Consider the following 55,633-nt stretch of genomic DNA (forward strand, 5'->3'; position numbering starts at 1 on the left):
AGTCCTTGTCGCGCTGATACAGGGTGTTGGCGCGCAGGGCCTGGTTGGTGTGGTGGACCAGACTGATGTTGGCGGCGTCGTACAGGCCGGTGGTGTCGGCGGCGAAGTGGCCGCCGCTTTCCAGCGCCTCTTCCATCCGCTCCGAGCCCAGTTCGGTCAGCAGGACCTGCTTCTGCTTCTCGTCGAGCTCGAAGGTGTCCTTGTCCCTGATCAGCTCCTTCACCAGGCCGTCGAGGATCTTGTACAGGTCCGAACGGTCCTCGGTCGGGCCCGAGATGATCAGAGGCGTCCGCGCTTCGTCGATCAGGATGGAATCGACTTCATCGACGATGGCGAAGTTGTGCGGGCGCTGCACCATCTCGCGTCGGTCATAGACCAGGTTGTCGCGCAGATAGTCGAAGCCGAACTCGTTGTTGGTGCCGTAGGTGACGTCGGCGGCGTAGGCCGCCTGGCGCTGGCCCTGGCTCAGGCCGTTGACGATGACCCCGACCTCAAGACCCAGGAAGCGATAGACCTTGCCCATGGTCTCGGCGTCGCGGCGGGCCAGGTAGTCGTTGACGGTGATCACGTGGACGCCCTTGCCCGGCAGGGCGTTCAGATAGACGGGGGCCACGGCGACCAGGGTCTTGCCCTCGCCGGTCCGCATCTCGGCGATGCCGCCTTCATGCAGGATCATGCCGCCGGCCAGCTGGACGTCATACTGACGCTGGCCCAGCACCCGCTTGGACGCCTCGCGCACCACGGCGAAGGCCTCGGGCAGGATCTTGTCCAGGGTCTCGCCATTGGCCAGACGGTCCCGGAAGGCGTCGGTCATCATCCGCAGCTCGTCGTCGGACAGGGCGGCGAACTTGGGCTCCAGCGCATTGATGCGCTGGGCGTGGTCCTGGAAGGCCTTGACCTTGCGGTCGTTGGAAGAGCCGAAAAGTTTCTTGGCGAAGCCGAGCATATTGGATCCGGTAAGCGGTCGAGCGTCTGCGAGCTGAGCGGCTCTGGAAATCCCGTGAGGGGCGGCGATACGGACGCCGCGAGAGGGGCCCGAACCGGTGGCGACCCCGATGCGCCGGAACTGGCGCGCGCGAAGGGCCGCGCAGACGATCAAAACCCCTCGACTTGGGCGCAGGCGGGACTTAAGCACCGGCCTAACCCCTGTCAACGCGAGGGGCTTTCGGCCGCCTTCTACGGAGCGCCCTCTTGACCCCATTTCGGCGACCTTTCGGCCTGTTTTCCATGGCGCTTCTGGCTGCGGTCCTGACGGTCGCCGCCTGTTCGCGCGGCGGCGGGGACGACAAGGCCCCGGAGCCGGGCGACCGGCCGGTGGCCCGGGTCCAGGACGAGACCGTCTGGGCCTCGGACGTCAAGCGCGAGGCGGTGGCCCAGGGCCTGGTGGGCGAGGGCGAGCCGCTGGACGTGACCTCGGACCTGTTCCGGCGCGTGCTGGACGAGGTGATCGATCAGAAACTGCTCGCCAAGGAGGCCGAGCGCCGTCGCCTCGACGCCTCGCCCCTGGCCCAGCGCCGCCTCGAGGCGACCCGCGAACGAATCCTGGGCGACATGCTGGTGGAGAGCGTGGTCAACGGCGCCATTTCCGACCAGGCGGTCCAGACCCTGTACAATGAGCAATTGCGGCTGGCGAAGACGTCGGAGGAGATCCGCGTCCGCCTGATCCTGTCGCGCACCAAGCCGGAGGCCGAGGCGGTCATCGGCATCCTGGGCCAGGGCGCCAGTTTCGAGGCCGTGGCCATGGAGCGGTCGGTGGACGAGGCGACGCGCTTTTCAGGCGGCGACCTGGGCTATTCGACCCTGGACGTCATGCCCCAGGCCTATGCCGGCGCCCTGCGCGACAAACCGGCAGGGTCCACCGTCGGGCCGTTCCAGACCGAAGGCGGCTGGGCCGTGCTGCGGGTCGAGGACCGGCGCAAGGAAAGCCCGCCGACCCTGGAGCAGGCCCGGCCCCAGATCGTCCGCTACCTGACCTATGAGGGCGTGCGGCAGTTGCTGGAGCAGTTGCGCGGCAAGGCCAAGGTCGACGTCCTGCTGGCGGGCGAAACCGCCGGGCGAAACGAGGAGCCGGCCTCCGCCCCGCCGCCCGCCGCTCCCAGCGCCCCTCCGCCCGCCGACGCCCCCTCCCCGACTTCAGCCCCCGCCCCGGCCGCCTGACATGAACAAGCCCCCCTCGACCACCGGCCAGAAGATCGAACAGGCGTTCGAAAAAGCCCTGGATCCGTTCGCCACGGCCTTGAAACGCGCCACCCGCCCGGCCGAGCCCGCCTCAGCCCCCGCGCCCGCGCCCGCCGCCGGAAAGCCGGGTCTGGCCGTGTCGCCCCTGGCCGTGCCCTTCCCCACCATCCCGCCCATCGGCGGGGTCGAGATCGCCACCGCCCGAGCCGGCTTCTACAAGCACGAGCGCGACGACCTGGTGGTGTTCCGGTTCGCGCGGGGCACCAGCTGCGCCGGCGTCTTCACCCGCCACAAGATCGGCTCGGCCCCGGTCGACTGGTGCAAGAAGGCGCTGGGCGGGGCGGACGGCGGCAAGGACGTGCGCGCCCTGGTGGTCAACGCCGGTTGCGCCAACGCCTTCACCGGCAAGGCCGGCGCCGACGCCGCCCGCCGCACCGCCTCAGAGGTCGCCAAACGGTTCGGGTGTCGCCAGCGCGACGTCATGCTGGCCTCGACCGGGGTCATCGGCGTGGTGCTGGACGAAAAGAAGATCGTCTCCAAACTGCCCGACATCGAAAGCCGCCTGGACGCCGACATCCATCCGTCCGAGCAGTGGGCGCGGGCCGGGCGCGGCGTCATGACCACGGACACCTTCCCCAAGGGCTCCTACGCCGAGGCCGAAATCGAGGGCTACAAGGTCCGGATCGCGGGGATCGCCAAGGGGTCGGGCATGATCGCGCCGGACATGGCGACCATGCTGGCCTTCATCGTCACCGACGCCGACATCCATCCGAACGTGCTTCAGGCCCTGCTGGGCCTGCATGTCCGCACCACCTTCAACAGCGTGACGGTGGACGGCGACACCTCGACCAACGACACCGCCCTGCTGTTCGCCACCGGAACCTCGGGCGCCCCGCGCATCGGGCGGGTCGGGGATCGTCGCCTGAAGAGCTTCTCGGTCGCCCTGGACAAGGTGATGCTGGACCTGGCGCACCAGCTGGTGCGCGACGGCGAGGGGGCGACCAAGTTCGTCAAGGTGACGGTGGACGGCGCCGCCAGCCCCGCGTCAGCCAGAAAATTGGCCAAGTCCATCGCCGACAGCCCCCTGGTCAAGACCGCCATCGCCGGTCAGGACGCCAACTGGGGCCGGGTGGTCATGGCCGTGGGCAAGACCGAGGAGCCGGTTGATCGCGACCGGCTGGGCATCCGGTTCGGCCCCAATGTCGCCGCCGTCGACGGCGCCCCGTCCCCGACCTACGACGAGGCCAAAATGACCGCCTATATGAAGAACCCCGAGATCGACATCACCGTCGATGTCGGCGCGGGCCGCGCCTCGGCTACGGTTTGGACCTGCGACCTGACCAAGGGCTATATCGAGATCAACGGCGATTATCGTTCGTGACCGAGACGCCGCTTCCCACCGTCCTCGTCGTCGCCGTCGCCCTGATCGATGTCGACGGGCGGGTGCTGATCGCCAAACGTCCCGAGGGCAAGAAGCTGGCCGGCCTGTGGGAGTTTCCAGGCGGCAAGGTCGAGCCGGGCGAGCGACCTGAGGCGGCCTTGATCCGCGAGTTGCAAGAGGAGCTGGGCATCACCGTCAGCGAATCCTGCCTGGCGCCCTTCGTCTTCGCCAGCTACGCTTACGATTCCTTTCACCTGTTGATGCCATTGTATCTGTGCCGACGGTGGGACGGCGTGGTCACGGCGCGTGAACATGACGGCCTGGCCTGGGTGAAACCGAACAAGCTGTCGGCCTATCCCATGCCGCCGGCGGACGAACCCCTGGTCGCCTGGTTGCGCGACCTGCTCTGATCACCGCCGACCAGGAGGCCGGCCATGCGACGTTTCACCGCCCGGTTCCTGAATGACGACAGGGGCGCGACCGCCATCGAATACGGCCTCATCTGCGGCCTGATCTTCGTCGCCATTCTCGGCGGGCTGAATGCGCTGGGCGCATCGAACGGCGGTCTCTATAATCAGACCATGCAAAAGATCGCGGACGCCCTGAACCGCTGAAGCAAACCCGGAGACGTTCGTCAGTCGATCTCGTCGCCGGTCATCTCCTTCACGCCCAGCGCATCCGCCAGCCGGACCTTGGCGGAGCCGCGCGCCAGCGGCTTCTGCTGGCTCTCGTGGGGCTTCCAGCCGGCCAGATGGATGATCTCGAAGGTGGCGGGGATGCGGCCGTCGGCGTCGCCGTGGCGTTCGGCGTACAGGGACGCGGCGCGGGCGATCACGGCGCGGCTGAGCGGGCGGATCGGCCCGTCCAGCACATTGGTCTCGCCCATGGCCCGCAGGTCGCGGACCAGGGCGAACAGGTCGGGATAGCGGACGGTGAACCGATCCACGTCCGAGACCGGCAGGGCGAAGCCGGCGCGCTGCAACAGGGCGGCGCCGTCATAGCCGTCGGCGAAGGGCGAGACCCGCGCCTGGGCCCCGCCGCGCTCGGCCAGCTCCGCCTCGGTCAGGACAGACCGCAACTCCTTCAAAGTCCCTGCCCCGAACAGAGTGCCGATGAACAGGCCGTCCGGCTTCAGGGCCTTGCGGATCTGGGCCAGGGCGCCGGGCAGGTCGTTGGCCCAGTGCAGGCTGAGCAGGGAGACGATCAGATCGGTCGATCCCTCGTCCAGCGGCAGGGCGGCGGCGCCCGGCGCGGCCCGCTCGGCGCGCGACGTGGGGCTGGCGACGACGCCCACCCGGCCGGCGGCGTCGCTGGCGGCGAGGGCCTGGGCGAACGGGCCGGAATGGGCCGAGAGATCGACGGCGACCGGAAAGTCGCGCAGGATGGCCTCCAGGCTGCCCGCCGCATTCTCGGCCGCCCGGACGTGCAGGAAGTCGGCCTGGCCCAGTCGATGGGCCGCACGGGCCAGACGGGCCTCGCGCCTGTGGGCGTCGAAAATGCGGGGCGGAGCTTCGGGGGAGGCGGTCATGATGATGCAGGATGGGGGCTGGCGCCGCGCCTGGGAAGGGGCGGGGCGTCAGTTGCGCGACGTGGGGCGCGGTTTGGCGGATCTCGTCCTGCCGCCCCTGGCTCACGACAGCCGCGAGGCGACGGCGGCGGCCGGTCTGACGCCCGACGCCTGGAGCCGGATCAAATTCCTCGACGCGCCGGTGTGCGACGGCTGCGGCGCGGCCTTCGAATTCGACGGCGGCGCCTTCGCCGAAACCCGCTGCGCCGCCTGCATCGCCCAGCCCTATGTCTTCGCGCGGGCCAGGGCGGCCTGTGTCTATGACGACCATTCGCGGGGTCTGATCCTGCGCTACAAACACGGCGACCAGCAGCAGTTCGCCTCTCTGTTCGCACGCTGGATCGGCCGGGCCGCCACGGATCTGATCCAGGACGCCGACGCCGTGGTCCCCGTCCCGCTGCACCGGTTTCGCCTGTTGTCGCGACGCTTCAACCAGGCGGCGGAGATCGCCCGCCCCCTGGCCGCCCACGCCCGGCTCGACTATCTGCCCGACGCCCTGACGCGCAGGACCCACACGACCAGCCAGGGCGGCAAGAGCCGGCGCGGACGGCGGCTGAACGTCAAGAAGGCCTTCATCGTCAGCGAGATCGGTCGGCGGCGGATCAAGGGCCGGCGCATCCTTCTGATCGACGACGTGTTGACCACGGGCGCGACCGGTGAGGCCTGCGCCCGCGCCCTGATCGACGCCGGGGCCAGGGCGGTGGATCTCGCCGTCATCGCCCGGGTGCGAAACGCCCGTGAACTGACTATGTAGACCTCAAATACGGGCGGCGCGGCCGCCCGACGCCCCTTGGCGCATCATTCTGGAGATCCGAATTGGCCGACGTCGTCATCTACACCAAACCCGGTTGCCCCTATTGCTACAGCGCGATGGCGCTGCTGAAGAAGAAGGGCGCCGACTATACCGAGATTGTCGCTTCCAACGATCCGGCCAAGAAGGCCGAGATGGTCGAGAAGTCCGGCGGCCGCATGACCTTCCCGCAGATCTTCATCGCCGGGAACCACGTCGGCGGATCCGACGACATCCACGCCCTGGACCGCGAGGGCAAGCTCGACCCGCTTCTGGCGGCCTGATCCCATGAGCGGCGGGCTCGACATCGCCCTGATCCAGACCCGCACGCCGGCGACGGCGCCCGCGGCCCTGGCCCATGTCGAGCCCCTGGTCCGCGAGGCGGCGGCCGGCGGGGCGAAATTCATCCTGACGCCCGAAGGCACCAATGTCCTGGAGCAGCGCCGCGACCGCCGCGACGCCGTCGTCACGGACGAGGACGCCGACCTGGTCGTCCTGGGCCTGCGTCGTCTGGCGGCGGAGCTGGGCGTCTGGCTGCTGATCGGCTCGGCCATCGTCCGCTCCGGCCATGTCGGCGACAGCCGCGCCGCCAACCGGTCGCTGCTGATCGACGCGGCCGGCGGGATCGTCGCCCGCTATGACAAGCTGCATGTCTTCGACGTCGATCTGCCGAACGGCGAACGCTACCGCGAAAGCGCGACGGTGCGGCCCGGCGATGCGGCGGCGGTCGCCGACACCCCCTGGGGTCGGCTGGGCCTGAGCATCTGCTACGACATCCGATTTCCTTACCTGTATCGTCACCTGGCCAAGGCCGGAGCGGCGATGATCGCAGTCCCGGCCGCCTTCACGGCGCCGACGGGCCAGGCGCACTGGGAGACCCTGTTGCGCGCCCGCGCCATCGAGACCGGCGCCTTCGTCCTGGCCCCGGCCCAGGGCGGCCTGCATGAGGACGGGCGTCGCACCTGGGGGCGGTCGACCGTGATCGGACCCTGGGGCGAGATCCTGGCCCAGGCGGATCACGACGACCCTTGCATACTGACGGCGAAACTGGACATGGAGGCGGTGGCCAAGGCCCGCGCGGCGGTGCCCGCCCTGACCCATGACCGCGACTTCCAGCCCGCCCAATGATCCGATACGCCCTGAAATGCGACCAGACCCACGGGTTCGAGGCCTGGTTCGGCTCCTCGTCCGACTATGACGACCAGGCCGCGCGCGGCCTGGTGGAATGCCCGTTCTGCGGCTCCAACAGGGTGGAGAAGGCCGTGATGGCCCCCGCCGTCGGCGGCGCACGCCAGGCCGATCCGGCCTCGGACATGGCCGTCAGGATGCAGACCGTCATGATGGCCGCCGCCCGTGAAGTCCGCGCCCACGTCGAGGCCAACTTCGACTATGTCGGCGACGCCTTCGCCCGCGAAGCCCGCGACATCCATGAAGGCCGGTCCGAGAAGCGCGAAATCTACGGCGAGGCCACCCCCGCCGAGGTCAAGAAGCTGAAGGAAGACGGCGTCCCCGTCTCGGCCCTGCCCGACGCCCCGCCGGATCCGTCCAAGGTGAACTGATGACCCTGCAATGGCGGCCCATGCGGCCGACCGACATCGACGCCGTGGTCGAGGTCGCCCGCCTGTCCTTCCCGGACCATTTCGAGGACCGCGCCTGTTTCCAGAACCGGCTGGCGCTTTATCCGCGCGGCTGTTTCGTGCTGGCGGACGGCGAGGCGCCGGCCAAGGGCTATCTGATCGCCTATCCGTGGCGGGCCGACAATGCGCCGCCGCTGAACACGGTGATCGAGGGCCTGCCGGCGGAACCGGCCCTGATCTATCTGCACGACCTGGCCCTGCACCCCCAGGCGCGCGGCGGCGGGGTTACGGGGGCGGTGGTCGAGCGTCTGGCGCAACAGGCGGCCGAGGACGACTGGCCCGCCATAGCCCTGGTCGCCGTCAACGACGCCGTGAATTTCTGGCGTCGGCACGGGTTTGAGGAGCAGGCGGCGCCGGGCATGGCGGCCAAGCTGGCCAGCTATGGCGCCGACGCCCGCTACATGATCCGCCGCCTCTAGGGCCGGTTCAGGGTTCGCCGTCCCCCTGCCTGTACGAAGAGGCGACGCTGGTCCCGAGGGAGCCGATAGAAGGCGCGACGCTTCATCTCACGCTCGCAGACGCTGGGCATGCCCACGTCGTTCGGCGTCAGAAGGCTGCGATAGCGGGCGCACCAGCTTCGGCTCGCCGCCTGAATACGCTCAGCCAGGACCGCAGCGTCGCCCGGGCGGGCCATGGCGAGATCGCCGGCGTCCACCCGCATATCCGGCGCAGTCCCTGTCGCCAGCAGACCCGCCATCATCATTCCCATCAAGGCCGACATCGTCTTCTCCATTCCCGAACGGTCATGCCGTCACGGGAGTAGAGGGGGCCGCCACCCCCTGCGGATGCAGCGGCGGGAATGAAATATCGGTAAGGCGACGTCAGGCGTCTGAACGCCTGCTCTGGTCTTTCGGTCCACATGCCTGTAAGAGGCGCGCGCTCCCTGCATGCCTTTTCATGACCAGCGGCCGCCTGCATCCCGGCCGCGCCTTTTCGCGATTATCAAATGAACCTGCGCAACGTCGCCATCATCGCCCACGTCGACCACGGGAAGACGACCCTGGTGGACCAACTGCTGGCCCAGTCCGGCGTCTTCCGAGCCAATGAGGCGACGACAGAGCGCGCCATGGACTCGAACGACCAGGAAAAGGAACGCGGCATCACCATCCTGGCCAAGTGCACCTCGGTGCTCTGGAACGGCAAGGCCGGCGAAACCCGCATCAACATCATCGACACCCCCGGCCACGCCGACTTCGGGGGCGAGGTCGAGCGCATCCTCGGCATGGTGGACGGCTGCGTCATCCTGGTTGACGCCGAAGAGGGCGTCATGCCCCAGACCAAGTTCGTCCTGACCAAGGCCCTGAAGATGGGCCTGCGTCCGATCCTGTGCATCAACAAGGTCGACCGCGCCCACGCCGATCCGGACCGCGTCCACAACGAGACCTTCGACCTGTTCGCCGCCATCGGCGCGACGGACGAGCAGCTGGACTTCCCGCACATCTACGCCTCGGGCCGCAACGGCTGGGCGACGATGGATCTGAACCAGCCCAACGACAACCTGGCCCCCCTGTTCGACCTGATCGTCGATCACGTCCCGCCGCCCAAGGTTCAGGAGAACAAGGACAAGCCGTTCCAGATGCTGAACGTGCTGATCGAGTCCGACCCCTTCCTGGGCCGGATCCTGACCGGCCGTATCGAGAGCGGCAAGGCGATCCCCGGCATGGCGATCCACGCCCTGGACCGCGAAGGCAAGGAAATCGAACGCGGCCGGATCACCAAGGTGCTGGCCTTCCGCGGCCTGAAGCGTCAGGCCCTGGACGAGGGTTCGGAAGCGGGCGACATCGTCGCCATCGCCGGCATGTCCAAGGCGACCGTGGCCGACACCCTGTGCGCCATGGAAGTCGTCGACGCCCTGCCGGCCCAGCCCATCGACCCGCCGACCATCTCGATGACTGTCTCGGTCAACGACAGCCCGCTGGCCGGTCGCGAAGGCGACAAGGTTCAGTCGCGCGTCATCCGCGACCGCCTGCTGAAGGAAGCCGAAGCCAACGTCGCCATCCGCGTGACCACGACCGAAGGCGGCGACGCCTATGAGGTCGCCGGCCGCGGCGAACTGCAGCTGGGCGTTCTGATCGAGAACATGCGTCGCGAAGGCTTCGAGGTCTCGATCTCGCGTCCGCGCGTGGTCTTCCAAGAAGGCCCCAACGGCGAGAAGATGGAGCCCATCGAAGACGTCATGATCGACGTGGACGACGAGTTCTCGGGCATCGTCATCGAGAAGCTGTCGGCCCGTAAGGCCGAAATGACCGACATGGGTCCGTCGGGCGCCGGCAAGACCCGCATCAGCCTGAAATGCCCGTCGCGCTCGCTGATCGGCTATCAGGGCGAGTTCCTGACCGACACGCGCGGTTCGGGCGTGCTGAACCGGGTCTTCAGCCACTACGAAGAATACAAGGGCGCGATCGCCGGTCGTCTGAAGGGCGTTCTGATCTCGAACTCGGACGGCGACACGGCGGCCTTCGCCCTGTGGAACCTGGAAGATCGCGGCGTCATGTTCGTCGGCGCCGGCGAGAAGACCTACCAGGGCATGATCATCGGCGAGAACGCGCGCTGGGATGACCTGGACGTCAACCCGATCAAGGGCAAGCAATTGACCAACGTCCGCGCCTCCGGCAAGGACGAGGCCGTTCGCCTGACCCCGCCGCGCCAGATGTCGCTGGAACAGGCCATCGCCTATATCGACGACGACGAACTGGTCGAGGTGACGCCCAAGTCCATCCGCCTGCGCAAGCAGACGCTGAACCCGTCGTTCCGCAAGAAGCGCGTTCGCCCCGAGTAATATCCTCCACTGACGCGAGGGGGGATGCGGCCTATAGGTGGCCGACATGACCGCTTCGCCCAGTCTGGATGACCGCCTTGACGAGGCCGCCCGCGCGGGAGATCCGCGCGCGGCGGTCGCGTCCGTTCTGAGGGACAGTTACGACGCCGCCCGCGCCCGCGCCGAACGCAAGCTGGACGGGGGGCTGAACGGGCGCGAGGTCGCCCGCCTGTACGCCACGGCCGCCGACGACATGCTGGCGGCCCTGTGGCGGGTGGCGACCCAGACCCTTCATCCCGTATCGCCCGTGGAATGCGAACGCCTGTCGCTGGTGGCGGTGGGCGGTTACGGCCGCGGCGTCCTGGCGCCCTATTCCGACCTGGACCTGCTGTTCCTGCGGCCCGGCAAGCCGACCCCGCGCGGCGAGCGGGTGATCGAATTCATCCTCTATGTCCTGTGGGATCTGGGGGCGAAGGTGGGGCCTTCGGTGCGGTCGGTCGAAGACTGCCTGGCCCTGTCGCGCACCGACATGACGGTGCGCACCGCCTTGCTGGAGGCCCGGCCGCTGGCCGGGGACGCCCGGCTTTCGGACCTGATGATCGGCCGTTTCCGCGACATGGTGGCCAAGTCCGACCCCCGCCCCTTCATCGCCGCAAAACTGGAGGAGCGCGCCCTCCGTCACCAGAAGGCGGGCGTGACCCGCTACAAGGTCGAGCCCAACGTCAAGGACGGCAAGGGGGGGCTGCGCGACCTGAACACCCTGTACTGGATCGCCCGCTCCCTGGCGCCGGAAAGCCGGCTGGGCGCGACGGTGATGGACGAGATGTTCACCCCGCGCGAACGCCGCACCTCGGACGAGGCCTTCGATTTTCTGTGGCGGGTGCGGATCCATCTGCATCTGGTCGCGGGGCGGGCCGAGGAGAAGCTGACCTTCGACATGCAGCCCGAGGTGGCCCGGCGGATGGGGTGGCGCGGGCGCGGTGACGAGCCGGCGGTGGAACGGTTCATGCGCCGCTATTTCCTGGTCGCCCGCGACGTCGGCGCCCTGACCCGCGCCATGTCGGCCAAGCTGGAGGCCCGCCACCAGAAGCCCACCCAGGGCCTGTCGCGCCTGATGACCCCGTTCCGGCCCAACCGCCGCAAGCTGGAGGTCGAGGGCTTCTGGGTCGATCAGGGGCGTCTGTCGGTCGAGGGCCCCGAGGTCTTCACCGCCGATCCGGTCAAGCTTCTGACCCTGTTCGTCTGCGCCGACCGCCACGACCTGGATCTGCACCCGGACGCCTTCTCGGCCGTCAGCCGGAGCCTGTCGCTGGTGACGCCCAGGCTGCGTCGTGATCCGGAGGCGACGCGCGCCTTCCTGAACGTCCTGACGCACGGCCAGCGGCCGTATCGCACCCTGACCATCATGAACGAGACGGGCCTTCTGGGCCGGTTCCTGCCCGAATGGGGGCGGATCGTCGGCCAGACCCAGTTCAACATGTACCACGCCTATACGGTGGACGAGCACACGCTGCAGGCCATCGGCATCATCAACGACATCGCCCGGGGCAAGCTGAAGGCCGATCATCCGATGGCGACCGAGATCGTGCATCTGATCTCGGACATGGAGGCACTGATGCTGGGCATGCTGCTGCACGACGTCGGCAAGGGCGGCGAGCGGGGCCAGCTGGAGGACGGGGCCATCGCCGCGCGCCGCGCCTGCGAACGCCTGGGCGTCGATCCGCGCCGCATCGAACTGGTGGTCTGGCTGGTGCGCAGCCATCTGGCCCTGTCCGACTACGCCCAGAAGCGCGACCTGTCCGATCCGGCCACCATCCGCGCCTTCGCCGAACTGGTCGGCGACCCCGAGCGGCTGCGCATGCTGCTGGTCCTGACCGTGGCCGACATCCGCGCCGTGGGGCCGGGGGTCTGGAACGGCTGGAAGGGGCAGTTGATGCGCACCCTCTATGATCAGGTCGCCGCCCTGTTCCGGGGCGAGGACGTGGCGCGCGAGGATCCGCTGGCGGCGCATCCGGCCCTGGTGCAGCGGGCCCGCCAGACCGGCGCCGCCGCCCAGGCCGCGCCCCTGACCCCGGTCGAGGGCCTGCCGGTCCAGGCCACGGAGATCTCCATCGCCGCCGCCGACCGGCCCGGCCTGTTCGCCGACCTGGCCCAGACCATGGCCGCCCTGGGCGCCGACGTCACCGACGCCCGGGTGGCGACCACCAGCGAGGGCGTGGTCCTGGACGTCTTCCGGGTTCAGGACGGGGCGGGCCTGCCTTACGGCCAGGCCGAACCGCGCCGGCTCAAGGCCCTGGTGGACGCCCTGGAGAAGGCGGCGCGCGGCGAGGGCCGCATCAGCAAGGCGCCCGCCCCCGCCGGCAACGCCAGAAAGGCCGCCTTCGAGGTCCGGCCCGTGGTCATGGTCGATCACCACGCCAGCGAGACGGCCACGGTGGTCGAGGTTTCGGGGGCCGACCGTCCGGGCCTGCTGGCGGCCCTGTCGCGGGTCTTCAGCGACGAGGGGCTGAACATCCGCTCCGCCCATGTCGCCAGCTATGGCGAACGGGCGGTGGACAGCTTCTATGTGGTCGATGGCAAGGGGCGCAAGATAACGTCCGAACAGCGGATCGCCGAGCTGCGCACCGCCCTGGAGGCCGTGCTGGACAGCCGCGCCCCGGCCCCCGAGGGCCGCAAGGTCGCCTCGGCCAGGGCCAGCGCGCGCGACGTCTCGGACCTGGGCCGCCGGACCCGCGCCAAGCCCGTATCGCCGCCGTCGGAAGCGCGCTAAGCGAAGACCATCCGTCGCTCCTCGCCGAATGTCCGCATGAGTCTCGCCCGCAACACCCTGGTGCAAGCCACCTTGACCCTGGGAAGCCGCATACTGGGTTTCGCCCGCGACCTGTTCCTTTCGGCGCGGTTCGGTCAGGGCCCGATGATGGACGCCTTCACAACCGCGCTGATGCTGCCCAACATGTTCCGCCGCCTGTTCGCCGAGGGCGCCTTCGCCCAGGCCTTCGTGCCGATCTACGGCGGCGTGCGGGCGCGCGAAGGGGAGGCGGCGGCGGCCGTCACGGCGTCAGAGGCGCTGAGCTTCATCTTCGCCGTGGTGGCGGCCTTCTGCATCCTGTTGCAGGTCGCCATGCCGTGGATCATGCCGTGGCTGCTGTCGGCCTGGCGCGACGACGACGCGGTGATGCGCGCCGCAGTGACGGCGGCGCAGCTGACCATGCCGTATCTGGCCTGCATGACCATAGCGTCGCTGCTGTCGGGCGTGCTGAACACCGGGGGCCGGTTCGCCCTGTCGGCGGGCGTGCCGGTGTTCCTGAACCTGTGCACCCTGGTCCCGCTGATGGCGCCCAGCGTCGTGCCGATGGCCCAGCCCCAGATCCTGATCGCCGTCAGCGCGGCGGTGACCGTGTCGGGGGTTATCCAGGCGGCGCTGCTGTGGTGGGGCGTGCGACGTCTCGGGGTGGGGATCAGCCTGTCGTGGCCGCGCCTGACGACCGGGGTCAGAAAGACGCTGGCCCTGGCCATTCCCGGCGTGCTGGCCGGGGGCGCCTTCCAGATCAACTCCCTGGTCAGCCAGTTTCTGGCCGGATCGAACGAAGGGGCGCGGTCGGTGCTGTACAACGCCGACCGGCTGTACCAGCTGCCGCTGGGCCTGGTCGGGGTGGCGCTGGGCCTCGCTCTGGTGCCCCGCCTGACGCGCGCCTTCGTCTCGGGCGACCACGAGGGCGGACGGCGGACGATGGACGACGGACTGGGCCTCGCCCTGGCCTTCGCCCTGCCGGCGGGCGTGGCTCTGTTCGTCATTCCCTTCTTCATCATCGACGCCACGGTGACGCGCGCCGCCTTCACCTCGGCCGATGCGGCGCGGACCGCCGACGTGCTGCGCCAGTTCGCCTGGGGCGTGCCGGCCTTCGTCCTGGTCAAGGTCCTGACCCCGCCGTTCTTTGCGCGTCAGGATACGCGAAGGCCGATGATCTTCGCCGTGACCTCGGTGATCCTGACCGTGGTGCTGGGATCGGCCCTGTTCTTCTGGTTCGGGTCGCAGGGCTGGGACGGGGTGCTGGGCCTGGCCATCGCCACCAGCATTTCCGCCTGGGTGAACGTCGCGCTTCTGGCCGGGACGCTGATCCGCGAGGACAGCTGGCGGCCGTCTGCGGCCTTCCTGTCGCGCCTGTCGCGCATCTTCGCCGCCAGCCTGATCATGGCGGGCCTGCTGTTCGCCGCCAGCCTCGGCTATCCGGTTCTCAGCCGCCTGTTCCTGGCCAAGGAGGCGGCGGTGCTGATCGTCTGCGCGGCCGGCGCGGCGGCCTACGGCGTCTGTCTTCTGCTGTTCCGCGCCGTCACCCTGTCGGAGCTCAAGGGGACGTTGCGGCGCGAGCCGGGCGCGGGACCCGTATCCGGCCTGGATTGAGGTCTGGACGGCTGGACCGCGAGGCGATAAGCGCGAGCCATGATCCTTTCGGGCCTGATCTCCACCTGGCGATGGCGCGGCTGAACCGCCGCACCCTTCGCCACGCCTGACCCTGCCTTTTCGAGACCCGAATCCATGACCGACCAAACTCCCCCGGCCCTCTACACCGGCCCGCGCCGCATCCTGTCCGGCATCCAGGCCTCCGGCGCGCTTCACCTGGGCAACTATCTCGGCGCCCTGAAGCGGTTCGTCGAACTGCAGGACCAGGGCGCGCCCGTCTTCGTCTTCGTCGCCGACATGCACGCCATCACCGTCTGGCAGGAGCCGGACAAGCTGGCCGCCCAGACGCGCGAGATCGCCGCCGCCTATCTGGCCTCGGGACTGGACCCGAAGAAGTCGATCATCTTCCCGCAATCCGCCGTGCGCGCCCACGCCGAACTGGCCTGGATCTTCAACTGCGTCGCCCGCCTCGGCTGGCTGGACCGGATGACCCAGTTCAAGGAGAAGTCGGGCAAGCACAAGGAGCGGGCCTCGGTCGGCCTCTACACCTATCCCGTGCTCCAGGCCGCCGACATCCTGCTGTACAAGGCGACCGAGGTGCCGGTCGGCGAGGACCAGAAACAGCATCTGGAACTGACCCGCGACATCGCCGCCAAGTTCAACAACGACTTCGGCGTGCCCGGCTATTTCCCCGTGCCCGAGCCGATCATCCAGGGGCCGGCGACGCGCGTCATGTCCCTGCGCGACGGGGCGGCCAAGATGTCCAAGTCGGATCCGTCCGACAACAGCCGCATCAATCTGACCGACGACGCCGACACGATCGCGTCCAAGATCCGCAAGGCCAAGACCGATCCGGAGCCCCTGCCGGAAACCCTGGACGGGCTGAACGACCGGCCCGAGGCCAAGAACCTGGTGGCCATCTACGCCGCCCTGGCCGGCCTGACGCGTGAACAGGTGATCGCACAGTTCGGCGGCCAGGGCTTCGGCGCCTTCAAGCCGGCCCTGGCGGACCTGGCGGTGGCCTCCCTGGCCCCCGTCACGGCCGAAATGCGCCGCCTGATGGACGACCCGGCCGAGATCGACCGCGTGCTGAAGGACGGCGCCGACCGCGCCGCCGAGGTCGCCGATCCGGTGGTGGACGAGGTCAAGACGATCGTCGGCTTCTGGCGGGGGTAGGCCGCTGGCGGTTTTCGGACGCGGCGTCGCGGCGACAGGTTCCGCCGCCGCGCCGTCGGGGCTAGAAGCCCGACCATGAACCATCCCCTCGACCGCGCCGTCTGGAACGCCCTGACCACCCGTCTGTCATCCTTCACGACGCCGGAGTCCGACGCCCACGCCGTGCGCATCGCCCCAGAGATCGGGGTCTTCCTGTCGGCCGCCGACGCCTCGCCCCAGAGCCGCGCCCGCCTGACCGCGCTGGCGCGTCTCCATCCAGGCGCGGGAATGGTCGAGCATTCCGACGGACCCATGGCCGACGTCCTGCCGGACGGGGTCGCCGTGGATCGCCGCATCGCCCTGGTGCAGATGACCGCCAGCGCCCTGACCCCGTCCAAGGCGCTGAGCCCCGCCTTCGAGACCCTGACCGAGGCCGACGCCCCGGCCATGCTGGCCCTGGCGACCCTGACCCGACCCGGTCCCTTCCGCTCGAGAACCCGCGAACTCGGCCCCTTCATCGGGATCAAGCACGACGGGGAGCTGGTCGCCATGGCCGGGCGGCGGCTGCGGGTGGACGGCTTCACCGAACTGAGCGGGGTCTGCACCCACCCCGACCACCGGGGAAAGGGCTATGCCGCCGCCCTGTCGCGGGCGGTGGTCGGCGAAATCCACGCCTCGGGCGAGACCGCCTTCCTGCACGCCTTCGCCGATCATGAGGCGACCATCGCCTTTTACCGGTCCCTGGGCTTCGAGGTTCGAGCGCCGATGGTCTATACGATCCTGGCCGACTGACAGGGGAGACGGGCCATGAGCGCGCACGGGGCGACCATCGAATGGATGCGGGGCGATCAGCCCTTCACCGACAAGCGCTACAGCCGCGCCCACAGCTGGACCTTCGACGGCGGGGCGGTGGTCCCCGGATCGTCGTCGCCCGCCGGCGTGCCTGTGCCCCTTTCGGACGCCTCGGCGGTCGATCCGGAGGAGGCGATGGTCGCCTCCCTGTCCAGCTGCCACATGCTGTGGTTCCTGGCCTTCGCCGCCAACGCCGGTCTGGTGGTCGATTCGTATCGCGACGCGGCCTCAGGCGAACTGGACAAGAACGCGGCCGGCGCCCGGTATCTCGCCCGTGTCGCCCTTCGCCCCGTGACCGCCTTCTCCGGCCGCCAGCCGGACCAGGCCGAGCTGGACGCCCTGCACCATTCCGCCCACGAACACTGCGAAATGGCCCATTCGGTGCGCGCGGAAATCACCATTGAGGCGACCATCGGCTAGGTCGGATCAGGCGGCCTAGGCTAGGCCCGCGCCGTCTCCTCCTCGACCAGGGACCGGAACAGGCCGTGGGCGGCGATCATGCCGTCCGAGGTGGCCAGGGTGATGTTGGACGCGGCTCGCGCCAGGTCGCCGGCGGCGAAGACGCCCGGCTGGGTCGTCGCCTGCATGGCGTCCACCTTGATCACCCGGCCCATCGGGGTGTCGGTCATCTCGCAGCCCAGCCGCTCGGCGAAGGGGCTGGCGACGCGGACGCTGGCGCCGACGAAGATGGCCTTCAGGTCCACGAAGCGCCCGTCGGTCAGCCGCGCGCCGGTCAGGGTCGGGGCCTCGCCTTCAAGCCGGGCGATGGGCGTGGTCTCTATGGTCACGCCGCGCCGGTACAGCAGATGGGCGTCCTCGGGCGACAGGCCGACCTCCAACCCCATGAACAGGGTGACCTGGCCCCACTCCGCCACCATGGCGGCGTACTGGACCGCATGGTCGCCCCGTCCCAGCACGCCGATGGGGCCGCCGCCGATCTCATAGCCGTGGCACCAGGGGCAGTGCAGGGCCGTGCGGCCCCAGCGTTCCTTGACGCCCGGAATATCGGGCAGCACATCCTCGACCCCGTGCGACAGCAGAAGGCGGCGCCCCCGCGTCCGCGTGCCGTCGGCGAAGGCGACCGAGAAGCCGCCGTCGATCCGCTCGATCGTGATCGCCTCGGCCATGCGGAAGGCGGCGGTGGGATAGGCGGCGACCTGAGACCGGGCCGTCGCCGCGATCTCGGCTCCCGGTCGGCCGTCGTTGGTCAGAAAGCCGTGGGCGCGGGCGGCGAACCGGTTGCGGGGGCGTCCGTCGTCGATGACCAGCACCCTGCGCCGGGCGCGAACCAGCTGCTGGGCGGCGGACAGGCCGGCGTAGGAGCCGCCGATGATCAGGGCGTCGTGCGGCATGGGTTCACTCGGGGCGATGGGCGTTGAGACGGGCATTCAGCAGATCCCTTTTCGGATGTTCGGCCATCCGGCGCGCGAAGTCCGCCGCCAGATCGGCCAGGGTGATCTCGTTCAGCCGCGCGACCAGCAGGGCGCGGGCGGCGGCATAGGTTCCGGCCAGGGCGTCGTTGACCGCCGCCTCGACCAGACAGCCGTCGGCCTCGACCGGCGGGGTTTCGGGAAACAGGCCGGGCTCCCCCAAGGCCGTGTTGACCTGGCCCAGGGTCACCCGGTCCAGCGGCCGGGCCAGCCGCCAGCCGCCGCCATGTCCCTTTTCCGAGTTCACCATCCCCTGTTCACGCAGGCCCGCCATGGTCCGGCGCACCACGACCGGATTGGTCGACAGGCAGACGGCCAGCTGATCCGAGGTCATGGGCGCGCCGGTTCGCGCCTCATGCTCGGCCATGTGCAGCAGGGCGTGAAGGATGTTCGAGAGGCGGGAGTCTCTTTTCATGTAACTTCAATTGTTACGTGATGAGCCCGACGTCAAGACGGGGGCTGGGATTCTTTTCAGACGTGGGGCGCGACGTCCGTCAGGAAGGCCCTGAACCGCCGCAGGGAGTCCTCGGTCAGGTCCGGGTCGTGGCGCATCGGGCCGTTGTTGGTCGGTTCGTCGAAGGCGTGGGTGCCGGCGGCGACCCAGCTTTCGACCTCGGCGCCGCAGTCGCGGATCATGGCGTTGATCATTTCGGCGTTGCGGACCGTGGTCAGGTGGTCGCGTTTGCAGGTCACGGCCAGCACCTTGGGGCAGTGCCGCCAGGGCTTCATCCGGTTGAAGGCGAAGGGCCCGATATAGGGATAGGCCAGCCAGACGGCCCGCACCCCCGACAGGTCGGCCGCGCCGGGATCGGCCACGCCCAGGGTGTTGGGCGCGGGATCGGCGCTCATCATCTCCATGATCGACCAGCCGCCGTGGCTCCATCCGGCCAGGGCCAGCCGGGTCGCGTCCACATCGGGTCGGGCCGAAATCCCCTGGATCGCCGCCAGCACGTCGCCGGCCCGTTCATACCCCCGAAAGGCCAGGCCGGTGCAGACCGCCGTCAGGGTGAAGGCCCGGCCCCAGCCGCGCGGGCCGTAGGAATCGACAATGAAGGCCCGCCAGCCCGCCGCCTTGGCCGCCTCGGCGTACCGGGGCAGATGGTCGCGCAGACCGCCGCAGCCGTGGAACAGCAGCACCGCCGGCCGGGGCCGGTCGTCGTCGGGCCCGACAATGGAGAGATGGGGTTCGAGGCGGGCCCAGCGGCGCTTCAGATCGTCCATCCGTGATCTACGCCGCAGCTTTCGCCCGAACGCCAGCCCCTCTTGCGCATTTCGTCATTCAGATATATCTAACTGTTCGAGAATAGATATATCGAAAAAGGAATCGATCATGAGATCCAAGGGTATTTTCCAAGGCCGCAGCAACGGATGCGGCGAAAAACACGGTCGTCCCGGCGGGTTCGGCTTCGGGCATGGGTTCGGTCACGCCTTCGGGCGCGGGATGCGCGGCGGACGCGGCGCGGACTTCGGTCCTGGCTGGGACGGCGGCGAGGCGCGCGGACGTGGTCACGGCCATGGCCGGCGCGGCGGCGGCCGCCTGTTCGACCACGGCACCTTGCGCTGGGTCCTGCTGTCGCTGATCGCTGAGAAACCCAGCCACGGCTACGAGCTGATCAAGGCGGTCGAGACCCGGCTGGGCGGCGCCTATTCGCCCAGCCCCGGCGTCATCTACCCCAGCCTGACCCTGCTTGAGGAGATGGGCGCGCTGGAGTCCCAGACCGAAGGCGGCAAGAAACTGTATTCGATCACAGAGGCCGGCCGCGCCCTGCTGGCCGAGAACGAGGCGATCCTGCGCGCCGCCGAGGCGACGATGGACAAGTTCGCCGCCCGCGCCATGCGGCCGACCGCCATCCAGGACGCCATCGGCCGCCTGCGTCACACGATCCACGACCGTCTGACGGGCGAAACCGCCCTGACCGAGGCCCAGGTCCAGGCCATCGCCGCCATCCTGGCCGAGGCCGCCGACAAGGTGGAACAGGCATGACCGGCCTCCTGCGCATTCCCCGGCGCGTGCGGCACGAGCTGAAGTTCCGCACCCTGACCGTGGCCTCGGTCCAGGACCTGACGCCGGCCTATCGCCGCATCGTTCTGGAAGGCGCGGACCTGGAGGGCTTCGTCTCCCTGGGCTTCGACGACCATGTGAAGATCTTCCCGGTCGCCGAGGGCCAGGCGCCGGTCATGCCGACGCTGGGGCCGGAGGGTCCGGTCTTCCCAGCTCCCCGCCCCGTGGCGCGCGACTACACGCCCCGCGCCTATGACGCCGCTGCGCGTCGGCTGACGCTGGATTTCATCACCGGCCACGGCGGTCCGGCGACCGAATGGGCCATGGCGGCCAAGGTCGGCACGGTCTTGGGCGTCGGGGGTCCGCGCGGGTCGTTCATCGTCCCCACGGCCTTCGCCGACCATGTGCTGATCGGCGACGAGACCGCCCTGCCGGCCATCGCCCGTCGTCTGGAGGAACTGCCCGCCCGCGTCCGCGCCCATGTGTTGGTCGAGGTCGCGGACCTGGATTCGACATGGACCTTCGACAGCGCCGCCGATGTCGCCGTCACCTGGGCCGTCCGCGACGGCGCCCCGCGTGGCGGGGCCGAGACCCTGCTGACGGCGCTCGACACGGCCCTGACCGGGGTCAGCCCGAAAGACGCCTATGTCTGGATCGCCGCCGAATCCGGCGTGGCGAAGGCCCTGCGGACAAAGACGCTAGGACTTGGCTTCTCGCCCAAGGCGATGAAAGCCGCCGGCTACTGGCGCCTCGGCGACCCGGGCGCCCACGAGGTCATCGAAGGCTGACCCCCGCTGCGCGCAGCGTCAGGTTCAGCCGCCCGCCGCCGGGGATCAGGCGCGACGACCCCTCCAGCACGCGGTCGATCCCATGCCGGGCCAGTCGCGCCGGGCCCGTCAGGGCGCAGACGTCGCCGCTGTCCAGCCGCAGCGTCGTGGTGCGCCCGCCCTCGGCGGCGCCGATGCGGAACATGGCCGCGTCGCCCAGCGACACCGACAGGACGGGCGCGCCCAGGTCGGCCTCGTCCCTGTCCTGGTGCAGGCCCATCTTCGCCCCCTCGCGATACAGGTTGACCAGACAGGCGTCCGGCCGCCAGGGCCCGCCGACCGTCGCCTCCCACAGGTCCAGCAGCACCGGCGGAATATCCGGCCAGGCCCGCCCCGTCTCCGGGTGGGTCGCCTGATAGCGATAGCCGGCCCGGTCCGAGACCCAGCCCAGCGGCCCGAAATTGCTCATCCGCACCGAGAACGGCCGTCCGCCCGGCGTCTGCGGCCGGTACAGGGGCGCTGCTTCCAGCCGCGTGAACACCGCATCGACCAGATCGGCCTGGGCCGATGCGTCCAGGGCCCCCGGCCACAGGCGAAAGCCTTCAACGGCGGTTTTGACCTCTAAAATCGCGGACATGGCCTCATCCTGCGCGAAAACCGGTTCCGCCGCATCGCTGAATCGCAGAACGCCCTTGCAGCCGTATGGGACTTTCCCATATCGGGGCCAGCTTCGGAGAAACCCCGCGAAGTTTGGGGCTATCCGACACCAACCACGCCAACCCACAGGGGGCGGTCACGCGCGGCGCTTCGTCGAAGGCCGCCGCATCGCCCGCCGATACGGAGAGAAATAGAACGCCCATGGCCAAGATCATCGGCATCGACCTCGGCACCACCAACTCGTGCGTGGCCGTCATGGACGGCAAGAACCCCAAGGTCATCGAAAACGCCGAAGGCGCCCGCACCACCCCGTCGGTGGTCGCCCTTCAGGACGGCGGCGAGACCCTGGTGGGTCAGCCCGCCAAGCGTCAGGCCGTCACCAACCCCGCCAACACCTTCTTCGCCATCAAGCGCCTGATCGGCCGCAACTTCGACGATCCCGTCGTGGCGAAGGACAAGGGCATGGTGCCCTATGAGATCGTCAAGGGCCCGAACGGCGACGCCTGGGTCCGCGCCCACGGCAAGGACTATTCGCCCCAACAAATCTCGGCCTTCACCCTCATCAAGATGAAGGAAGCCGCCGAGGCCTATCTGGGCGAGAAGGTCACCCAGGCCGTCATCACCGTTCCGGCCTATTTCAACGACAGCCAGCGCCAGGCCACCAAGGACGCCGGCAAGATCGCCGGGCTTGAAGTCCTGCGCATCATCAACGAGCCGACCGCGGCCGCACTGGCCTATGGCCTGGAAAAGAACGAAGGCCAGAAGATCGCTGTCTATGACCTGGGCGGCGGCACCTTCGACGTCTCGATCCTGGAGATCGGCGACGGCGTCTTCGAGGTGAAGTCGACCAACGGCGACACCTTCCTGGGCGGCGAGGACTTCGACGTGCGCCTGGCCGACTATCTGGCCGACGAGTTCAAGAAGGAACAGGGCGTCGACCTGCGCCAGGACAAGCTGGCCCTGCAGCGCCTGCGCGAAGAAGCCGAAAAGGCCAAGAAGGAACTCAGCTCCACGACCCAGTACGAGGTCAACCTGCCGTTCATCACCATGAACGCCTCGGGCCCGCTGCACTTGAACATCAAGCTGTCGCGCGCCAAGCTGGAGGCCCTGGTCGACGACCTGGTCGCCCGCACCATCGAGCCGTGCAAGAAGGCCCTGGCCGACGCCGGCCTGAAGGCCTCGGACATCGACGAAGTCGTCCTGGTCGGCGGCATGACCCGCATGCCCAAGGTGCAGGAGGCCGTGAAGGCCTTCTTCGGCAAGGAGCCGCACAAGGGCGTCAACCCTGACGAAGTCGTGGCCCTGGGCGCCGCGGTTCAGGCCGGGGTTCTGCAAGGCGACGTCAAGGACGTGCTGCTGCTGGACGTGACGCCCCTGACCCTGGGCATCGAGACCCTGGGCGGCGTCTTCACGCCCCTGATCGAGCGCAACACGACCATCCCGACCAAGAAGAGCCAGACCTTCTCGACCGCCGACGACAACCAGTCGGCCGTGACGATCCGGGTCTTCCAGGGCGAGCGTCCGATGGCGTCGGACAACAAGATGCTGGGTCAGTTCGACCTGATGGGCATCCCGCCGGCGCCGCGCGGCATGCCGCAGATCGAGGTCGCCTTCGACATCGACGCCAACGGCATCGTCAACGTCTCGGCCAAGGACAAGGCGACCAACAAGGAACAGTCGATCCGCATCCAGGCCAACGGCGGCCTGTCGGACACCGACATCGACAAGATGGTCAAGGAAGCCGAGGCCAACGCCGCCGCCGACAAGGTCCGCAAGGACCTGGTCGAGGCCCAGAACGCCGCCGACAGCCTGATCAACTCGACCGAGAAGGCCCTGGCCGAACACGGCGACAAGGTCGAGGCCGACGTCAAGACGGCGATCGAGACCGGTCTGGCCGAGTTAAAGACCGCCCGTGAAGGCACGGACGCCGAGGACATCCGCACCAAGACCAACAGCCTGGTCCAGGCCTCGATGAAGCTGGGCGAGGCCATGTACGCCCAGCAGCAGGGCGCCGGCGAAGGCGATGCGGCCCCGGCCGACGACGGCGTGGTCGACGCCGAGTTCGAGGACGTCTCGGACACGGACGAGAAGAAGAGCGCCTGATCGGCAACAGGTCGGCGAAATGATACGGCCCCGCTTGTCTTGCGATAGGCGGGGCCTTTTCATGAAACTTGCATCAGTCGTTCCGGCCCCCATGTCAGCCGGGACACCACAGCTTCGCTGACGCCCGCAGAGGCGTGACGGAGCCGCAGGGGAAGTATGAGGACCAACGCCCTATGGCGCGTGACTATTATGAGGTTTTGGGCGTCGAACGGACAATCGACGCGCCCGGTCTGAAATCGGCCTATCGCAAGCTGGCCATGATCCATCACCCGGATCGCAACGGCGGCTCGGAAGAGTCGATGGCGCAGTTCAAGGAAATTTCCGAGGCCTATACGGTCCTGTCGGACGATCAGAAGCGCGCGGCCTACGACCGGTTCGGCCACGCCGGCGTGAACGGCGGCGGGGGCGGCGGCTTCGGCCAGGGCCAGCAGGGCTTCTCCGACATCAACGACATCTTCTCCCAGGTCTTCGGCGACGCCTTCGGGGACGCCTTCGGCGGTCGCCAGGCCGGCCGGGGCCAGCAGGGCGGACCGCGTCGCGGCTCGGACCTGCGCTATGATCTCGAGATCAGCCTGGAACAGGCCTACAAGGGCGCCGAGGTCGAGATCGACATCCCGGCCACCATGACCTGTGAGACCTGCGAAGGCTCGGGGGCCAAGCCCGGCACCAAGCCCGTCACCTGCACCACCTGCAACGGCGCCGGCCGCGTGCGTCAGGCCAACGGCTTCTTCCAGGTCGAGCGGACCTGCCCCCGCTGCCACGGCGCGGGCCAGATGATCGCCGACCCCTGCACGACCTGTCACGGCCACGGCCAGGTGCGCAAGACCCGCACCCTGAACCTGAAGATCCCCGCCGGCGTCGACGACGGCTCGCGCATCCGCCTGTCGGGCGAGGGCGACGCCGGTCAGCGCGGCGGCCCGCGCGGCGACCTGTACGTCTTCCTGTCGGTGACGCCGCACGACCTGTTCGAGCGCGACAACCTGGACCTGCTGGTCACTGTGCCGGTTCCCATGACCGTTGCGGCCCTGGGCGGCGAGATCGACGCCCCCTGCCTGGTGTCCGACGCCTGCGACGGCAAGTGCAAGGCCGCCGTCGCCGTGCCGGCCGGGGCCCAGACCGGCAAGACCGTCCGGATCAAGGGCAAGGGCATGCCCCATCTGAACGGTCGCGCCCGCGGCGATCTGGTGGTCGAACTGTTCGTCGAGACCCCCACCGACCTGACCGCCCGTCAGAAGGAACTGCTGCAAGAGCTTGCCCTGTCGTTCGGAGAGGGGCAGAACCCCCGCAACTCCAGCTTCGCGGGCAAGGCGAAGCGTTTCTGGGCTGACATCCTGGGCAATCAGGATGCGGACGGGTCGAAAGAAAACGTGGTTTGAGCGCAATCTTCCACGCCGGCATTTCCGGCTATCGCGGCCGGATGGGTCGCGCGGTGTCCCAGGTTCTCGATGCGCGCGAGGACGTGGTCGTCGCCGCCCGGTTCGACTGGGGCGAAACCGCGGACATCTCCCTGTGCGACGTGATCATCGATTTTTCGACTCCGGACGCCTCGGTGGCCCTGGCCCAGAGCGCGGCCGAGCGCGGCGGCCCCAGCCTGGTCATCGGCTCGACCGGCTTCACGCCGGAGCAGGAGGCCGAGCTGATGAAGGCCGCCGAGAAGATCGCCATCGTCAAGAGCGGCAACTTCTCCCTGGGCGTGAACATCCTGATCGGCCTGGTCCAGCACGCGGCCCAGCGGCTGGACGCCCAGGACTGGGACATCGAAATCACCGAGGCCCACCACCGCCGCAAGGTGGATTCCCCGTCCGGCACCGCCCTGATGCTGGGCGAGGCCGCGGCCGAGGGCCGGTTCACCGACCTGGCCGATATCCGCTCCGCCCCCTATGACGGCGTCCAGGGCGAGCGCGAGAGCGGCAAGATCGGCTTCTCCTCGATCCGCGCCGGCGGCATCATCGGCGAACACACGGTCCTTTTCGCCTCGGAAGACGAGGTCCTGACCCTCAGCCACTCGGCCATCGACCGGTCCCTGTTCGCCAAGGGCGCGGTCGCCGCCGCAGCCTGGGTCCGCACCCGCGGACCCGGCCTGTACGACATGCAGGACGTGCTTGGCTTTCGCCAAGCCTGACGTCTAGGGCGCTTCGCGCCGCGCTACGCTCGCGACGCTGTCGCTCACGGCTTGAGCGCGGAAGCCATTACCCAGTCAGAGGGTGACGAAACCTGGGGGTGGCAGGCCCGCAAAAATCAGTGCACGACCCTGCGCCGCCCACGGAACGCGGTCCCGGTCAGCAGGGTCTTGATGAAGAAAAAGATGGCGATGACGATGGCGTAGCCTAGGAACAGGGCCAGGGCCGTCATCCAGAAGCCGACGGTCAGAAGCGCCGGCAGGACGAATTCGCCGCCGTTCAGCACCGGCAAGACCGCCAGCACGATCAGATGCACCAGGGTTGCGCCCAGGGCGGTCGAGGCCAGCGACCGCCAGTCCACCATCAGCAGGGCGGCGATGATGGCGATGATCAGCCCCATCACCTGGTTGACGCCGTCGAAGCCGGCGCTGGCCAGACCCGCGATTCCACTCAGGAAATCGCCGATCTGATCGATCAGATTTTCCACGTCGTCTCTCCTGAAAGGTCAAAAACAATAAGGCGCCGGTCAAGCTTGGCCGGTTCGACACGGTTAACGCCGCTCGCGCGGAAAGGCTCCCTCGGGGGTGGGCGTGAAGGCGACGCGGGCCTATGAGTGCGCCGCAACATCGAAAGGACGTCATGACGGGACGGATCGGCGGCGAGGACATCGCCCGCGGCATCGCGCTCAGGATCGCGGCGGCAGGCGCCTTTTCCGTCATGTCGGCGGTGCTGAAACTGGCCTCTCTGGACGGCGTGGTCGCCCCCGAGATGCTGTTCTACCGCGCCTTCTTCGGCCTGCCCGTGGTCCTGGCCTGGGTGCTGACCCAGCCGGGCGGCCTCGCCGGTCTGACCACGCGCCGGCCCTGGGCCCATGCGGGACGCAGCGCCCTGGGCGTCGTCTCCATCCTGTGCCTCTTCCAGACCCTGACCCTGCTGCCCCTGGCCGACGCCACCACCCTCAGCTTCACCGCACCCATCTTCGCCACCATCCTGTCCTTCTTCATCCTGAAGGAGGCGGTGGGGCCGCGCCGCTGGGCCGCCGTGGCGGTGGGCTTCATCGGCGTCGTCATCGTCATGCGTCCCCTTTCGTTCGTCTCGGGGGGCGGTCACGCCATGCCGCTCGAGGGCATAGGTTTCGGCCTGATGGCGGCCCTGCTGACGGCCAGCGTCACCATCACCCTTCGCCAGTTGCGCGACACCGAGCATGTCGCCGCCATCGTCTTCTGGTTCTTCGTCGGTTCATCCGGGGTGGGGGCGATCCTGCTGCCCTTCGTCGGTCATTGGCACTCGCCCCTGACCTTCGCCCTGCTGATCAGCTCAGGCGTCGCCGGCGGCCTAGCCCAATTGTTCATGACCGCCTCGCTGCAAAAGGCCCCGGTCGCCGTGGTCGCGCCCTTCGACTATCTCCAGATCGTCGGCGCTGTAATCTTCGGCTGGTGGCTGATGCACGCCACGCCCACCGCCAACACCCTGGCCGGCGGCGCCCTGATCGCCGCCGGCGGCCTCTACACCGCCTGGCGCGAACACGTCCGCCGCAAGGCCGCCCTGATCCAGACGACCGCGCCGCCGGTGTGAAGGTGGTTCGTGGTCATCAGCGAATGAAGTAGCCGATCACCTTCCAGGTCCCACGCTCGCGCATCAGGACTGCGGTCTCTACGGACTCCGCCTTGTCGCGGAAGGCCGTCCGGTACTGAATGACCTGATATTCCCCGGCGGGCAGTCCCGGAAGAGTGGTGGACGGAGCCACGCTGATCTGGGCCCGGGCGACGACGGCCCCCACCGTCGCGCGTACCGAAGCCACGGTCGAGGCCCAGTCCGCCTGCGTCACCTGGGCCTGGAAAAGGCTCCCGGCCGCATCCCAGCTGTCGACCCACTGTTCCCGGTCCAGCAGGGCGATCCAGGCCAGGGCCGCCTCGGCCCCCTCGCCGGGCGCAGCCGCTTCGACAGACGCTACGGGACTAGGCGGCGAATTCGTCGGCGCGGCAGCGGGGCCGGCGGCATAGGTGAAGATCAGGGCGGCGACGGCGAGCGACAACATGACGGCGAGTCCTCCGATGATCCATCGGGTCGATGAGGTGACCCGACGGCTTTGCGATGAAGCGGCGACTCTGACACCCTCGGCTGTCGGGTCTCCCCCAAATTCCTTGTCTCCAAGAAATTCGGGTCGCTCCATGTAGGCCTCCGACGCGCCGCCCGCCTCGGCCTCCACAAGACGCCTCGCTGCGGCCCGGCTGCTCGACAGCCCCAGCTTGTTCCGCGCCGAACGCAGCCGTTCGTTCACCGTATGGACGGACAGATCCAGGTGGCGGGCGACGGACTTGGCGTCATGGCCTCGGGCCAGAAGCCGCAGGGCCTCCTTCTCCCGCTCACTCAGGGACCGCAGCGCCTCGTCCATCGCCACCCTCTCTCGATGGGGCGAGCCTAGGCGACCGACAGCTGCTCCGCCACCCTCTGGCGAAACGCCCCTCTTACCGCCCCGTCGACCCGAACCCGCCGGCCCCGCGTGCGGTCTCGTCCAGCGTCTCGACCTCGACCCAGTCCGCACGCTCATGCTTGGCGATCACCAGCTGGGCGATCCGCTCCCCGCGGCGAATTACGAAGGGCTCCGCGCCGATATTGGCCAGGATCACGCCGCACTCGCCGCGATAATCGCTGTCGATCGTGCCCGGCGCATTGGGGCAGATGATGCCGTGTTTCAACGCCAGGCCCGAGCGCGCCCGCACCTGGGCCTCGAACCCCAGCGGCAGGGCGATCTTCAGTCCTGTGGGCACCAGGGCGCGCTGGCCGGGCGCCAGGGTCATCGGCTGGTCCTCGGGCACGGCGGCGCGCAGGTCCATGCCGGCCGATCCCGCCGTCTCATAGGCCGGCAGGGGCAGGCCCTCGGCATGGGGCAGGCGCAGGATCTGGACGGCGACGGGCTGGGTCATTCTGAACTCTTGAAATGGCCGGCGATACGGGCGGCGACGGCCCGGGCGATGGCGGATTTGGACTGGCGCGGCCAGGTTTCGGTCCTGTCGGCGGTGACCAGCAGGACGGCGTTGCCGTCCGAGCCGAAGACGTCGTCGGACACGTCGTTGCCGATGATCCAGTCACAGCCCTTGCGCGACAGCTTGGCCCGGGCGTTGGCCTCCAGGTCCGTGGTCTCGGCGGCGAAGCCGATCACCAGGGCCGGCCGGTTCGGACCCGGCGCGGCGATCCCGGCCAGGATGTCGGGGTTCTCGATCAGGGCCAGGGTCGGCGGGCCGCCCGGCCCCTTCTTGATCTTGCCCCCGGCGATGGTGTCCACGCGCCAGTCGGCCACGGCGGCCGACAGCACGGCGATGTCGGCGGGCAGGGCGTTTTGCGTCGCCGCCTGCATCTCCAGCGCGCTCTCCACGTCGATCCGCGTCACCCCGACAGGCGCGCCCAGGGCGGTCGGCCCCGACACCAGGGTCACCTCCGCCCCCAGTTCGACCAGGGCGGCGGCGATGGCGTAGCCCTGTTTGCCGCTGGAGCGGTTGGTCAGACCCCGCACCGGATCGATCGGCTCGAAGGTCGGCCCGGCCGTAACCACCGCCTTGCGACCCGCAAGGGGCCGCCCGGCCGCGCCCGCCAGCAGGCCGATGATCGCCTCCAGGATCGCCGCCGGCTCGGCCATCCGGCCGGGTCCGTATTCGCCACAGGCCATCTCGCCGTCGTCCGGCCCCACCACGGCCACGCCGTGGAAGCCGGGGAAGGCCTTCAGCCGCTCCATATTGGCCTGGACCGCCGGATGCTCCCACATCCGCACATTCATCGCCGGGGCCAGCAGCACCCGCTTGTCCGTGGCGATCAATGTGGTTGAGGCCAGGTCGTCGGCGATCCCGTTCGCCGCCTTGGCGATCAGCCCCGCCGTCGCCGGCGCCACGACCACCAGATCGGCCCAGCGCGACAGCTCGATATGGCCCATGCTGGTCTCGTCGTCGGGGTGGAACAGGCCCGAGCGCACCGGATGGCCGCTCAGCGCCGCCAGCGACAGGGGCGTCACGAACTCGGCGCCGGATTCGGTCAGGATCACCCGCGTCTGGCCCCCCGCCTTGGCGATCAGCCGCACCAGCTCCAGCGCCTTGTAGGCCGCTATGCCGCCGCCGACGATCAGCAGGATTTTGCGATTTGCGAGAGGGCGGCTGTCCATGGCCTTCGTCTAGCCGCCCAAGGCGACGCCGTCGAGACGGCCGAAAAGAACATTGCGGGAACATGAAGGTTGTGCTTATCTCGCGGCGAGCGGGTGTCCGAAGGGGGAGGCGAGGATGACGTCTGACAAGCGACAGGGTGCGGCCACAGGACTGGGGCTGATGATGGTCGGTTTGGCGGTGATGGCGCTGGCGGGGTGCGACAACGCCTCGGCGGTGCAGACGCGCGACCGAACGGCCGAGGCGACGCCGCTGGCCCTGGCGGCGACCGGGACGGGCGGCGGCGACGCCCCCGCCGCCGCCCAGCCCAAGCCGGTGCTGACGGCCAGCCGTCGCGAGACGGTGGATGACAAGATCGCCCGCCTGTACCAGCGCAACGGCGCCGACTTCGGCGCGGGGTCGGCCGAAGACTATCTGGACAAGGTCACCGCCTTTACGGCCAAGCCCCCGCGCGACGCCGAGACGATGAAACGGCCGAACGGCGACACCCTGATCTATCAGGCCTCGACCAACACCTTCGCCGTGGTGGCGCGCGACGGCACGCCCCGCACCATGTTCAAGCCGACCACGGGCGCCGACTACTGGGCCGAGCAGAAGACGGCGGCGCCCCGCTTCGGCCAGAGGCGACAATCGACGCCGACGGCGGGCTGATATAGAGGGCGGGGTCCGACCGACGCTCTGGAGCCCGCCCGATGTCCGACGCCCCCACTGGCGACAAGCCCTTGCTGAAGACCGCCCTGATCTATGATTTCGACGGCACCCTGGCGCGCGGCAACATGCAGGAGGTCAGCTTCATCCCGTCCGTCGGCATGGGGATCGGCGCCTTCTGGGGCGAGGCCGAGCGCCTGACCAAGGAGGCCGACGGCGACGGCATCCTGATGTACATGCAGCTGATGCTGCATCACGCGCGCCAGAACGGTTCGCCGGTGACGCGCGAGACCCTGCGCCGGCACGGCGAGGCGGTGGCCCTGTTCGAAGGTCTGAAGGACCTCAGCTGGTTCGACCGGATGAACGCCTTCGGCGCGCGCTACGGGCTTGAGATCGAACACTATATCGTCTCGGCCGGCCTGGAGGAGATGATCGACGGCACGCCGATCCGCCCCGCCCTGACCCATGTCTTCGCCTCCCACTATGTCTATGACGACAAGGGCGAGGCGGCCTGGCCCGCGGTCGGCGTCAACTACACCACCAAGACCCAGTACCTGTTCCGCATCAACAAGGGGGTGAAGAACCACTGGGAGCACGAGCGGATCAACCACTTCATCCCCGACGACCAGCGACCGGTGCCGTTCGAGCGGATGATCTTCATCGGCGACGGCGACACCGACGTGCCGACCATGAAGATGATGCACACAAAGGGCGGCTTCTCGATCGCCGTCTATGACCCCCGCTCGAACGAGAAGGACCAGAAGAAGGTCTATTCCCTGATTTCCGAGGACCGGGTCAATTTCGTCGCCGCCGCCGACTATAGCGAGGGTTCGGCCCTGGACCTGATCGTCAAGGGCCTGGTCGGCCGCATCGCCATCAACGCCGGCTCCATGCCGGCGGGTCTGTAGCGATCCTTAGCGCCCGCCGGCCCTGATCCAGGCGTCGCGCGCCCCGATCAGCCGCGCGGGGGCCAGGCCGCGCAGGGACTTGGCGCCGGTCCGCCTCAGCCCCGCCTCCTGTCCCTTCTGCCAGACCACCGTCGCCGGATAGGCCACCGCCTCCGCAATATCCACCACCACCACTTCGGGCGGCAGGGCCGCGCCCCGGTCGAGCCTGAGCTTCAGGCCGCCGTCCGACAGATCGACGATCACGCAGGCCGTCTCCACACCCGGCGCACAGACGACGCCCCGCGCATTGACCGCCCGACGGGGTTCGCCGCGTCGGTCCGGTTGAGAAACGGGCTTGGGTCCAAACATACGCATGCCTCAGGACGCACAGTATCGCCGTGCGATCCTCTGTGCCGGTAGCGGACTTCGAGCCGGTCAGGAAGAGAGACGGGTCATCGAACGTCGGTTCCCGCCTTTCGACGCACGCTCCGCCCCGGAACCGGGCTTCAACCCGCCAGGGCGCCGAAATCCACCACGATCGGCTCTCGCTCCCAGACCGCCCAGCACCCGGCGGAAGGCCGCCTGTTCCAGAGACGTGGTCGCCGTGTTGGTCAGGGGGCGGAAGTTGACGATGTTCTGCGGCTAAAACACGGACCAACATGCCGATGAGCGACCATTCGGAGTTCCGACACGGGGTGGATTGCTGACTTAGCCGTTGGGGGACCTGGTTCGCGCGTAGAAGTGGCTTGGTCCGGCGAGTTCGCCTAGTTGAGGCCGTGCTTCCCAGTTCTCCAAGGTCGCCTCGTGGCTGAGGCCGGCCTTTCGCAGGACCGCCGCTGACGCGGCGTTGTCAGGATGGCATGTGGCCCATACGCGAAAGATCGGAGGCTGGGCTATCGCCCATGCGACCACTGTGCACGCGGCTTCGGTCGCGAAGCCGCGTCCCCAAGAGGCTTCACCGAAGATGTAGCCGAAATCGGCCTTAGGAGGCGATAGCCTCAGTTCAATCACCCCAAGGAACCGACCAGAGGCTTTCTCAATGACCGCCCAAGGGAAGGACGCCCCCGAAGCCCACTGGCTTTCGCACCGCTCCGCGAAGGCAAGGCTGGCGGCGATATTGCAGTGGCGTGGGAAAGGCATAAAGCGCGTCGATGGGACGGCGCTGGCGTAGCCGAAAATATCCCCGGCATCCGATCGCCGCACGGGGCGAAGTCCCAATCGCTCGGTCTCTAACGTTTCCGGTGGCCGCATCCTTCGACGATAGGGTTGGCTCTGAAAGTCCGCAACGGGTCAAACGAGGCAGTAGGCATACAGTCCCGAAGCCGACATTCGGCGGGCGTGGCAGCGGGGTCCGTCACAGGAGTCATGAACAGTTCAATGCGCTAAAGTCCGCCACCAGCGGCTCGCGCCCCAGCAGGGCCAGCAGGCGGCGAAACGCGCCTTGCTCCAGCGCGGTCGTGGCCGTGTTCGCCAATGGGTGGAAGTTGACGATGTCGGCGTCCCACAGCCGCCGGTCCAGGACGAAGGTCACGCGGCGCTCGACGTCGTTGATCAGCCCCAGGGCCGTGACCGAACCCGGGCGGACGCCCAGCGTCTCCCACATCAGGGCCTCATTGCCGAACGACAGCCGGCCCGCCCCCATCGCAGCCGCAGCGCGCTTCAGGTCGATGACCGTGTCCTGGCGGGCCGAGATCAGCCAGAGCCGGCCTTTGTGATCCTTGAGAAACAGGTTCTTGGTGTGGGCGCCGGGCAGGTCGGCCTTGAGGTCCAGGCCTTCCTCGACGCGGAAGACGGCCGGGTGGTCGTGGGTCGTGTGGGCCACGCCGTGTTCGGCCAGCCAGGCGGTCAGGGTCTCGCGGTCGAAAGCGGGTTCAGGCGCAAGGTCTGGGGTCATGGTTGAGCAGTCGCGTTTGCGGCGTTAGGAACGGTTCCATGGTCGATACCGTGCAGACGCGCCCGCTGGAACTGGAATGCTATCCGATGACGGCCCGGCCGCCGGACCTGGTGCCCGGCCGCCAGTCGCGCAATTGGATGGACGCCTTCATCAGCCGCCACCCCTATCGCTGCCTGCCGCTGAACATGGCCAACACCACGGGGTGGGAGATCCTGTGCCCGTTCGGTTTCACGGCCGAGTGGAACGGCGGGCCGCGCCAGGAAGACATCGTCATCACCCCCGACCGGCCCCAGCACGATCTGGACCATTTCGTCACCTCGCACTTCTCGCGCGGGGTGCTGACCATGCACCCGCAGTATCTGTTCCGCACGCCGCCGGGCTGGGGGATGATGTGCTCCGGTTCGCCCAATCACCTGAAGGACGGGATCCAGCCCCTGGTCGGCCTGATCGAGACCGACTGGCTGCCCTTCCCCTTCACCATGAACTGGATCTTCACGCGGCCGGGCCGGGTGAAGTTCGAGAAGGGCGAGCCCTTCTGCTTCATCAATCTGATCGAGCACAAGAAGGTGGAACAGTTCCAGCCGGTGATCCGGACGCTGGAGTCCAATCCGGTCATGAAGGGCCAGTTCGAGGCCTGGAACCGCGCCCGCACCGACTTCAACCAGCGTCTGGCCGGCGGCGACCCCGACGCGGCCAAGGAGGCCTGGCAGCGCTATTATTTCAAGGGCGAGGTGCCCGAGGATCTGGGCGCGGCGCCGCCGACCCATTCGAACAAGCGCCGCCTGAAGTCGCCGCGCGTCGGCTGAGGCCGGTCAGCCGCGGCCTAGAGCGCCATCACCGTGCCGAGCAGGACCCGGGCCCCGGCGCGGCCCAAAGTGGCGTTGGTGGCGGCCTGCAGATCTGCGGCCAGCTGGTCGATGTTCGGCGCGGCGCCCGGACGCAGGCCGGTGGCGAATCGCTGGACGGCGGTGTTGTAGGCGGCGCGCAGACGCGGCGCCGACTGCTGGGCCCGGGTGCGCAGGGCCGCGTCGGGCACATCCACGCCGACTTCGACCGACAGGACGCCGCGCCGGCCGCCGGGACGCGGGATCGAGCCCGTGACCACCGGCAGGCGGAAATAGGTGTCGGCCGACGGAGCGGCGCCGCCGCTCGATGAGGCGCGGGCGGGGGTCGAGGCGGCGGCCGTCGCGACGAGGGCGAGACCGAGAAGGGCGCGGCGTTCCATTCCGCCCTGCCTAACGGGGATGGCTTAAGAAACTGCTGAGCCCGACATCGGTCATAGTGCATATAAGGATATCCTTATGTGTTTATTGCTCCTTCATGCTCCACAGGCTATGAGGGCTGGAAAATCCCCTGCGGCCAGGAGCCCCCATGACCGACTACATCATCCGCGACATTTCTCTGGCCGATTGGGGCAAGAAGGAAATCGCGATCGCCGAAACGGAAATGCCGGGCCTGATGGCCCTGCGCGAAGAGTTCGGCGCCAGCCAGCCGCTGAAGGGCGCCCGGATCGCCGGCAGCCTGCACATGACCATCCAGACGGCCGTTCTGATCCAGACGCTGGAAGCCCTGGGCGCCGAAGTCCGCTGGGCCTCGTGCAACATCTTCTCGACCCAGGACCACGCCGCCGCCGCCATCGCCGCCTCGGGCACGCCGGTGTTCGCCACCAAGGGCGAGACCCTGGAGGAATACTGGGACTACGCGCACAAGATCTTCGAATGGGCTGACGGCGGCTATCCGAACCTGATCCTGGACGACGGCGGCGACGCCACCCTGCTCTGCGTGCTCGGTCCCAAGGCCGAGAAGGACATCTCGGTCCTGGCCAATCCCCAGAACGAAGAGGAAGAAGCCCTCTTCAAGGTGATGAAACGCTACATCGCCGAGAAGCCCGGCTTCTACTCGGCCATCCGCGACGCCATCGGCGGCGTGTCGGAAGAAACGACCACGGGCGTTCACCGCCTGTATCAGATGGCCGAAAAGGGCGAGTTGCCCTTCCCCGCCATCAACGTCAACGACAGCGTCACCAAGTCCAAGTTCGACAACCTGTACGGCTGCCGTGAATCCCTGGTCGACGCCATCCGTCGCGGCACCGACGTCATGCTGTCGGGCAAGGTCGCCGTGGTCTGCGGCTACGGCGACGTGGGCAAGGGCTCGGCCGCTTCGCTGCGCCAGGGCGGCGCCCGCGTGATCGTGACCGAGATCGACCCGATCTGCGCGCTTCAGGCCGCGATGGAAGGCTATGAGGTCCAGACCCTGGACGACAGCGCCGGCCGCGCCGACATCTATGTGACGACGACCGGCAACAAGGACGTCATCACGGTCGAACACATGCGCCAGATGAAGAACAACGCCATCGTCTGCAACATCGGCCACTTCGACTCGGAGATTCAGGTCGCCGGCCTGAAGAACTTCAAGTGGGACGAGATCAAGCCGCAGGTCCACCACATCGAATTCCCGGACGGCAAGAAGATCATCCTGCTGTCGGAAGGCCGTCTGGTGAACCTGGGCAACGCCACGGGCCACCCGTCCTTCGTGATGTCGGCCTCCTTCACCAACCAGACCCTGGCCCAGATCGAGCTGTGGACCAACGCCAAGTCCTATCAGAACCAGGTCTACACCCTGCCCAAGCACCTGGATGAAAAGGTCGCCCTGCTGCACCTGGCCAAGCTGGGCGCCAAGCTGACCGTCCTGACCCAGGACCAGGCCGACTATATCAACGTGCCGGTCGAAGGCCCGTTCAAGGCGGACCACTACCGTTACTAAGCTCTCCCCGAGGCCGGAACCGCGAGGTTCCAAGTGACGAGGGCGTCTTATGACGTCCTCGTCGTCGGGGCCGGCGCGGCCGGGATGACGGCCGCGATCGAGGCCGGGCGTCGCGGACGTCGGGTTCTGGCGGTCGATCACGCCGCCAACCCCGGCGAGAAGATCCGCATCTCCGGCGGCGGTCGGTGCAATTTCACCAATCTGGGCTGCGGGCCGGCGAATTTCCTGGGTGAGAACCCCCGTTTCGCCACCTCGGCCCTGCGTCGCTACACCCAGCACGACTTCGTCAAGCGCGTGGATCGGGCCGGCGTCGCCTGGCACGAGAAGACCCTGGGCCAGCTGTTCTGCGACGACAGCGCCAAACAGATCGTCCGCATGCTGACCGACGACATGGCGGCGGCGGGCGTGACCCTGAAGATGAAGACGGGCGTGGACCGCCTGGACCGGTCCGGCGACGGCTGGCGCGTCGTCCTGTCCGACGGAACCCAGGTCACGGCGACCGCCCTGGTCGTGGCGACGGGCGGTAAATCCATCCCCAAGATGGGCGCCACCGGCTGGGCCTACGAGGTCGCGCGCCAGTTCGACATTCGCGTCACCGAAACCCGACCGGCCCTGGTCCCCCTGACGTTCGAGGCCGGACTGCTGGAGACCCTCGCGCCGCTGGCCGGCGTGGCGGTGGACGCCACTGTGACCTCTGCGCCTGAAGGGGCCAAGGCGCGCAAGGCCCGTTTCAGCGAGGCCATGCTGTTCACCCATCGCGGCCTCAGCGGCCCGGCCATCCTGCAGATCAGCTCCTACTGGCGCGAGGGCGAGGCCATCGTCGCGGCCATGGCGCCGGGGCGCGACGTCTTCGCCGAACTGAAAGCCGCCAAGACCGCCAACGGCCGCCAGGCCGTTCACACGGCCCTGGGCCATATCGTGCCGCGGCGACTGGCGGAAAGCCTGTGCGAGCGGGAGGGCGCGGCGGGCAATCTGGCCGATCTGTCGGATGCGACGCTGCGGCGGCTGGATCAGGCGGTCAACGCCTGGAGCGTCAAGCCGGTCGGATCCGAAGGCTATCGCACCGCCGAGGTGACCCTGGGCGGGATCGACACCGCCGCCCTGGACCAGCAGACGATGGCCGCCAAGGCGGTTCCCGGCCTCTATTTCATCGGCGAGGCGGTCGATGTCACCGGCTGGCTGGGCGGCTATAATTTCCAGTGGGCCTGGTCCTCCGGCTGGGCGGCCGGTCAGGTCTGCTGAGCGAGGAACGGCCTGTGGCGCCACGACGCATGGCGGCGAGCCGGCCGGGCGCCTAGCTTGGATCCTGCGGAACGGGCCCCTCTGGCGTCTTCGCGATCCGGCGTCTTCCTTTCGCCGCCTCGTATCGACGCGATGTCGGACCGCACGGATGCGTCGGCGCGATAGGTCTGTGCCCCCCTCTGGGCCGGTCGCGCCGACGCCCGAACCGACCCGATTCCTGACTGATCTGGAGCCCCGATGCCTCTTCTGATGTGCCCGAACGACAATTCCGCCATGCAGACGCTGGATCGGGACGGCGTGCAGTTCGACATGTGCCCCGCCTGCCGGGGCGTCTGGCTGGACCGCGGCGAACTGGAGAAGCTGATGGCTTCGGCGGCCGAGGACGGTCGCGCGTCTGCAACGCCCGCCGCGCCCCCGTCCCAGTCCCAGCCCCAGCCCCATTCTCAGCCCCAGTCCCAACCCTGGGGCGGAGGGCGTCCCTATGCCGACGACCGGGGCTATAGGGACGGCCGGCGCGGCGATGATCGCCATCGGGACGACGACTATCGCTACAAGAAGAAGAAACGCGACAGCATCTTCGACATCTTCGACTGAGGCTCAGACCTTCAGGCGCGCCGCCTGCATCAGACTCTGCAGCGCAGCAGACGCTTCCGTATCGGCGTCCGCCGCCTCGCGGATTTCGGGGATCCGCAGCATCTTGACCGCTTCGGCGCGGGCGCGGTCCGCCGCCGGCCCCAGGGGCGCAGTCTCGCCATTGGTCATCTTCATCAGGGCCGTCAGCTTCTGAACCGGCGTGGCCTGGGCCCGGCCGATCTGGGCCAGCAGCCCGGCGTCCGCCTCCAGGGTTCCGCCCAGGGCGCCGATGGCCGTCGAAATCTGTCTTTCATCCAGTTCGCCCAGCTGTACGGCCCGCACCGACCGCTGCAGTCGCGCCAGGACCAGCAGCTTCTGCGACACGCTGGGGCCGCCCGGCGCCGACTGGCGCATCTCGCTTTCCAGCCGGACGGAGGCCACGCAGGCGCTGAGCCAGCGCGCCGCCGCCCGCTTGTTGGCCCCTCCGGTGACGTTCTCGCACAGCCGCGTCAGCAGTTCGGCCTCGGACAGGGCGGTCGGGCATTGGCGGACATAGGCGCCGACGAAATCGGGCGTGACCAGGCTCTTGGATCGGTCGACGAAGGCGTTCTGCACCTCTTCCAGGGTCAGAAGCCGGCCCGCCGCCGCCGTCAGGGCCATGGCGAGGGTGCGCAGGATGTCGATCTCCCCCACCGGATCGTTGGGCCGCAGCCGCCGCGGGCTGGCCAGTTCGCGCGTCACCATCCGCGCCAGGGACGCCGACAGCTGCGGGAGTTCTCCCCCCGCCAGGCGCGCGCCCAGTCGTGCGGCGGGACCTTCGACGGCCGGCGTCATCAGGGCCATGCGGGGATCCAGACCGATCAGCCGTTCGACCTCTCGGGGGGCCACCATGCGCACCACCGCGGCCAGGCTGGCGCCGTGGTCCAGAGACGGGCCCAGGATTTCCGCCAGGTTCGCGCGCACCGCCAGCATTTCGGCCGCGATCTGTTCGACGGCGCCCACGACGAGCCCGCGCGCCGGCCCGGCCGGCGGCGCGGCGTCGATCATGTCCATCAGGCCGTCCAGCCGGTCCCGCGCGCCCTTGCGGTCGGCCAGGGCCTGGGCGACGACGCCGCCCATGACGAAGGCGCGGTCCGCCGATCCGCTCAACCCCTGCGCCAGCTCGGCGATCGACCGTTTTTCCAGCGACGGAAACAGGCCCGAGCGGCCCGCCTTCAGCAACCGTGCGACCGCATCCTCCGACAGCCGCTGGTAGTGGCGCACGACGCTGTGCAGGTCCTGGCCGCTGGCCTGGCTCTCCGGCACGGCGACCTTCTGGACGGCGTGCTGAAGCTCCACGCCGGAGGCGTCGAGTCGCTCGGCCAGGTCTGGCCGGTGCAGGAGTTCGAACGCCGTCGCCCCCTGGCGCTTCAGCCAGTCCTCCAGAACACGGCCGATCAGGGCGCGGGCGTGGGGCGTATAGAGTTCGGCCGGGGCGCTGCACGCCGGGCGAGCGGCCTCGACACTCCTGGGCTTCTTCTTCTCCTCGGGCGCGCCGATCGTCAGGATGTTGAGGCTGTTGAACTCCATCGTGTCCGGATCCAGCGTCTCCTTGGTGACGCGGGCGGCGGCGGCCAGCCGGTCGCGCAGCTGATCCTCGGCCGTTTCCAGGGCGTGTTTGCGGTCCTCGGTGGCGATCAACAGAGTCCAGCCCGCCGGAGCGGTCTTTCGGACATAGACTTCGTAGTGGATCGGACCGGCCATCCGGGATCATTGAGGCCCAAGGCTTTAAAGGGGGGTTTTCACGACGAATTTTCATCGCGCCGTTGGAAACGAACCCGGCTATCGTTGAAACATCCGGGTTGGCGGCCCATCTGCCTTAGCCCTAATGTGACCGTGATCGAACGGTTACGCTTGCCGTGCGTTCTCGTTCGCGGGAACGGGAAGTTCAGGAGAAGACAACCTTGGCCAACATCACCCTGGTCGATGACGACGAGAACATCGTGGCGTCCGTCTCGCTGGCGCTGGAAAGCCATGGCCACAAGATCACGGCCTACCACGACGGAGCCTCGGGTCTCGCCGCGCTGGAAAGCGCGCCGCCCGACCTAGTCATCCTCGACGTGAAGATGCCGCGCATGGACGGGATGGAGGTGCTGCGCCGCCTGCGTCAGACCTCGCAGATTCCCGTCATCATGCTGACGTCCAAGGACGAGGAGATCGACGAGATTCTCGGCTTCAACCTCGGCGCCGACGACTATATCCACAAACCCTTCAGCCAGCGGCTGCTGATCGAACGGGTCAAGGCCCTGCTGCGTCGCACCGGCGCCGACGGCGTCGACCCCGAACCCTCGGCCGAAGTTTCCGGCAAGGCGATCAAGCGCGGCAAGCTGAGCATGGACCCGGCCCGTCACGAATCCACCTGGGACGGCAAGCCGGTGAAGCTGACCGTCACCGAATTCCTGCTGCTCCAGGCCCTGGCCCAGCGCCCGGGCTTCGTGAAGAGCCGCGACAACCTGATGGACGCCGCCTACGACGATCAGGTCTATGTCGACGACCGCACCATCGACAGCCACGTGAAGCGGATGCGCAAGAAATTCCGCGCCGTGGACAATGAGTTCGACGCGATCGAGACCCTGTATGGCGTCGGCTACCGCTACCGCGAAAGCTGATCTTCCCGTCGGGCGCGAGCCCGACGAGGAGCCTGTCCGCCGGCCGAGGTTCCGCTTCGGCGGCTCGCGGCTGGGCGGCTTCATCCTGGCGCTCAACCTTCTCAGCCTGCTGATCCTGTTCGGCGGAGCCCTCGTTCTGAACGAATGGCGTCAGGGGCTGATCCAGGCGCGTCAGGAATCGCTGACCGTCCAGGCCGAACTGCTGGGCAATGTCCTGGGCGAACTGGGCATCAGCCGGGGCGTGCCGACCCCGGAGCTGGACGTGGGCGAGGCGGCGAAATGGCTGCGCGACAATTTCGTCCCGAACGGCCAGCGGGTTCGCCTGTACGACATCAACGGCCTGCCGGTCATCGACAGCTACGAGGTGACCGAGAACATCCCCGGCCAGGTCCTGCCGCCTGCGCGTCCCGCCGGCACGCCCCCCTCCGGGGAGATCGCCCAGAAGACCCTTCGCGACGCCGAACACAAGAAGGCCGTCGAGGCCGAGGTCGCCGCCGAGGTCGAGCGCGCCCTGGCCGGAGAGCCGCAGACGACCGTCCGGCGCAACGAATCCGGCGACCGCGTCGTCTCCGTCTCCATCCCCATCCGGCATGTCCGCCAGGTGCTGGGCGTCCTGACCCTGGAAGCCGGCAATGTCGATGAGATCCTGGACGATCAGAGACGCGCCCTGGTGCCTTTCGCCCTGGTGGCCCTGGCCGTGAACCTGCTGGCCTCCCTCTTGCTGCATCTGTTCGTGGCGCGGCCGGTCTTGAGGCTGGCGGCGGCGGCGGACCAGGTCCGGCTTCAGCGCGCCCGCGCCATCTCCCTGCCCGACCTGGAGGAGCGCAAGGACGAGATCGGCGACCTGGCCCGGTCGCTGGAGTCGATGACCGACACCCTGTCCACACGGATGGACGCCATCGAACGGTTCGCCGCCGACGTGTCGCACGAGATCAAGAACCCCCTGACCTCGATCCGTTCGGCGCTGGAGACCCTGCCCCTGGTCAAGACCGACGCCCAGAGGGAGAAGCTGACCAGTCTGCTGCAACAGGACGTGCGCCGCCTGGACCGGCTGATCACCGACATCTCCAACGCCTCGCGTCTGGACGCCGAACTGTCGCGCGACCGGCCCCGCGCCATCGAACTGAACCGTTTGCTGGCCGATATCGTCGGCGTCTATGAGACCACCGCCCGGCCGGACGATATTCCCGTCCGGTTCGAGCCTCCGCCCCAGGGCCTCCGGGTCGCCGGCCGCGACGGTCCCCTGGGACAGGTGTTCCGCAACCTGATCGACAACGCCCGCTCCTTCAGCCCCGCCGGCGGCGAGGTTCGGGTCGTGCTGGAAGAGGTCGAGGGCGACCTGCCCATCCGCATCCGCGTCGAGGACCAGGGGCCCGGGATTCCGCCCGAGAACCTGGAGACCGTGTTCGAGCGCTTCTACACCTCGCGGCCCAAGGGGGCGGCCTTCGGCTCCAACTCGGGCCTGGGCCTGTCCATCGTCCGCCAGATCGTCGAGGCGCATGGCGGCCGCGTCACGGCCGACAACCGGATCGGCGCAGACGGCCAGGTGATCGGCGCCCGGTTCGAGATCGGCCTGCCGTCCGCCGCGTCGCCCGGTCGTCGCTCATGACCGACCCGTCGCCCGTTCACGCCACCACGGTCGCCGTCCGCCGGGACGGGGCCTGGACGGCGGTGATGATCCTGGGTCCGTCGGGCGCCGGCAAGAGCGATCTGGCCCTGCGGCTGATCGGGCGGGGCTGGCGACTGGTCAGCGACGACTATACCCGGGTCTGGGCGTCCGGCGGCGCGCTTCATGCGACCGCCCCGGCCGCCATCGCCGGCCGGATCGAGGCGCGCGGGGTCGGAATCGTGTCCGTCAGGACACGGCTGGTCGCCAGAGTCGTCCTGGCCGTCGCCTGTGTTCCCGAAGCGGTCGAACGGCTTCCGGAGCCGCAGACACGGCGCTTCTGCGGGATCGACCTGCCCCTGCTGGCGCTGGACCCCCGCCCCGCCTCGGCCGTCGAGATGGTCGCAGTCGCGCTTCAGACGCTTTGAACCCGCGCATAACGGGTCTATGACACGCCTCTTGCGGTCCAAAACGGATGCGTCCGGCCTCCCTGGCGGGCGCGGGGAGGTCCGGGGACGGTTCAGGGCGGGATGCGAGTGAAGTTCTCATGATTGGCCTGGTTATCGTCACCCATGGGGGACTGGCCTCGGAGTTTCTTTCGGCGATGGAGCATGTGGTCGGGCCGCAGCGCGGCGTCGCGGCCATATGCATCGGGCCGGATGACGACATGGAGCGACGCCGTCGCGACATCGTCGACGCCGCCGCCGCCGTGAACGACGGCGACGGGGTGATCCTGTTGACCGACATGTTCGGCGGCACCCCGTCCAACCTGGCGATATCGGTGATGGAACAGACCCACGCCGAGGTCATCGCCGGCCTGAACCTGCCCATGCTGATCAAGCTGGCCAGCGTGCGCGGGCGCGAGACCCTGGAGGCCTGCGTGGCCCACGCCCAGGACGCCGGGCGCAAATACATCTCGGTGGCGTCCTGGGTGCTCGCGGGCGAAAAATGAGCGTGAAGACGACTCTCGACATCTGCAATACGCGCGGCCTGCATGCCCGCGCCTCGGCCAAGTTCGTCAAACTGGCCTCCAGTTTCGACAGCGAGATTCATGTCACCCGCGACGGCGTCTCGGTGGACGCCCGTTCGATCATGGGCCTGCTGATGCTGGGCGCCGGCATCGGCTGCAGCATCGAAGTCTCGGCCGAGGGCGCAGACGCCGAAGAGGCGATCGAGGCCCTGACGGACCTCGTCGCGCGCAAGTTTGACGAGGATCAGTAGAGGGCTTCCGCCCCCGGATTACAGGCCCAGGGCGCGGCGGATGTCGCGCCAGTCCACATATTTGAAGTTCTGGGTGCCGACGTCGTTCACGTCGTCCTGGATGACGACCAGACCTTCGGGGAAGGGACCGACCGCGCCGCTGGCGGCGGCCAGACCGTCCGTGCCGGTGACGCCGTCCACCACGCCGTCCACGATCTTGAACCGGCCCTTGTACTGCGGGGCGGCGCCGTCGATGCGCCAGACCGGGAAGGTCGAATCGCCCTGGCTGGACGCGATCAGATAGCGTTTGTCGCCATCCGTCAGCGTGGTCAGCCCCTCGGCGTCGGCGACCAGGACGTCCTTGGCGATGGGCTGGACCAGGGTCCGCGCCGCGCCCGACGCCGGGTCGAGGCCATAGCGCCACAGGCCGACATTCTCCTCGTTGATATAGAGGGCGTTCGTGGCCTCGTCGGCGGCGCAGCCTTCGGAAATGGTTCCGATCTCGGCGCGACGCACCTCGCGCGAGACCGGCTGACCGGCCGCATCGACGCTCAGCACGAACTGTCGCAGTTCGCCCTCATGCCCCACCAGGACGGCGTGAACCTCGGCTCCCCGGCGCGCGAAACAGAAGCCGTAGGGTTCGATCACGTCGGTGGCGATGGCGCCCCAGGGGCGGACGGCGTTCTGGCCGGTCCCGGCCGGATCGAACAGATACAGCGAGATTCCCGTCTTGCCCGGCGTGCGGTCGCTGGCGCCCAGCACCAACTGCGGCCGGCCATCGATGTTCAATCCCTCGATCAGGTCGACATTGTTCAGCAGGCCTTCCGGCAGGAACTGCAGGATCTGGCCGTCGAAACCGTAGATGTAGAGGCCCGACTTCTTGTCCGTCCCGGCCACGAAGCCCTGAGTGGCCTGGCCCATCACCATGACCGGCGCAGCCGAGGCCCAGACGGCCGGATCGTCCGCCGCGTCCTGGCCGGCCGTGCCGACCGAGGGGGTTTCCAGCGCGGCCTGGACCGGCGCGCCCGGCCCGACGAAGCCTTCGCCCTCGCCCTGGAAATCGACCTCGCGGGTTGCGCAGGCGGTCAGCATCAGGGCCGCGAGCGAGACGCCCGCTAGAATCTTGGCTGGCTTGAACGTCATGACTGGCCCCCGACAGAATCTGCTGAATCCTGATCGGCAAGGCTCCGCGGCGCGTCAATGGACATATTGTGACGTTTGCACGACGAAATCGCATGATTTTGGCCGTTATCGGATCATTCGCAATCTCACTGACAAGGAAACGAGCAGCAAGCGTCGCCAAAACGTCGCGATCCTTTCGCCGCCTGGGGGTAAGCGCGGCTGTATTCGTCGGGAGCAAACCCGACATTGGGGACCTCGTCATGAAATTCCATCTCCTCGCGGGCGCTTCGCTCGCGTCGCTCGCCGCTGTGACCGCCGCCCTGCCGGCCCACGCCTATGAAGCCTCCGCCCTGGCCGCCTCGGTCGCCGTCGCCGGCGAAGTCGTTCACGGCCGGGTCACCAACGCCGCCGGGGACGCGCTTCCGGGCGCCGAGGTGATCGTGCGAGCCACCGGGCAACGCGCCGTGACCAACACCCAGGGCGAGTTCGATCTCGTCCTGCCGACCGGCACGGCCGTGCTGGACGTCCGCTACATCGGCCAGCCCTCGGCGACCCAGACCGTCAGCGTGGTCCAGGGCGGAACCGAAGTGTCGATCATGCTGGGCGCAGGCGAGGCCGCGACCGTCAGCGACGTCATCGTCACCGGCGTCATCACCGACGGTGTGGCGCGGTCGCTGAACCAGCAGAAGAACGCCGACGGCACGGTCAATGTCCTGTCCGCCGACGCCATCGGCCGCTATCCCGACCCCAACGTCGCCGAATCCCTGCAGCGTGTGCAAGGCATCGCCATCCAGCGCGACCAGGGCGAAGGCCGCTACATCAACGTCCGCGGCGCGCCCTCGGCCTTCACCGCCGTCTCGGTGGACGGGGTCCAGGTTCCCGCCGTCGATCCGGGCACCCGCGCGGTGGATCTGGACACCCTGCCCAGCGACATCGTCGCCAACATTGAGGTCTCCAAGACGCTCCTGCCCAGCCAGGAAGCCGATTCCATCGCCGGCGCCGTCAACATCAAGACCCGTTCACCCTTCGACCGTCGTCGCCTGGCTGTGAGCGGCTACGCCGGCGGCAGCTATAACGACTACGGCGGTTCCGACACCCGCGCCGCCGCCACGGCGTCCAACGTCTTCGCCAATGAGACCTTCGGCGCCCTGCTGTCGGTCAGCTATTCCGAAACCAACCGCCGCCCCGACAACGTCGAGAACGCCTGGGTCAAGGAAGAGCAAAACGGCGCCGACGTGTTCGTGCTCGAAGAAAGCCTGTTCAAGGACTACGAGACCAAGCGCACCCGCCAGGCCGTGACCGGCGCCCTCGAATGGCGCCCGACCGACGACTTCCGCGCCTATCTGCGCGGATCGTTCGCCCAGTTCGAAGACGACGAATACCGCAACACCCTGGGCCTGATCTACTCGGACGGTAAGCTGAAAGCCGGCGCTACCGACACGAGCGCCACCTATACCGGCGCGCGCATCACCCGTCAGCTACGTCACCGCACCCAGAAGAACGACATCACCACCCTGGTGGCCGGCGGCGAAAAGACCTTCGACAACGGCGCCGTCTGGGACGCCAGCCTGTCCTGGGCCGATAGCGAACAGTCCTATCCCAACCGGAACGAGCTGCTGTATCGCGCCGACGCCCCCGAATTGAGTTACAACACGGCCGATCACTATATGCCGACCTATTCGGTGTTCAGCGATCCGACCGGCCTCTATCGGGACCCCACCAAGTTCAAATTCCGCGAGAACACCTTCCGCGAGAACACGACCCAGCAGGAAGACGTCGCCTTCAAGACCAACTTCGAGCTGCCCAGCCAGTTCGCCGGACGCGACGTGACGTGGAAGCTCGGCGCCAAGTTCAACAGCCGCGAGATCAATGCGGACGAGCAGCGCTACCGTAACCGCGCCTCTTCGGCGAGCCCGGGCACGCTGGCGTCGGTGCTGAGCGACCGTGAATCGCGCAACTACGACTATGACCTCGGCTTCAAGTTCGACGCTGACCTGGCCGACGCCTATTTCGCCAGCGCGCGCGCCGCGTCCCCGATCCGCGGGCCTGAATCCACCACTGCGGACTACACGGCGCAGGAAGACATCCTCGCCGGCTACGCCCAGGCTCGCTTCGACATGGGCGCGACCAACGTCATCATCGGTCTTCGTGTCGAGAACACCAAGTTCGACGGTTCGGCGGTTCAGTACGCCCTGATCGACGAAGACAAGCCCACGGAGAAAGAGATTTACACGGCCGCTAATGTCAGCCGTGACTACACCGACTTCTTCCCCAGCCTAACGGTCCGCCATAACTTCTCAGATAATCTGATCGGCCGGTTTGCTCTGACGCGCTCGATCTCGCGCCCCGAGTTCAACCAGATCGTACCGCGCCAGATCGACCAAACCGATAGCTCCAGCGGCAACGCGTCTTATGAAGTCGGCAATCCTGACCTGAATCCCACCCTGTCGAACAACATCGACTTCGGCCTGGAATACTACTTCGCCTCTCTCGGCGTGGTGTCCGCCAACGCCTTCTACAAGGACCTGACCGACTACCGATACATCCTCAAGTACTCCGAGGATCTGGCGGGCGGCGGCAAGGCCAAATTCGAGACACCGATCAATGCTCCCGACGGCCATATCGCCGGCCTTGAGCTGAACTGGCAGCAGAAATTCGGCTTCCTGCCGGGTCTGCTGTCGGGCTTCGGCGTCTTCGCCAACTACACCTGGACCGACGCCGAGATCAAAACGGCGCAATCCTATGGCGGTCGCGATACCTTCTCCCTGCCGGGCCAGTCGGACAGCAACTATAATGCGGCCCTCTTCTACGAAATGGCCGGCTTCAGCGCCCGCCTGTCCTACACGAAGCGTGGCGACTATCTTGAAGAGATCAACGCCGACGACGCCGATCTGGACCTCTATGTCGAGGGCCGCGAACAGCTGGACTTCACCACCAGCTATGACTTCGGCAACGGGGTCGAACTGTTCGGCGAAGCCAAGAACCTGACCGACTCGGCCGGGGTTCGCTACTACGGCTCGCGCGAGCGCACCTACGAGTACGAGAAGTTCGGCTACAACATCTTCGTCGGCGTCCGCTTCAAGCTCTAGGACCCCGAAACCTAGACGCAGAAAGGGCCGGACGGCGACGTCCGGCCCTTTTTCATGGGCGAAGCGCGCCGCGCTTCCGGGCGGCTTGACGACGGGCCTCGTCATGAGGTCTGGGTATCGGAGACCACCCCCGCTCCGCTGGTTCGCCCCTTGCAGATCCTGGCGAACCTGGGCGGCGGACGCCCCAGATTGAAACGGATCGACCGAATGTTTCTCGAAGGCGAGGTCAACTGGACGCTGATCTTCGGCATCACGGCCGTCGTCGGCTACGCCCTCGCGGCCGTCGCCCTCTGGTTCGCCGTGACCCACGGCGCCCGCCACGCCAGCGCAAGCGACCAGCTCGACATCGTCCAGAAGGTGGCCGAATCCTCCGACAGACGCCTGTTCGAGACGATGAACGCCGTGCCCGTGGCCATGGTCGAGACCGACAGCACGGGCAAGTTCGTCTTCGCCAACCGCGCCGCCCATCAGCTGCTGGGCCGTCGCGACGCCGAACTGCTGGGCCTGCGCTTCCATTCCGCGACCTGGGGCATCACCTTCCCGGACGGCAAGCCGATCCCCGCCGATCTGTTGCCCAGCGCCCGGGCCCTGCGCGGCCAGACGGTGCGGGGCTTCCAGCATCTGATGATGAACGCCGCGACCCGCAAGAAGATGCTGGTTTCGGTCACGGCCATGCCGATCGAGAACGAACGGGGCCAGATCACCGGCTCCATCGCCGCCATCGTCGAGACCGACGTCCTGACCACCCCCGCCATCGAACCGGCGCCGCCCCCGCCGCCGCCCGCCGCCCGGCCCAGTCTGGCCGACCGGGTGTTCGACGCCGCCTCCGGCGCCCTGGTGGTGGTCGACGCCGACGGCCGCATCCGCCAGGCCAACCGCACCGCCCTGATCATGCTGGGGCGCGGCGAGGGGGTGACGGGTTCCGACTTCGCCGACCTGTTCCTGCCGCTGGACCGTCGCACCGAGGGCCGCCAGGCCTTGCGCGCCGCCCTGAACGCCGATGACGGCGAGGCTGCGCCGATCGAGACGGTGGACGCGGACGGCGCGGGGATCCGCTGGACCCTGACGCCCCTGGCCGACGAGGCGGATCGTCCGGACGCCGTACTGCTGGCCGGCGCCCCCTTGGAAGACATCGCCCCGACGGAGACCGGCTCCGAAACCGCAGAACCGGCCCCTCTGTCCGATGCGCCGGAAGACGACGCCGGCCAGGACGATCCGCACGATCCCGTCGCCGAGGCCCTTCAAACGGCGCAGGCGGACTTCGCCCGCCGCGAGAGCGAAATCCTGGCCGCCCATAATCAGGCCCTGCTGGACACGGTCGCCGAGGCCGCGCGCGCCGAACAGGCGGTTCGCGCCGAGCTGGAGGCCGAACGGCGCATGGCCAATGTCGGCCGTCTGGCCGGCGGCGTGACGCATGATTTCAACGCCCTTCTGGGGGTCATGACCTCGGCCCTGGACATGATGCTGCGCCATGCCGACGAGCCCGAGCGCATCCGCCGCCTGGGCCAGGCGGCCCTGGCCGCCGGTCAGCGCGGCGAACGCCTGACCCGCCGCCTCAGCGCCTTCTCTCAGGACGAGGACCGCACCAATCTTCAGCGGCTGGACGTCGGGATCTTCCTGGCGGGCCTGGAGACCAAGCTGCGTCTGCTGTCGGGGCCGTCGATCGACCTGATGATCGAAACCCCGGCCCAACCGGCCTTCGCCCGGATCGATCCGGCGGCCTTCGAGGCGGCGGTGCTGGCCCTGACGCGAAACGCGGTCGAGGCGTCGAACGGCGTCGGGTCGGTCGCGGTGCGGCTGGCGGTGATGGCCGACGACAGCCTGAGACTGAGCGTGCGCGATTCCGGCCCCGGCATGGACGCCGACACCCTGCGCCGCGCGGCCGAGCCCTTCTTCACCACCCGGCCGGATGCGGCCGGCCTGGGCCTGTCGCAGGCCTTCGCCTTTGCACGCCAGTCCTCGGGGGCCCTGGCGATCGACAGCACGCCGGGCGAAGGGGCGGAGGTCTCCGTCACCCTGCCCCGCGCGGAACAGCAGGACGCGGACGCGAGCGAAAATACGGGCCAGACGGACGAACCGGCGCCTGAAATCGTCTCCTGACGGCTTCCTCCCCCTGCAAAGGTCGATTCCGGCGTCCCATATGTCGCCCGGCGGTTGACCCCTGCGGGGTCGGCGCTAGTGTCCGCCCGCCTGCCCCCACGCGCCAGAAGACCAGAGGATATCATGGCCGAAGCCCCCGTTCCCTACGACGTCGTCATCATCGGCGGAGGGCCCGGCGGCTATAACGCCGCGATCCGCGCCGGCCAGCTGGGCCTGAAGGTCGCCTGCGTCGAGATGCGCGCCACCCTGGGGGGCACCTGCCTGAACGTCGGCTGCATGCCGTCCAAGGCCCTGCTCCACGCCTCGGAAATGTTCGACGCCGCCAACAGCGAATTCGCCAAGATCGGCATCGAGGTCCAGCCCAAGCTGAACCTGGGCCAGATGCACAAGGCCAAGGACGACAGCGTCACCGCCCTGACCAAGGGGATCGAGTTCCTGTTCAAGAAGAACAAGGCCGACTGGATCAAGGGCCGCGGCAAGATCGTCGCCAAAGGCAAGGTCGAGGTGACCGCCGCCGACGGTTCGGTCCAGACGCTTGAGGCCAAGAACATCGTCATCGCCACCGGCTCTGAGCCCACCCCCCTGCCGGGCGTCGCCTTCGAAGACGGCAAGGTGATCGATTCCACCGGCGCCCTGTCCCTTCCGGCCGTGCCGAAGAAGCTGATCGTCATCGGCGCCGGCATCATCGGCCTGGAGCTGGGTTCGGTCTGGCGCCGTCTGGGCGCCGAGGTGACGGTGGTCGAGTTCCTGGACCGGATCACGCCGGGCATGGACACCGAGGTCGCCACCGCCTTCCAGCGCACCCTGACCAAACAGGGCATGGTCTTCAAACTGGGCGCCAAGGTCACGGGCGCCAAGCCGGTCAAGGACGGGGTCGAACTGACGGTCGAGCCGTCGGCCGGCGGCGCAGCCGAAACGATCAAGGGCGACGTCGTCCTGGTCGCCATCGGCCGCCGCCCCTACACCGAGGGCCTGGGTCTCGAGACCATCGGCGTCACGCCGGACAAGCGCGGCTTCATCGACCATGACCACTTCAAGGTCGCCGGCCAAGTCAACGAGGGCGGCGTCTGGGTGATCGGCGACGTGACCCACGGCCCGATGCTGGCCCACAAGGCGGAGGAAGACGCGGTCGCCGTGATCGACACCATCGCCGGCAAATACGGCCACGTCGACTACGCCCTGGTGCCCAGCGTGGTCTACACCTTCCCCGAAGTGGCCTGGGTCGGCCAGACCGAGGACCAGCTGAAAGCCGCCGGCGTCGCCTACAAGAAGGGCAAATTCCCCTTCACCGCCAACAGCCGCGCCAAGATCAACCACGAGACCGACGGCTTCGTGAAGGTTCTAGCCGACGCCGCCACCGACAAGGTTCTGGGCGTCCACATCATGGGCCCGCAGGCCGGCGAGATGATCCACGAGGCCGCCATCACCATGAGCTTCGGCGGCGCCTCGGAAGACATCGCCCGCACCTGCCACGCCCACCCGACCCGTTCGGAAGCCGTCCGCCAGGCGGCCATGGATGTCGAAGGCTGGATGATGCAGGCCTGATCCGCCGCACCCTGACGGGCGTCTGACATGAAAAAGGCCCGCTCGGCAGTCGCCGGGCGGGCCTTTTTTGATCTTGTCCGGCTTGGGCTCAGGCGGCCCAGACGGTCCGGGCGTCCCGAGACTGGCTGTCCGCACCCGGCTCGCCGATGCGGAAGCGCGACACCAGTTCGGCCAGTTTTTCCGCCTCCTGGCTCAGCGCCTGGTTGGCGGCGGTGGTCTGTTCGACCATGGCGGCGTTCTGCTGGGTCGTCTGATCCATCTGATTCACGGCGACATTGATCTCGGCCAGACCCACGGCCTGTTCTTGGGCCGAGGCGGCGATCTCGCCCGCCAACTGGTTGATCTCGGCCACCTGGTTGATCAGGGCGGTCAGGGCGCCGCCGGTCTGGGACACCAGCCGGGCGCCTTCGCCGACGCTGGCGCCCGAGGCGGCGATCAGGCCTTTGATCTCGCGCGCGGCGTCGGCGGAACGCTGGGCCAGGGCGCGCACTTCCGACGCCACCACGGCGAAGCCGCGGCCGGCCTCGCCGGCCCGCGCCGCCTCGACGCCCGCGTTCAGGGCCAGAAGATTGGTCTGGAAGGCGATCTCGTCGATGACGCCGATGATCTCGCCGATCCTGCCCGAGGTCGCCTCGATCTCGCCCATGGCGGCGGTGGTGTCGGCGATGATCCGCTCGCGCGTTCCGGCCCCGCCGCGCGCCTGGGCGGTGATGTCGGCGGCGGACCGGGCGCCCTCGGCCGTCTTGCGGACAGTGACGGTGATCTGATCCAGGGCGGCGGCGGTCTGTTCCAGGGCGGCGGCCTGGCGTTCGGTGCGGCGCGACAGGTCGTCGGTGGCCGTCGACACCTCGGCGGTTCCGGCGCGCATCGCCCCGACCAGATCGACGATATCGGCCATGGTGGCGGCCAGGGTGTCGGCGGCGGTGTTGTAGTCGTCCTTCAGCTTGCGGCTGCGCTCGGCGAAGCTGGCGGTGATGCGATGGTTCAGGTCGCCGCGCGCCAGGGCCGCAAGACCCTGGCCCAGGGCCCCGACCACGACGGCGTCTTCCTCGGCCAGGCGTTCGCGCTCGGCCTCGCTGGCGGCGTGGGTGGCGCGGGCGGTTTCGCGCATCGCCTCGGCCTCGGTCTCGGTCGCCTTCTGGCGCACGGCGGCGTCGCGGAAGGCGATGACGGCGCGCGCGATCTGACCGATGTCGTCTCCGCGCGAGACCCAGGGGGCGTCGAAGTCGGTGCGGCCCTGACGCAGGGCCTCCATCCGCTCGCACAGGGCCTGTAGCGGCGAGAACATGCGGCGCGAGGCGACCAGACAGCCGCCCACCACCAGCAAGGTGACGACGACGCCGCAGATCAGCAGGCCGGCCATCATATGGTTCACCGAGGCCATGAAGTCGGCCTTGGGAATGCCGACATACAGCACGCCGATGGTCTGGCCGGCGGCGTTCTTGATCGGGTCGTAGGCGACGAAATAGGGCTTGCCCAGGATGTCGGCCTGACCACGATAGGGTTTGCCGGACTTCAGCACCGCGTCATAGACGGGGCCGGGCTTGAGTTTGGTGCCGACAGCGCGCGAACCGTCGTCCTTGACCACATTGGTCGTGACCCGCAGGTCGTCCATGAAGACCGTCGCCGTGCCCCCCACCAGGGCCTTGATCCGATCGACCGGTTCGACGAAGTCGTTCATCGGCGTGGAGCCGACATACAGTCGGCCGTCGCGCGCCGAAAACCCGTCGCCGTAGTCGGCCAACACGTCCCAGGCGACGCGCATATTGGCCTCCTGGCGTTCGGCGGCGCTGGCCTCTGCATCCCGGGTCAGCAGCACCACGGCCACCGCCAGCAGGAGCGCGGTCAGGGCGGCCAGGGCGCCGATCACCATGAGGGCGATCTTGGCCGAAAGGGAAAGCGCGCTGGGTTTCATCGCCGTATCCAGTGGAGGCTTCGGGTTTTCAGTCAAGCATCCCTGACATGAGCAAGGTTAAGAACCTTCTCCGACGGCAATACTTTATCTCATCTCGATGTGAGCATTCCCTTGAGCCTGTAGAGAGCCTCCAGCGCCTCGCGCGGGGTCAGGGCGTCGGGGTCCACGGCCCCGAGCGCCGTCTCGACCGGCGAGGGCGCAAGGACGGGCGCCGGTTCCGCCAGGGCGAACAGCGGCAGGTCGTCCAGACGGGCGGTCGCCGCCTTCTCCCCTTCCAGCCGTTCGAGCACGGATCTCGCGCGGGCGACCACGGCGCCCGGCACGCCCGCCAGTTTGGCCACCTGCACCCCATAGGACCGGTCCGCCGCCCCCGGCGCCGCCTCGTGCAGGAAGACGAGATCGCCGTTCCACTCCTTGGCCACCATGGACAGGTTGCAGACATGGTCCAGCCGCGTCTCCAGCTGGGCCAGCTCGTGATAGTGGGTGGCGAACAGGGTGCGCGCCCTATTGGTCTCGTGCAGGGCCTCCGCCGTGGCCCAGGCGATGGCCAGGCCGTCATAGGTCGCCGTGCCGCGGCCGATCTCGTCCAGAACGACAAAACTGCGCGGCGTGGCCTGTGTCAGGATGGCGGCGGTCTCGACCATCTCCATCATGAAGGTGGACCGGCCCCGCGCCAGGTCGTCGCCGGCGCCGACGCGGCTGAACAACCGGTCCACCACGCCCAGACGCATCGACCGCGCCGGCACGAAGGCCCCGGCCTGGGCCAGGATCACCAGAAGCGCGTTCTGGCGCAGGAAGGTGGACTTGCCCGCCATGTTCGGGCCGGTGACGATGGCCAGGCGGGCGCAATCCGCCCCGGAGCCGTCCAGACGCGCATTGTTGGGGGTATAGGGATCGCCGGCCGCCTTGACCGCCGCCTCGACCACCGGATGCCGCCCGGCCTCGACGGAGAAGGCCAGGCTGTCGTCCACCACCGGCCGGGTCGCCCCGACTTCCTGCGCCCATTCCGCCAGGGCGGCGTGGGCGTCCAGTTCGGCCAGGGCCTCGGCGACCGCCTGCAGCGGCTGGGCCAGACGGGCGACCTCGCGCCGCCAGGTCTCGAAGATCTCGGCCTCGATCGCCAGGGCGCGATGGCCCGCCTGGCTGATCTTGGCGTCCAGTTCCGACAGTTCGACGGTGGTGAACCGGACCTGGCTGGCCAGGGTCTGGCGGTGGATGAAGGGGCTGTCCGGCCCGGCCCGCAGCAGGCCTTCCGCCGCCTTGGCCGAGGTCTCCAGGAAATAGCCCAGGACGGCGTTGTGCTTGACCTTGAAGGCCACGCCGGACTCGGCCACGGCCCGCGCCTCCAGATCGGCGACCACCCGGCGGCTGTCGTCGCGCAGGGTGCGGGCCGCGTCCAGTTCGGGACGATAGTCGGGGCGCACGAAACCGCCGTCGCGCGCCAGGTGGGACGGCTCGTCCACCAGGCCGTCGATCAGATCGGCCTTCAGCCGCGACACCTCGGGCGACAGGCTGAGACGATCCAGGGCCAGGGCGATGCGGCGCGGCTGACCGGTGATCGGATCCACCTGGCCGATGAACAGGCCGGCCACCCCCTCCGCTATGGTCAGGCCGACACGCACCGCCGCCAGATCGCGCGGACCGCCGCGTCCCAAGGCCAGCCGCCCGACCGCGCGGGCGATGTCCGAGGAGGCCTTCAGCCCCTCGCGCAGGTTGCGGCGCAGATCGCGCCGCTCCAGCAGCCATTCGACCGCGTCGAGTTGTTCGTTGATCGCCAGCGGATCGCGCAGCGGCCGGGCGATCCGTTCCGCCAGGGCCCGCGCCCCGCCCGAGGTGACGGTGCGGTCGATACAGGCCAGCAGCGAGCCTTCGCGTTCGCCCCTCTGGGTCCGGTCGATCTCCAGACTGGTCCGCGTCGCCGGGTCGATGGCCAGAAAACCGCTCTCGCCCAGCCGACGCGGCGGCGCCAGGGCCGGGACCTTGCCGGCCTGGGTCGTCTCCAGATAGGCGGCGATCAGGCCCAGGGCCGAGACCTCGGCCTCCTCGAAGGCGCCGAAGCCGTCCAGGGCCGCCACCCCGTACAGCCGCTCGACCCGCGCCTGGGCCGCCTGGGGCTCGGCGATGGCGCTGGCCAGGGCCTGGACCACGCCGCCGGACCCGTCCAGGGCGTCCCGCGTCGCCGGGTCCGAATAGATCCGATCCGTGACCAGAACCTCGGACGGCCGAAACGCCGCTAGGGCCGCGCCCAGATCCTCCAGCGCACAGGCGACGCTGTCCACGGCCCCGGACGACAGCTCCACCACGGCCACCGCCGCCCGCCCCTTGCGCACCGCCACGGCCGCCAGACGATTGGCGCCCCGCGCATCCAGCAGACTGTCCTCGGTCAGGGTGCCCGGCGTCACCACCCGCACCACGCCGCGATGGACCACGGCCTTGCCGCCGCGCTTCTTG

General features: G+C 68.6%; 54 protein-coding genes (2 of these 54 running past the window's edge). 35 read left to right on the top strand and 19 right to left on the bottom strand.

From position 1 onward, the window contains the following. A protein-coding gene (secA, locus tag ACW18C_RS16065) for a preprotein translocase subunit SecA (protein WP_492071973.1) crosses the window boundary here: on the bottom strand, window positions 1-946 show its 5' end (the start). The gene continues 1,904 nt to the left of window position 1, outside the view; the window shows 946 of its 2,850 coding nt (coding positions 1-946); the start codon lies at window positions 944-946; the stop codon falls past the left edge of the window. 281 nt (window positions 947-1,227) lie between these two features. Between secA and ACW18C_RS16070 the strand changes: the two genes are divergently transcribed. Genes ACW18C_RS16070 through ACW18C_RS16085 form a run of 4 tightly spaced genes read left to right on the top strand, consistent with a single transcriptional unit; the run spans window position 1,228 to window position 4,173 of the window. Further along, complete coding sequence (locus tag ACW18C_RS16070) at window positions 1,228-2,157, top strand: peptidylprolyl isomerase (RefSeq protein WP_447941623.1); 930 nt, start codon at window positions 1,228-1,230, stop codon at window positions 2,155-2,157. Window position 2,158: 1 nt separating this feature from the next. Further along, on the top strand, window positions 2,159-3,559 hold the full coding sequence (gene argJ, locus ACW18C_RS16075; protein WP_492071975.1) for a bifunctional glutamate N-acetyltransferase/amino-acid acetyltransferase ArgJ: 1,401 nt from the start codon (window positions 2,159-2,161) through the stop codon (window positions 3,557-3,559). Then, window positions 3,556-3,969 carry a (deoxy)nucleoside triphosphate pyrophosphohydrolase gene (locus tag ACW18C_RS16080; protein ID WP_492071976.1) on the top strand — a complete coding sequence of 138 codons (414 nt, stop codon included), beginning with the start codon at window positions 3,556-3,558 and terminating at the stop codon, window positions 3,967-3,969. The genes argJ and ACW18C_RS16080 overlap by 4 nt, the downstream gene beginning before the upstream one ends. A 24-nt stretch (window positions 3,970-3,993) precedes the next feature. After that, the gene (locus ACW18C_RS16085) at window positions 3,994-4,173 is read left to right on the top strand and encodes a Flp family type IVb pilin (RefSeq protein ID WP_008263592.1); all 180 of its coding nucleotides are present in this window, start codon (window positions 3,994-3,996) and stop codon (window positions 4,171-4,173) included. 20 nt (window positions 4,174-4,193) lie between these two features. On the opposite strand, the gene ACW18C_RS16090 is transcribed toward ACW18C_RS16085, so the two are convergent. Then, the gene (locus tag ACW18C_RS16090; RefSeq protein ID WP_492071977.1) at window positions 4,194-5,087 is read right to left on the bottom strand and encodes a methyltransferase domain-containing protein; all 894 of its coding nucleotides are present in this window, start codon (window positions 5,085-5,087) and stop codon (window positions 4,194-4,196) included. Here ACW18C_RS16090 and ACW18C_RS16095 point away from each other — a divergent pair. The 5 genes from ACW18C_RS16095 (at window position 5,086) to ACW18C_RS16115 (ending at window position 7,972) form a co-directional block, all read left to right on the top strand. Then, window positions 5,086-5,880 carry a ComF family protein gene (locus ACW18C_RS16095; RefSeq protein ID WP_492071979.1) on the top strand — a complete coding sequence of 265 codons (795 nt, stop codon included), beginning with the start codon at window positions 5,086-5,088 and terminating at the stop codon, window positions 5,878-5,880. The genes ACW18C_RS16090 and ACW18C_RS16095 overlap by 2 nt on opposite strands. Window positions 5,881-5,942: 62 nt before the next feature. Then, the gene (gene grxC, locus ACW18C_RS16100; protein WP_008262738.1) at window positions 5,943-6,200 is read left to right on the top strand and encodes a glutaredoxin 3; all 258 of its coding nucleotides are present in this window, start codon (window positions 5,943-5,945) and stop codon (window positions 6,198-6,200) included. A gap of 4 nt (window positions 6,201-6,204) precedes the next feature. Next, window positions 6,205-7,044, top strand: a complete 840-nt coding sequence (locus ACW18C_RS16105) for a carbon-nitrogen hydrolase family protein (protein ID WP_492071980.1) — start codon at window positions 6,205-6,207, stop codon at window positions 7,042-7,044. Next, window positions 7,041-7,475 (top strand): DUF1178 family protein, encoded by a 435-nt coding sequence (locus ACW18C_RS16110; RefSeq protein WP_008261224.1) that lies wholly within the window; start codon window positions 7,041-7,043, stop codon window positions 7,473-7,475. Before ACW18C_RS16105 ends, ACW18C_RS16110 begins: the two co-directional genes overlap by 4 nt. Beyond that, window positions 7,475-7,972 (top strand): GNAT family N-acetyltransferase, encoded by a 498-nt coding sequence (locus ACW18C_RS16115; protein ID WP_492071982.1) that lies wholly within the window; start codon window positions 7,475-7,477, stop codon window positions 7,970-7,972. Before ACW18C_RS16110 ends, ACW18C_RS16115 begins: the two co-directional genes overlap by 1 nt. On the opposite strand, the gene ACW18C_RS16120 is transcribed toward ACW18C_RS16115, so the two are convergent. Then, window positions 7,969-8,274 carry a UrcA family protein gene (locus ACW18C_RS16120; RefSeq protein ID WP_492071983.1) on the bottom strand — a complete coding sequence of 102 codons (306 nt, stop codon included), beginning with the start codon at window positions 8,272-8,274 and terminating at the stop codon, window positions 7,969-7,971. The two genes, ACW18C_RS16115 and ACW18C_RS16120, sit on opposite strands and share 4 nt — an antisense overlap. A gap of 225 nt (window positions 8,275-8,499) precedes the next feature. Between ACW18C_RS16120 and typA the strand changes: the two genes are divergently transcribed. The 6 genes from typA (at window position 8,500) to ACW18C_RS16150 (ending at window position 17,140) form a co-directional block, all read left to right on the top strand. Beyond that, the gene (gene typA, locus ACW18C_RS16125) at window positions 8,500-10,332 is read left to right on the top strand and encodes a translational GTPase TypA (RefSeq protein WP_008260875.1); all 1,833 of its coding nucleotides are present in this window, start codon (window positions 8,500-8,502) and stop codon (window positions 10,330-10,332) included. Between the two features lie 46 nt (window positions 10,333-10,378). Further along, entirely contained in the window at window positions 10,379-13,081 is a 2,703-nt protein-coding gene (gene glnD / locus ACW18C_RS16130; RefSeq protein ID WP_008258990.1) for a [protein-PII] uridylyltransferase, read from the top strand. A gap of 36 nt (window positions 13,082-13,117) precedes the next feature. Further along, window positions 13,118-14,713 carry a murein biosynthesis integral membrane protein MurJ gene (gene murJ, locus ACW18C_RS16135; protein ID WP_008259524.1) on the top strand — a complete coding sequence of 532 codons (1,596 nt, stop codon included), beginning with the start codon at window positions 13,118-13,120 and terminating at the stop codon, window positions 14,711-14,713. Window positions 14,714-14,848: 135 nt separating this feature from the next. Further along, a complete protein-coding gene (gene trpS / locus ACW18C_RS16140) occupies window positions 14,849-15,889 on the top strand; it encodes a tryptophan--tRNA ligase (RefSeq protein ID WP_492071985.1) in 1,041 nt (346 codons plus the stop codon). 75 nt (window positions 15,890-15,964) lie between these two features. Continuing rightward, on the top strand, window positions 15,965-16,660 hold the full coding sequence (locus tag ACW18C_RS16145; RefSeq protein ID WP_492071987.1) for a GNAT family N-acetyltransferase: 696 nt from the start codon (window positions 15,965-15,967) through the stop codon (window positions 16,658-16,660). A gap of 15 nt (window positions 16,661-16,675) precedes the next feature. Continuing rightward, a complete protein-coding gene (locus tag ACW18C_RS16150; protein WP_008263054.1) occupies window positions 16,676-17,140 on the top strand; it encodes an OsmC family protein in 465 nt (154 codons plus the stop codon). Window positions 17,141-17,160: 20 nt separating this feature from the next. Here ACW18C_RS16150 and ACW18C_RS16155 read toward each other — a convergent pair whose 3' ends face one another. Genes ACW18C_RS16155 through ACW18C_RS16165 form a run of 3 tightly spaced genes read right to left on the bottom strand, consistent with a single transcriptional unit; the run spans window position 17,161 to window position 19,371 of the window. After that, window positions 17,161-18,108: an NAD(P)/FAD-dependent oxidoreductase gene (locus tag ACW18C_RS16155; protein WP_372704972.1), complete on the bottom strand. Its 948-nt coding sequence runs from the start codon at window positions 18,106-18,108 to the stop codon at window positions 17,161-17,163. Then, a complete protein-coding gene (locus ACW18C_RS16160) occupies window positions 18,077-18,565 on the bottom strand; it encodes an Rrf2 family transcriptional regulator (RefSeq protein WP_492071989.1) in 489 nt (162 codons plus the stop codon). Before ACW18C_RS16160 ends, ACW18C_RS16155 begins: the two co-directional genes overlap by 32 nt. A 56-nt stretch (window positions 18,566-18,621) precedes the next feature. After that, entirely contained in the window at window positions 18,622-19,371 is a 750-nt protein-coding gene (locus ACW18C_RS16165) for a dienelactone hydrolase family protein (protein ID WP_492071991.1), read from the bottom strand. A gap of 109 nt (window positions 19,372-19,480) precedes the next feature. On the opposite strand from ACW18C_RS16165, the gene ACW18C_RS16170 reads away from it, so the two are divergent. Together ACW18C_RS16170 and ACW18C_RS16175 are read left to right on the top strand one after the other, a co-directional pair. Next, the gene (locus ACW18C_RS16170) at window positions 19,481-20,134 is read left to right on the top strand and encodes a PadR family transcriptional regulator (RefSeq protein WP_492071993.1); all 654 of its coding nucleotides are present in this window, start codon (window positions 19,481-19,483) and stop codon (window positions 20,132-20,134) included. Beyond that, a complete protein-coding gene (locus ACW18C_RS16175) occupies window positions 20,131-20,940 on the top strand; it encodes a siderophore-interacting protein (protein WP_492071995.1) in 810 nt (269 codons plus the stop codon). The genes ACW18C_RS16170 and ACW18C_RS16175 overlap by 4 nt, the downstream gene beginning before the upstream one ends. Here the strand turns inward: ACW18C_RS16175 and ACW18C_RS16180 are convergent. Next, a complete protein-coding gene (locus tag ACW18C_RS16180) occupies window positions 20,927-21,556 on the bottom strand; it encodes an alpha-ketoglutarate-dependent dioxygenase AlkB (RefSeq protein ID WP_492071997.1) in 630 nt (209 codons plus the stop codon). The two genes, ACW18C_RS16175 and ACW18C_RS16180, sit on opposite strands and share 14 nt — an antisense overlap. Window positions 21,557-21,777: 221 nt before the next feature. Between ACW18C_RS16180 and dnaK the strand changes: the two genes are divergently transcribed. From dnaK to dapB, 3 genes are all read left to right on the top strand, one after another. Beyond that, window positions 21,778-23,679, top strand: a complete 1,902-nt coding sequence (gene dnaK, locus ACW18C_RS16185; protein WP_492071999.1) for a molecular chaperone DnaK — start codon at window positions 21,778-21,780, stop codon at window positions 23,677-23,679. Window positions 23,680-23,852: 173 nt separating this feature from the next. Beyond that, window positions 23,853-25,055, top strand: coding sequence for a molecular chaperone DnaJ (gene dnaJ / locus ACW18C_RS16190; protein WP_035308053.1), 1,203 nt, complete (start codon window positions 23,853-23,855; stop codon window positions 25,053-25,055). Next, window positions 25,052-25,801, top strand: coding sequence for a 4-hydroxy-tetrahydrodipicolinate reductase (gene dapB, locus ACW18C_RS16195; protein ID WP_426025779.1), 750 nt, complete (start codon window positions 25,052-25,054; stop codon window positions 25,799-25,801). Before dnaJ ends, dapB begins: the two co-directional genes overlap by 4 nt. 116 nt (window positions 25,802-25,917) lie before the next feature. Here dapB and ACW18C_RS16200 read toward each other — a convergent pair whose 3' ends face one another. After that, complete coding sequence (locus tag ACW18C_RS16200; RefSeq protein ID WP_292150368.1) at window positions 25,918-26,286, bottom strand: hypothetical protein; 369 nt, start codon at window positions 26,284-26,286, stop codon at window positions 25,918-25,920. Between the two features lie 152 nt (window positions 26,287-26,438). Here ACW18C_RS16200 and ACW18C_RS16205 point away from each other — a divergent pair, with 152 nt between their 5' ends. Further along, window positions 26,439-27,374 carry a DMT family transporter gene (locus tag ACW18C_RS16205; RefSeq protein ID WP_492072002.1) on the top strand — a complete coding sequence of 312 codons (936 nt, stop codon included), beginning with the start codon at window positions 26,439-26,441 and terminating at the stop codon, window positions 27,372-27,374. A gap of 16 nt (window positions 27,375-27,390) precedes the next feature. Here ACW18C_RS16205 and ACW18C_RS16210 read toward each other — a convergent pair whose 3' ends face one another. The 3 genes from ACW18C_RS16210 to coaBC form a co-directional block, all read right to left on the bottom strand. Further along, window positions 27,391-28,194, bottom strand: a complete 804-nt coding sequence (locus ACW18C_RS16210) for a DUF4019 domain-containing protein (protein WP_492072004.1) — start codon at window positions 28,192-28,194, stop codon at window positions 27,391-27,393. A 73-nt stretch (window positions 28,195-28,267) separates the two neighbouring features. Continuing rightward, window positions 28,268-28,726, bottom strand: coding sequence for a dUTP diphosphatase (dut, locus tag ACW18C_RS16215; protein ID WP_292150365.1), 459 nt, complete (start codon window positions 28,724-28,726; stop codon window positions 28,268-28,270). Continuing rightward, complete coding sequence (gene coaBC, locus ACW18C_RS16220; protein ID WP_492072006.1) at window positions 28,723-29,952, bottom strand: bifunctional phosphopantothenoylcysteine decarboxylase/phosphopantothenate--cysteine ligase CoaBC; 1,230 nt, start codon at window positions 29,950-29,952, stop codon at window positions 28,723-28,725. Before coaBC ends, dut begins: the two co-directional genes overlap by 4 nt. Before the next feature lie 115 nt (window positions 29,953-30,067). Between coaBC and ACW18C_RS16225 the strand changes: the two genes are divergently transcribed. Continuing rightward, complete coding sequence (locus tag ACW18C_RS16225; RefSeq protein ID WP_492072007.1) at window positions 30,068-30,601, top strand: S-type pyocin family protein; 534 nt, start codon at window positions 30,068-30,070, stop codon at window positions 30,599-30,601. Window positions 30,602-30,642: 41 nt separating this feature from the next. Next, the gene (locus ACW18C_RS16230) at window positions 30,643-31,506 is read left to right on the top strand and encodes an HAD family hydrolase (protein ID WP_492072009.1); all 864 of its coding nucleotides are present in this window, start codon (window positions 30,643-30,645) and stop codon (window positions 31,504-31,506) included. Between the two features lie 6 nt (window positions 31,507-31,512). Here ACW18C_RS16230 and ACW18C_RS16235 read toward each other — a convergent pair whose 3' ends face one another. The 3 genes from ACW18C_RS16235 to ACW18C_RS16245 all read right to left on the bottom strand — a co-directional run bounded on the left by ACW18C_RS16235 (window position 31,513) and on the right by ACW18C_RS16245 (window position 33,379). Beyond that, window positions 31,513-31,860, bottom strand: coding sequence for a PilZ domain-containing protein (locus tag ACW18C_RS16235; RefSeq protein ID WP_372704961.1), 348 nt, complete (start codon window positions 31,858-31,860; stop codon window positions 31,513-31,515). A 333-nt stretch (window positions 31,861-32,193) separates the two neighbouring features. Further along, complete coding sequence (locus ACW18C_RS16240) at window positions 32,194-32,736, bottom strand: GNAT family N-acetyltransferase (RefSeq protein WP_492072010.1); 543 nt, start codon at window positions 32,734-32,736, stop codon at window positions 32,194-32,196. A 112-nt stretch (window positions 32,737-32,848) separates the two neighbouring features. Beyond that, a complete protein-coding gene (locus ACW18C_RS16245; RefSeq protein ID WP_492072011.1) occupies window positions 32,849-33,379 on the bottom strand; it encodes a prolyl-tRNA synthetase associated domain-containing protein in 531 nt (176 codons plus the stop codon). A gap of 38 nt (window positions 33,380-33,417) precedes the next feature. On the opposite strand from ACW18C_RS16245, the gene ACW18C_RS16250 reads away from it, so the two are divergent. Further along, on the top strand, window positions 33,418-34,185 hold the full coding sequence (locus ACW18C_RS16250; RefSeq protein ID WP_008263111.1) for a DUF6065 family protein: 768 nt from the start codon (window positions 33,418-33,420) through the stop codon (window positions 34,183-34,185). Between the two features lie 17 nt (window positions 34,186-34,202). On the opposite strand, the gene ACW18C_RS16255 is transcribed toward ACW18C_RS16250, so the two are convergent. Continuing rightward, window positions 34,203-34,604: a Tat pathway signal sequence domain protein gene (locus tag ACW18C_RS16255; RefSeq protein ID WP_008259905.1), complete on the bottom strand. Its 402-nt coding sequence runs from the start codon at window positions 34,602-34,604 to the stop codon at window positions 34,203-34,205. Between the two features lie 146 nt (window positions 34,605-34,750). Here ACW18C_RS16255 and ahcY point away from each other — a divergent pair, with 146 nt between their 5' ends. The 3 genes from ahcY to ACW18C_RS16270 all read left to right on the top strand — a co-directional run bounded on the left by ahcY (window position 34,751) and on the right by ACW18C_RS16270 (window position 37,978). Next, window positions 34,751-36,142 carry an adenosylhomocysteinase gene (ahcY, locus tag ACW18C_RS16260; protein ID WP_008261797.1) on the top strand — a complete coding sequence of 464 codons (1,392 nt, stop codon included), beginning with the start codon at window positions 34,751-34,753 and terminating at the stop codon, window positions 36,140-36,142. A gap of 84 nt (window positions 36,143-36,226) precedes the next feature. Continuing rightward, complete coding sequence (locus ACW18C_RS16265) at window positions 36,227-37,384, top strand: BaiN/RdsA family NAD(P)/FAD-dependent oxidoreductase (protein WP_492074049.1); 1,158 nt, start codon at window positions 36,227-36,229, stop codon at window positions 37,382-37,384. A gap of 237 nt (window positions 37,385-37,621) precedes the next feature. Continuing rightward, window positions 37,622-37,978, top strand: coding sequence for a TFIIB-type zinc ribbon-containing protein (locus tag ACW18C_RS16270; RefSeq protein ID WP_492072013.1), 357 nt, complete (start codon window positions 37,622-37,624; stop codon window positions 37,976-37,978). 3 nt (window positions 37,979-37,981) lie between these two features. On the opposite strand, the gene ACW18C_RS16275 is transcribed toward ACW18C_RS16270, so the two are convergent. Further along, window positions 37,982-39,700 (bottom strand): hypothetical protein, encoded by a 1,719-nt coding sequence (locus ACW18C_RS16275; protein ID WP_492072014.1) that lies wholly within the window; start codon window positions 39,698-39,700, stop codon window positions 37,982-37,984. A 200-nt stretch (window positions 39,701-39,900) separates the two neighbouring features. Between ACW18C_RS16275 and chvI the strand changes: the two genes are divergently transcribed. From chvI to ACW18C_RS16300, 5 genes are all read left to right on the top strand, one after another. After that, window positions 39,901-40,605, top strand: a complete 705-nt coding sequence (gene chvI, locus ACW18C_RS16280; protein ID WP_008261186.1) for a two-component response regulator ChvI — start codon at window positions 39,901-39,903, stop codon at window positions 40,603-40,605. Beyond that, complete coding sequence (gene chvG, locus ACW18C_RS16285) at window positions 40,574-42,214, top strand: two-component sensor histidine kinase ChvG (RefSeq protein WP_292150593.1); 1,641 nt, start codon at window positions 40,574-40,576, stop codon at window positions 42,212-42,214. Before chvI ends, chvG begins: the two co-directional genes overlap by 32 nt. After that, window positions 42,211-42,639 (top strand): HPr kinase/phosphorylase, encoded by a 429-nt coding sequence (locus ACW18C_RS16290; RefSeq protein WP_008258830.1) that lies wholly within the window; start codon window positions 42,211-42,213, stop codon window positions 42,637-42,639. Before chvG ends, ACW18C_RS16290 begins: the two co-directional genes overlap by 4 nt. 119 nt (window positions 42,640-42,758) lie before the next feature. Then, window positions 42,759-43,163, top strand: a complete 405-nt coding sequence (locus ACW18C_RS16295) for a PTS sugar transporter subunit IIA (protein WP_008262883.1) — start codon at window positions 42,759-42,761, stop codon at window positions 43,161-43,163. After that, complete coding sequence (locus tag ACW18C_RS16300) at window positions 43,160-43,432, top strand: HPr family phosphocarrier protein (protein WP_008262858.1); 273 nt, start codon at window positions 43,160-43,162, stop codon at window positions 43,430-43,432. The genes ACW18C_RS16295 and ACW18C_RS16300 overlap by 4 nt, the downstream gene beginning before the upstream one ends. Window positions 43,433-43,450: 18 nt before the next feature. On the opposite strand, the gene ACW18C_RS16305 is transcribed toward ACW18C_RS16300, so the two are convergent. Further along, a complete protein-coding gene (locus ACW18C_RS16305) occupies window positions 43,451-44,554 on the bottom strand; it encodes a phytase (protein ID WP_492072017.1) in 1,104 nt (367 codons plus the stop codon). Between the two features lie 239 nt (window positions 44,555-44,793). On the opposite strand from ACW18C_RS16305, the gene ACW18C_RS16310 reads away from it, so the two are divergent. From ACW18C_RS16310 to lpdA, 3 genes are all read left to right on the top strand, one after another. Then, window positions 44,794-47,622 carry a TonB-dependent receptor gene (locus ACW18C_RS16310; RefSeq protein WP_492072018.1) on the top strand — a complete coding sequence of 943 codons (2,829 nt, stop codon included), beginning with the start codon at window positions 44,794-44,796 and terminating at the stop codon, window positions 47,620-47,622. A gap of 207 nt (window positions 47,623-47,829) precedes the next feature. Beyond that, window positions 47,830-49,722, top strand: coding sequence for a PAS domain-containing sensor histidine kinase (locus ACW18C_RS16315; RefSeq protein ID WP_492072019.1), 1,893 nt, complete (start codon window positions 47,830-47,832; stop codon window positions 49,720-49,722). 123 nt (window positions 49,723-49,845) lie between these two features. Then, on the top strand, window positions 49,846-51,267 hold the full coding sequence (lpdA, locus tag ACW18C_RS16320) for a dihydrolipoyl dehydrogenase (protein ID WP_492072021.1): 1,422 nt from the start codon (window positions 49,846-49,848) through the stop codon (window positions 51,265-51,267). A gap of 88 nt (window positions 51,268-51,355) precedes the next feature. Here lpdA and ACW18C_RS16325 read toward each other — a convergent pair whose 3' ends face one another. Both ACW18C_RS16325 and mutS read right to left on the bottom strand, forming a co-directional pair. Then, window positions 51,356-53,182, bottom strand: coding sequence for a methyl-accepting chemotaxis protein (locus ACW18C_RS16325; protein ID WP_492072022.1), 1,827 nt, complete (start codon window positions 53,180-53,182; stop codon window positions 51,356-51,358). Between the two features lie 89 nt (window positions 53,183-53,271). Then, a protein-coding gene (mutS, locus tag ACW18C_RS16330) for a DNA mismatch repair protein MutS (RefSeq protein WP_492072023.1) crosses the window boundary here: on the bottom strand, window positions 53,272-55,633 show its 3' portion. It continues 341 nt past the right edge of the window; the window shows 2,362 of its 2,703 coding nt (coding positions 342-2,703); its start codon lies beyond the right edge, outside the window; its stop codon occupies window positions 53,272-53,274.

The sequence above is a fragment of the Brevundimonas sp. FV1ye7S genome, from assembly GCF_058680995.1.

Coding starts and splice junctions, on each gene's coding strand:
- ACW18C_RS16245 (WP_492072011.1), bottom strand. CDS start 33,379: ATGACCCCAGACCTTGCGCCTGAACCCGCTTTCGACCGCGAGACCCTG.
- ACW18C_RS16110 (WP_008261224.1), top strand. CDS start 7,041: ATGATCCGATACGCCCTGAAATGCGACCAGACCCACGGGTTCGAGGCC.
- ACW18C_RS16170 (WP_492071993.1), top strand. CDS start 19,481: ATGAGATCCAAGGGTATTTTCCAAGGCCGCAGCAACGGATGCGGCGAA.
- ACW18C_RS16180 (WP_492071997.1), bottom strand. CDS start 21,556: ATGTCCGCGATTTTAGAGGTCAAAACCGCCGTTGAAGGCTTTCGCCTG.
- trpS (WP_492071985.1), top strand. CDS start 14,849: ATGACCGACCAAACTCCCCCGGCCCTCTACACCGGCCCGCGCCGCATC.
- ACW18C_RS16265 (WP_492074049.1), top strand. CDS start 36,227: ATGACGGCCGCGATCGAGGCCGGGCGTCGCGGACGTCGGGTTCTGGCG.
- ACW18C_RS16155 (WP_372704972.1), bottom strand. CDS start 18,108: ATGCCCGTCTCAACGCCCATCGCCCCGAGTGAACCCATGCCGCACGAC.
- ACW18C_RS16145 (WP_492071987.1), top strand. CDS start 15,965: ATGAACCATCCCCTCGACCGCGCCGTCTGGAACGCCCTGACCACCCGT.
- ACW18C_RS16120 (WP_492071983.1), bottom strand. CDS start 8,274: ATGTCGGCCTTGATGGGAATGATGATGGCGGGTCTGCTGGCGACAGGG.
- argJ (WP_492071975.1), top strand. CDS start 2,159: ATGAACAAGCCCCCCTCGACCACCGGCCAGAAGATCGAACAGGCGTTC.
- typA (WP_008260875.1), top strand. CDS start 8,500: ATGAACCTGCGCAACGTCGCCATCATCGCCCACGTCGACCACGGGAAG.
- ACW18C_RS16160 (WP_492071989.1), bottom strand. CDS start 18,565: ATGAAAAGAGACTCCCGCCTCTCGAACATCCTTCACGCCCTGCTGCAC.
- ACW18C_RS16275 (WP_492072014.1), bottom strand. CDS start 39,700: ATGGCCGGTCCGATCCACTACGAAGTCTATGTCCGAAAGACCGCTCCG.
- ACW18C_RS16115 (WP_492071982.1), top strand. CDS start 7,475: ATGACCCTGCAATGGCGGCCCATGCGGCCGACCGACATCGACGCCGTG.
- ACW18C_RS16310 (WP_492072018.1), top strand. CDS start 44,794: ATGAAATTCCATCTCCTCGCGGGCGCTTCGCTCGCGTCGCTCGCCGCT.
- ACW18C_RS16165 (WP_492071991.1), bottom strand. CDS start 19,371: ATGGACGATCTGAAGCGCCGCTGGGCCCGCCTCGAACCCCATCTCTCC.
- ACW18C_RS16325 (WP_492072022.1), bottom strand. CDS start 53,182: ATGAAACCCAGCGCGCTTTCCCTTTCGGCCAAGATCGCCCTCATGGTG.
- ACW18C_RS16305 (WP_492072017.1), bottom strand. CDS start 44,554: ATGACGTTCAAGCCAGCCAAGATTCTAGCGGGCGTCTCGCTCGCGGCC.
- ACW18C_RS16315 (WP_492072019.1), top strand. CDS start 47,830: ATGTTTCTCGAAGGCGAGGTCAACTGGACGCTGATCTTCGGCATCACG.
- ACW18C_RS16205 (WP_492072002.1), top strand. CDS start 26,439: ATGACGGGACGGATCGGCGGCGAGGACATCGCCCGCGGCATCGCGCTC.
- ACW18C_RS16105 (WP_492071980.1), top strand. CDS start 6,205: ATGAGCGGCGGGCTCGACATCGCCCTGATCCAGACCCGCACGCCGGCG.
- chvG (WP_292150593.1), top strand. CDS start 40,574: ATGGCGTCGGCTACCGCTACCGCGAAAGCTGATCTTCCCGTCGGGCGC.
- ACW18C_RS16225 (WP_492072007.1), top strand. CDS start 30,068: ATGACGTCTGACAAGCGACAGGGTGCGGCCACAGGACTGGGGCTGATG.
- ACW18C_RS16070 (WP_447941623.1), top strand. CDS start 1,228: ATGGCGCTTCTGGCTGCGGTCCTGACGGTCGCCGCCTGTTCGCGCGGC.
- murJ (WP_008259524.1), top strand. CDS start 13,118: ATGAGTCTCGCCCGCAACACCCTGGTGCAAGCCACCTTGACCCTGGGA.
- ACW18C_RS16255 (WP_008259905.1), bottom strand. CDS start 34,604: ATGGAACGCCGCGCCCTTCTCGGTCTCGCCCTCGTCGCGACGGCCGCC.
- ACW18C_RS16235 (WP_372704961.1), bottom strand. CDS start 31,860: ATGCGTATGTTTGGACCCAAGCCCGTTTCTCAACCGGACCGACGCGGC.
- dnaJ (WP_035308053.1), top strand. CDS start 23,853: ATGGCGCGTGACTATTATGAGGTTTTGGGCGTCGAACGGACAATCGAC.
- ahcY (WP_008261797.1), top strand. CDS start 34,751: ATGACCGACTACATCATCCGCGACATTTCTCTGGCCGATTGGGGCAAG.
- ACW18C_RS16270 (WP_492072013.1), top strand. CDS start 37,622: ATGCCTCTTCTGATGTGCCCGAACGACAATTCCGCCATGCAGACGCTG.
- coaBC (WP_492072006.1), bottom strand. CDS start 29,952: ATGGACAGCCGCCCTCTCGCAAATCGCAAAATCCTGCTGATCGTCGGC.
- ACW18C_RS16300 (WP_008262858.1), top strand. CDS start 43,160: ATGAGCGTGAAGACGACTCTCGACATCTGCAATACGCGCGGCCTGCAT.
- ACW18C_RS16230 (WP_492072009.1), top strand. CDS start 30,643: ATGTCCGACGCCCCCACTGGCGACAAGCCCTTGCTGAAGACCGCCCTG.
- ACW18C_RS16210 (WP_492072004.1), bottom strand. CDS start 28,194: ATGGACGAGGCGCTGCGGTCCCTGAGTGAGCGGGAGAAGGAGGCCCTG.
- glnD (WP_008258990.1), top strand. CDS start 10,379: ATGACCGCTTCGCCCAGTCTGGATGACCGCCTTGACGAGGCCGCCCGC.
- ACW18C_RS16295 (WP_008262883.1), top strand. CDS start 42,759: ATGATTGGCCTGGTTATCGTCACCCATGGGGGACTGGCCTCGGAGTTT.
- ACW18C_RS16175 (WP_492071995.1), top strand. CDS start 20,131: ATGACCGGCCTCCTGCGCATTCCCCGGCGCGTGCGGCACGAGCTGAAG.
- ACW18C_RS16250 (WP_008263111.1), top strand. CDS start 33,418: ATGGTCGATACCGTGCAGACGCGCCCGCTGGAACTGGAATGCTATCCG.
- ACW18C_RS16290 (WP_008258830.1), top strand. CDS start 42,211: ATGACCGACCCGTCGCCCGTTCACGCCACCACGGTCGCCGTCCGCCGG.
- lpdA (WP_492072021.1), top strand. CDS start 49,846: ATGGCCGAAGCCCCCGTTCCCTACGACGTCGTCATCATCGGCGGAGGG.
- ACW18C_RS16090 (WP_492071977.1), bottom strand. CDS start 5,087: ATGACCGCCTCCCCCGAAGCTCCGCCCCGCATTTTCGACGCCCACAGG.
- dnaK (WP_492071999.1), top strand. CDS start 21,778: ATGGCCAAGATCATCGGCATCGACCTCGGCACCACCAACTCGTGCGTG.
- ACW18C_RS16085 (WP_008263592.1), top strand. CDS start 3,994: ATGCGACGTTTCACCGCCCGGTTCCTGAATGACGACAGGGGCGCGACC.
- ACW18C_RS16240 (WP_492072010.1), bottom strand. CDS start 32,736: ATGCGGCCACCGGAAACGTTAGAGACCGAGCGATTGGGACTTCGCCCC.
- ACW18C_RS16095 (WP_492071979.1), top strand. CDS start 5,086: ATGATGATGCAGGATGGGGGCTGGCGCCGCGCCTGGGAAGGGGCGGGG.
- ACW18C_RS16150 (WP_008263054.1), top strand. CDS start 16,676: ATGAGCGCGCACGGGGCGACCATCGAATGGATGCGGGGCGATCAGCCC.
- dut (WP_292150365.1), bottom strand. CDS start 28,726: ATGACCCAGCCCGTCGCCGTCCAGATCCTGCGCCTGCCCCATGCCGAG.